General features: G+C 55.3%; 46 protein-coding genes and 4 tRNA genes (2 of these 50 cut by a window edge). 44 read left to right on the plus strand and 6 right to left on the minus strand.

Annotation, left to right across the window (positions count from 1 at the left end; translation table 11 throughout):
• From BLW59_RS02020 to BLW59_RS02035, 4 genes are all read left to right on the plus strand, one after another.
• Positions 1-793, plus strand: partial view of an HD domain-containing protein gene (locus tag BLW59_RS02020; RefSeq protein ID WP_074695924.1) — the 3' portion only. It extends 11 nt beyond the left edge of the window; only the last 793 of its 804 coding nucleotides appear in the window; its start codon lies off the left edge, out of view; it ends in the stop codon at positions 791-793.
• Positions 794-812: 19 nt separating this feature from the next.
• Complete coding sequence (locus tag BLW59_RS02025) at positions 813-2,489, plus strand: glutamine--tRNA ligase/YqeY domain fusion protein (RefSeq protein ID WP_074695748.1); 1,677 nt, start codon at positions 813-815, stop codon at positions 2,487-2,489.
• An 18-nt stretch (positions 2,490-2,507) separates the two neighbouring features.
• Positions 2,508-2,840 carry a hypothetical protein gene (locus tag BLW59_RS02030; RefSeq protein ID WP_074695926.1) on the plus strand — a complete coding sequence of 111 codons (333 nt, stop codon included), beginning with the start codon at positions 2,508-2,510 and terminating at the stop codon, positions 2,838-2,840.
• Between the two features lie 162 nt (positions 2,841-3,002).
• Positions 3,003-4,286: an SLC13 family permease gene (locus tag BLW59_RS02035; protein ID WP_029545354.1), complete on the plus strand. Its 1,284-nt coding sequence runs from the start codon at positions 3,003-3,005 to the stop codon at positions 4,284-4,286.
• 45 nt (positions 4,287-4,331) lie between these two features.
• Here the strand turns inward: BLW59_RS02035 and BLW59_RS02040 are convergent, their stop codons facing one another.
• The gene (locus BLW59_RS02040) at positions 4,332-5,198 is read right to left on the minus strand and encodes an AraC family transcriptional regulator (RefSeq protein ID WP_029545353.1); all 867 of its coding nucleotides are present in this window, start codon (positions 5,196-5,198) and stop codon (positions 4,332-4,334) included.
• Between the two features lie 167 nt (positions 5,199-5,365).
• On the opposite strand from BLW59_RS02040, the gene BLW59_RS02045 reads away from it, so the two are divergent.
• From BLW59_RS02045 to BLW59_RS02060, 4 genes are all read left to right on the plus strand, one after another.
• Positions 5,366-5,695, plus strand: coding sequence for a hypothetical protein (locus BLW59_RS02045; protein ID WP_074695750.1), 330 nt, complete (start codon positions 5,366-5,368; stop codon positions 5,693-5,695).
• Positions 5,696-5,823: 128 nt separating this feature from the next.
• Positions 5,824-6,699 carry a UTP--glucose-1-phosphate uridylyltransferase GalU gene (gene galU, locus BLW59_RS02050; protein ID WP_074695752.1) on the plus strand — a complete coding sequence of 292 codons (876 nt, stop codon included), beginning with the start codon at positions 5,824-5,826 and terminating at the stop codon, positions 6,697-6,699.
• Positions 6,699-7,934 carry a DUF445 domain-containing protein gene (locus BLW59_RS02055; RefSeq protein WP_074695754.1) on the plus strand — a complete coding sequence of 412 codons (1,236 nt, stop codon included), beginning with the start codon at positions 6,699-6,701 and terminating at the stop codon, positions 7,932-7,934. The genes galU and BLW59_RS02055 overlap by 1 nt, the downstream gene beginning before the upstream one ends.
• The gene (locus BLW59_RS02060) at positions 7,931-9,241 is read left to right on the plus strand and encodes a DUF445 domain-containing protein (RefSeq protein WP_074695756.1); all 1,311 of its coding nucleotides are present in this window, start codon (positions 7,931-7,933) and stop codon (positions 9,239-9,241) included. Before BLW59_RS02055 ends, BLW59_RS02060 begins: the two co-directional genes overlap by 4 nt.
• 56 nt (positions 9,242-9,297) lie before the next feature.
• Here the strand turns inward: BLW59_RS02060 and BLW59_RS02065 are convergent, their stop codons facing one another.
• Positions 9,298-11,397 (minus strand): methyl-accepting chemotaxis protein, encoded by a 2,100-nt coding sequence (locus BLW59_RS02065; protein ID WP_074695758.1) that lies wholly within the window; start codon positions 11,395-11,397, stop codon positions 9,298-9,300.
• Between the two features lie 455 nt (positions 11,398-11,852).
• Between BLW59_RS02065 and ilvN the strand changes: the two genes are divergently transcribed.
• The 17 genes from ilvN to BLW59_RS02150 all read left to right on the plus strand — a co-directional run bounded on the left by ilvN (position 11,853) and on the right by BLW59_RS02150 (position 29,915).
• Complete coding sequence (gene ilvN, locus BLW59_RS02070; protein WP_029545333.1) at positions 11,853-12,383, plus strand: acetolactate synthase small subunit; 531 nt, start codon at positions 11,853-11,855, stop codon at positions 12,381-12,383.
• Positions 12,364-13,380 carry a ketol-acid reductoisomerase gene (gene ilvC, locus BLW59_RS02075; RefSeq protein WP_029545331.1) on the plus strand — a complete coding sequence of 339 codons (1,017 nt, stop codon included), beginning with the start codon at positions 12,364-12,366 and terminating at the stop codon, positions 13,378-13,380. The genes ilvN and ilvC overlap by 20 nt, the downstream gene beginning before the upstream one ends.
• Before the next feature lie 95 nt (positions 13,381-13,475).
• Complete coding sequence (leuC, locus tag BLW59_RS02080; RefSeq protein WP_074695760.1) at positions 13,476-14,744, plus strand: 3-isopropylmalate dehydratase large subunit; 1,269 nt, start codon at positions 13,476-13,478, stop codon at positions 14,742-14,744.
• 1 nt (position 14,745) lies between these two features.
• Positions 14,746-15,240 (plus strand): 3-isopropylmalate dehydratase small subunit, encoded by a 495-nt coding sequence (locus BLW59_RS02085; RefSeq protein ID WP_074695763.1) that lies wholly within the window; start codon positions 14,746-14,748, stop codon positions 15,238-15,240.
• A gap of 4 nt (positions 15,241-15,244) precedes the next feature.
• Positions 15,245-16,309 carry a 3-isopropylmalate dehydrogenase gene (gene leuB, locus BLW59_RS02090; RefSeq protein ID WP_074695765.1) on the plus strand — a complete coding sequence of 355 codons (1,065 nt, stop codon included), beginning with the start codon at positions 15,245-15,247 and terminating at the stop codon, positions 16,307-16,309.
• 12 nt (positions 16,310-16,321) lie between these two features.
• Complete coding sequence (gene ilvB, locus BLW59_RS02095) at positions 16,322-17,995, plus strand: biosynthetic-type acetolactate synthase large subunit (RefSeq protein ID WP_074695929.1); 1,674 nt, start codon at positions 16,322-16,324, stop codon at positions 17,993-17,995.
• A gap of 103 nt (positions 17,996-18,098) precedes the next feature.
• Positions 18,099-18,974, plus strand: a complete 876-nt coding sequence (gene rfbA / locus BLW59_RS02100; RefSeq protein WP_074695767.1) for a glucose-1-phosphate thymidylyltransferase RfbA — start codon at positions 18,099-18,101, stop codon at positions 18,972-18,974.
• Between the two features lie 14 nt (positions 18,975-18,988).
• Positions 18,989-19,564: a dTDP-4-dehydrorhamnose 3,5-epimerase gene (gene rfbC, locus BLW59_RS02105; protein ID WP_074695769.1), complete on the plus strand. Its 576-nt coding sequence runs from the start codon at positions 18,989-18,991 to the stop codon at positions 19,562-19,564.
• A gap of 12 nt (positions 19,565-19,576) precedes the next feature.
• On the plus strand, positions 19,577-20,608 hold the full coding sequence (gene rfbB / locus BLW59_RS02110) for a dTDP-glucose 4,6-dehydratase (RefSeq protein ID WP_074695771.1): 1,032 nt from the start codon (positions 19,577-19,579) through the stop codon (positions 20,606-20,608).
• 149 nt (positions 20,609-20,757) lie between these two features.
• Positions 20,758-20,833: transfer RNA gene (locus BLW59_RS02115), tRNA-Ala, on the plus strand.
• A gap of 61 nt (positions 20,834-20,894) precedes the next feature.
• A complete protein-coding gene (gene priA / locus BLW59_RS02120) occupies positions 20,895-23,324 on the plus strand; it encodes a primosomal protein N' (protein ID WP_074695773.1) in 2,430 nt (809 codons plus the stop codon).
• A gap of 262 nt (positions 23,325-23,586) precedes the next feature.
• Entirely contained in the window at positions 23,587-23,877 is a 291-nt protein-coding gene (gatC, locus tag BLW59_RS02125; RefSeq protein WP_074695775.1) for an Asp-tRNA(Asn)/Glu-tRNA(Gln) amidotransferase subunit GatC, read from the plus strand.
• Between the two features lie 20 nt (positions 23,878-23,897).
• Complete coding sequence (gene gatA, locus BLW59_RS02130) at positions 23,898-25,367, plus strand: Asp-tRNA(Asn)/Glu-tRNA(Gln) amidotransferase subunit GatA (RefSeq protein ID WP_074695777.1); 1,470 nt, start codon at positions 23,898-23,900, stop codon at positions 25,365-25,367.
• On the plus strand, positions 25,367-26,809 hold the full coding sequence (gene gatB, locus BLW59_RS02135) for an Asp-tRNA(Asn)/Glu-tRNA(Gln) amidotransferase subunit GatB (protein WP_074695779.1): 1,443 nt from the start codon (positions 25,367-25,369) through the stop codon (positions 26,807-26,809). Before gatA ends, gatB begins: the two co-directional genes overlap by 1 nt.
• A 165-nt stretch (positions 26,810-26,974) precedes the next feature.
• Positions 26,975-27,697 carry an HAD family hydrolase gene (locus BLW59_RS02140; protein WP_074695782.1) on the plus strand — a complete coding sequence of 241 codons (723 nt, stop codon included), beginning with the start codon at positions 26,975-26,977 and terminating at the stop codon, positions 27,695-27,697.
• Positions 27,694-29,064 (plus strand): 23S rRNA (uracil(1939)-C(5))-methyltransferase RlmD, encoded by a 1,371-nt coding sequence (gene rlmD, locus BLW59_RS02145; RefSeq protein ID WP_074695784.1) that lies wholly within the window; start codon positions 27,694-27,696, stop codon positions 29,062-29,064. The genes BLW59_RS02140 and rlmD overlap by 4 nt, the downstream gene beginning before the upstream one ends.
• A gap of 98 nt (positions 29,065-29,162) precedes the next feature.
• Positions 29,163-29,915: a class I SAM-dependent methyltransferase gene (locus BLW59_RS02150; protein ID WP_074695786.1), complete on the plus strand. Its 753-nt coding sequence runs from the start codon at positions 29,163-29,165 to the stop codon at positions 29,913-29,915.
• A 43-nt stretch (positions 29,916-29,958) separates the two neighbouring features.
• Here BLW59_RS02150 and BLW59_RS02155 read toward each other — a convergent pair whose 3' ends face one another.
• Positions 29,959-30,735, minus strand: a complete 777-nt coding sequence (locus BLW59_RS02155; RefSeq protein WP_318258230.1) for a DUF4931 domain-containing protein — start codon at positions 30,733-30,735, stop codon at positions 29,959-29,961.
• A gap of 226 nt (positions 30,736-30,961) precedes the next feature.
• Between BLW59_RS02155 and BLW59_RS02160 the strand changes: the two genes are divergently transcribed.
• Together BLW59_RS02160 and BLW59_RS02165 are read left to right on the plus strand one after the other, a co-directional pair.
• Positions 30,962-32,644: a polysaccharide biosynthesis protein gene (locus BLW59_RS02160; protein ID WP_318253646.1), complete on the plus strand. Its 1,683-nt coding sequence runs from the start codon at positions 30,962-30,964 to the stop codon at positions 32,642-32,644.
• 11 nt (positions 32,645-32,655) lie between these two features.
• Complete coding sequence (locus BLW59_RS02165) at positions 32,656-33,534, plus strand: diacylglycerol/lipid kinase family protein (RefSeq protein WP_074695790.1); 879 nt, start codon at positions 32,656-32,658, stop codon at positions 33,532-33,534.
• 47 nt (positions 33,535-33,581) lie between these two features.
• Here BLW59_RS02165 and BLW59_RS02170 read toward each other — a convergent pair.
• Positions 33,582-33,666, minus strand: a tRNA-Leu gene (locus BLW59_RS02170).
• A 139-nt stretch (positions 33,667-33,805) separates the two neighbouring features.
• Between BLW59_RS02170 and BLW59_RS02175 the strand changes: the two genes are divergently transcribed.
• From BLW59_RS02175 to BLW59_RS02220, 10 genes are all read left to right on the plus strand, one after another.
• Positions 33,806-34,801: a deoxyguanosinetriphosphate triphosphohydrolase gene (locus BLW59_RS02175; protein ID WP_074695792.1), complete on the plus strand. Its 996-nt coding sequence runs from the start codon at positions 33,806-33,808 to the stop codon at positions 34,799-34,801.
• A gap of 189 nt (positions 34,802-34,990) precedes the next feature.
• Entirely contained in the window at positions 34,991-36,781 is a 1,791-nt protein-coding gene (dnaG, locus tag BLW59_RS02180) for a DNA primase (RefSeq protein WP_074695931.1), read from the plus strand.
• 77 nt (positions 36,782-36,858) lie between these two features.
• The gene (gene rpoD, locus BLW59_RS02185) at positions 36,859-37,944 is read left to right on the plus strand and encodes an RNA polymerase sigma factor RpoD (RefSeq protein WP_029545294.1); all 1,086 of its coding nucleotides are present in this window, start codon (positions 36,859-36,861) and stop codon (positions 37,942-37,944) included.
• Between the two features lie 134 nt (positions 37,945-38,078).
• Positions 38,079-39,755, plus strand: a complete 1,677-nt coding sequence (locus BLW59_RS02190) for an AAA family ATPase (RefSeq protein WP_175463337.1) — start codon at positions 38,079-38,081, stop codon at positions 39,753-39,755.
• Between the two features lie 75 nt (positions 39,756-39,830).
• Positions 39,831-39,906: transfer RNA gene (locus BLW59_RS02195), tRNA-Asn, on the plus strand.
• Between the two features lie 75 nt (positions 39,907-39,981).
• Positions 39,982-40,668, plus strand: coding sequence for a tRNA (adenine(22)-N(1))-methyltransferase (locus tag BLW59_RS02200; protein ID WP_074695794.1), 687 nt, complete (start codon positions 39,982-39,984; stop codon positions 40,666-40,668).
• Positions 40,665-41,477 (plus strand): Nif3-like dinuclear metal center hexameric protein, encoded by an 813-nt coding sequence (locus BLW59_RS02205; RefSeq protein ID WP_318258232.1) that lies wholly within the window; start codon positions 40,665-40,667, stop codon positions 41,475-41,477. Before BLW59_RS02200 ends, BLW59_RS02205 begins: the two co-directional genes overlap by 4 nt.
• Positions 41,478-41,521: 44 nt before the next feature.
• Positions 41,522-42,439: a YitT family protein gene (locus BLW59_RS02210; protein ID WP_029545289.1), complete on the plus strand. Its 918-nt coding sequence runs from the start codon at positions 41,522-41,524 to the stop codon at positions 42,437-42,439.
• A 156-nt stretch (positions 42,440-42,595) separates the two neighbouring features.
• Entirely contained in the window at positions 42,596-45,073 is a 2,478-nt protein-coding gene (gene leuS / locus BLW59_RS02215; protein WP_074695938.1) for a leucine--tRNA ligase, read from the plus strand.
• Positions 45,074-45,078: 5 nt separating this feature from the next.
• Positions 45,079-46,158 (plus strand): HD-GYP domain-containing protein, encoded by a 1,080-nt coding sequence (locus BLW59_RS02220; protein WP_074695940.1) that lies wholly within the window; start codon positions 45,079-45,081, stop codon positions 46,156-46,158.
• Between the two features lie 71 nt (positions 46,159-46,229).
• On the opposite strand, the gene BLW59_RS02225 is transcribed toward BLW59_RS02220, so the two are convergent.
• Positions 46,230-47,606, minus strand: coding sequence for an NAD(P)/FAD-dependent oxidoreductase (locus tag BLW59_RS02225; protein WP_074695796.1), 1,377 nt, complete (start codon positions 47,604-47,606; stop codon positions 46,230-46,232).
• A gap of 296 nt (positions 47,607-47,902) precedes the next feature.
• On the opposite strand from BLW59_RS02225, the gene putP reads away from it, so the two are divergent.
• The 7 genes from putP (at position 47,903) to BLW59_RS02260 (ending at position 57,538) form a co-directional block, all read left to right on the plus strand.
• On the plus strand, positions 47,903-49,381 hold the full coding sequence (gene putP / locus BLW59_RS02230) for a sodium/proline symporter PutP (RefSeq protein ID WP_074695798.1): 1,479 nt from the start codon (positions 47,903-47,905) through the stop codon (positions 49,379-49,381).
• Positions 49,382-49,529: 148 nt separating this feature from the next.
• On the plus strand, positions 49,530-50,402 hold the full coding sequence (locus BLW59_RS02235) for an energy-coupling factor transporter ATPase (RefSeq protein WP_074695800.1): 873 nt from the start codon (positions 49,530-49,532) through the stop codon (positions 50,400-50,402).
• Complete coding sequence (locus tag BLW59_RS02240) at positions 50,392-51,273, plus strand: energy-coupling factor transporter ATPase (protein WP_074695802.1); 882 nt, start codon at positions 50,392-50,394, stop codon at positions 51,271-51,273. The genes BLW59_RS02235 and BLW59_RS02240 overlap by 11 nt, the downstream gene beginning before the upstream one ends.
• Positions 51,266-52,066, plus strand: a complete 801-nt coding sequence (locus tag BLW59_RS02245; protein WP_074695804.1) for an energy-coupling factor transporter transmembrane component T family protein — start codon at positions 51,266-51,268, stop codon at positions 52,064-52,066. Before BLW59_RS02240 ends, BLW59_RS02245 begins: the two co-directional genes overlap by 8 nt.
• Positions 52,067-52,243: 177 nt before the next feature.
• Positions 52,244-56,509: a 2-hydroxyacyl-CoA dehydratase gene (locus tag BLW59_RS02250; RefSeq protein ID WP_074695806.1), complete on the plus strand. Its 4,266-nt coding sequence runs from the start codon at positions 52,244-52,246 to the stop codon at positions 56,507-56,509.
• A 61-nt stretch (positions 56,510-56,570) separates the two neighbouring features.
• The gene (locus BLW59_RS02255) at positions 56,571-57,122 is read left to right on the plus strand and encodes a phosphoribosyltransferase family protein (protein ID WP_029545245.1); all 552 of its coding nucleotides are present in this window, start codon (positions 56,571-56,573) and stop codon (positions 57,120-57,122) included.
• Positions 57,123-57,127: 5 nt separating this feature from the next.
• A complete protein-coding gene (locus BLW59_RS02260; protein ID WP_074695808.1) occupies positions 57,128-57,538 on the plus strand; it encodes a UPF0158 family protein in 411 nt (136 codons plus the stop codon).
• A gap of 124 nt (positions 57,539-57,662) precedes the next feature.
• Here BLW59_RS02260 and BLW59_RS02265 read toward each other — a convergent pair.
• A tRNA-Pro gene (locus BLW59_RS02265) sits at positions 57,663-57,671 on the minus strand; it runs 68 nt beyond the window's last position.

Genomic DNA, 57,671 nt, shown 5'->3' on the forward strand with positions numbered 1-57,671 from the left:
GCTGAAAGAGATGCACAGCTGGATGGATGCATATATGAAAACCTTTCATACAGATGATGAGGAGGTCATGCTGGGCATCCGCATCAAGGAAACGCATACGGGCTATGTGACTTCCATCGCCCGGGAACTGGCAAAGCATCTGGAGCTGAATGCCCATGATGTGCAGCTGGCTGAGATTATGGGGCTTTTCCACGATGTGGGCAGGTTCCGCCAGTACAGCCTCTATCAGACCTTCAATGATTCCCAGTCCGAGGATCATGCGGATTTGGGCCTGAAGGTTCTCGATGAGCTTGATTTGATGAAGCGCCTTGCCCCGGAGGATGAGGCTTTGGTGCGCTTTGCCATCAAGAATCACAACAAGAAGGTCATAGAGCCGACGGATAGCAAGAGAAAACTGCTTTTCGCCAGGCTGTTGCGGGATGCGGATAAATTGGATATTTACCGGGTGCTTACGCCGTATCTTGACAATGAAGATGCCATGATGCCCAAGTTCGTGAAGAACACGGGGGAGCATCTGGTAAGTGAAGGTTTCGTGAAGGACTTTGCTGATGGCAATCAGGTGGATTATTACCGCATAACCACACAGGGGGACAGGGTGCTGGTGCGCCTCATGTGGGTGTATGACATCAACTTTGCCTGGACCTTGAAAAAAGTTGTGGAAAAAGGTTATGTTGATGCGGTGGTGGCTCACCTGCCAGTTAAGGAGCAGCCGGAACTGAAGCCGGGCTTTGACCGCATGTACAAGTATATTGAAGAAAAATGCAAGACCAAGGATGCAGCAGACATCTATTGAGGTAAGGAGAGAAAGATTTATGGCAGAAACGACACTGGCCTCGAATTTTATCCAGAATATCATCGAGGACGACCTTTCCCAGGGGAAATACACTGAGGGCATTCACACCCGCTTCCCACCGGAGCCTAACGGGTATCTGCACATAGGCCATGTGAAATCCATCTGCCTGAACTTCGGGCTGGCAGAGCGGAATCAAGGCCTTTGCAACCTGCGCTTTGACGATACCAATCCTACCAAAGAGGATACGGAGTACGTTGACTCCATCCAGGAGGATATCAAATGGCTGGGCTTCTCTTGGGGAGACCGCCGCTTCTATGCTTCCGACTACTTCGAGAAGCTCTACGGCTATGCCGAGGAGCTCATCAAGAAGGGGCTGGCCTATGTGGATGACCTCTCTGCTGAGGAAATCAAGGCCTATCGCGGCACACTGACGGAGCCGGGCAAAGAAAGCCCCTATCGTAATCGCAGCGTGGAGGAGAACCTTGACCTGTTCCGCCGCATGAGAGCAGGGGAGTTCGAGGACGGCAGCCATGTGCTCAGGGCCAAGATTGACATGGCTTCTCCGAATCTGGTCATGCGTGATACGGTTATCTACCGCATTGCCCATGCCCATCATCACCGCACCGGAGATGAGTGGTGCATCTATCCCATGTACGATTTTGCCCACCCGCTGTCCGATGCCATCGAGAACATCACCCACTCCGTCTGCACCCTGGAATTTGAGGAGCACCGCCCCTTCTACGACTGGCTGCTGGAGTCTCTGGGCTTTGAAGAGGGCAAGCGTCCCCGTCAGATTGAGTTTGCCCGCCTGAATCTCACCAACACCGTCACCAGCAAGAGGAAGCTTCGCCAGCTGGTGGAGGAGGGGATTGTCTCCGGCTGGGATGACCCCCGCATGCCTACCATTGCGGGCCTCAGGCGCCGTGGCTACACGCCTGCCGCCCTGCGCCATTTCTGTGAGGAAATCGGCGTGGCCAAGGCCAACAGCCTGGTGGATGCAGCCATGCTGGAACACTGCGTCCGGGATGACCTGAATGAGAATGCTGACCGGGTCATGGCAGTGTTGCGTCCCCTGAAGGTCACCATCACCAATTATCCCGAGGATAAGGAAGAGTGGCTCATAGCTGACAACAATCCCATGCACGGCGGCAGCCGATTCATGCCCTTCTCCCGTGAGATTTACATCGAGCAGGAGGACTTCATGGAGGAAGCGCCCAAAAAGTTCTTCCGTCTGAAGCCCGGCGGGGAAGTTCGCCTGAAGCACGCCTATATCATCAAGTGCGAGGAAGTCATCAAAGATGAGGCTGGCAGCGTGGTAGAGCTTCGCTGCACGGCAGATCTTGACTCCAAGACCGGCGGTCCTACCGCCAATCGCAAGATCAAGGGCACCATTCACTGGGTGGCAGCCAGGACGGCCCTGCCTGCTGAGGTGCGTTTGTACGATTATCTTATCGAAACTGATGAGGATGGAAATATTCCCGACAACTTCCTTGAGTCATTGAACAAGAACTCCCTGGAAGTCATAGAGAATGCCTGGATTGAGCCCAGCGTGAAGCTCACGGCAGCTGGCACTCACTATCAGTTCCTGCGTGATGGCTACTTCGTGGTTGATCCGGATACCACCCCTGACCATCTGGTGTTCAACCGTGTGGTGGGACTTCGCGACAGTTGGGCCAAGGCCAGCCAGAAAGGTTAAGGTGATAATATGTCCAAAATGACCAAGAAACCGCCCAAGGCCAAAATCCCCCGGGATCTTTCCGACAAGGATATGCTGAAGAACTTTGTGGAGGAAGATACCGTCGAGACCAAGTTCGTCAAGGCCGAGGCGGCGCAGGTAAAGAAGCAGAAAGCTGAGGCAGAAGCCGCGCCTCCTGTGAATCTCTCCCGGGCAGGCTTCACCCCTGCCCTCACTGACGAGCTGGGCCGTGCCCTGACTCAGCTGAAGATGGAGCTGGCCCTGCAGGGCATCACCAGCTACGGCTTTAGAGTTAAAAAAGAGGGACAGAAAATCGTATTAGAGCCGAAAATTAACTTGGGGAAAGCTTAATTAAGAAGCCTTCCCCTTGAGGGGAAGGTGCCCCGTAGGGGCAGATGAGGTGGAGTTGCTCTTATTAGGCTTACGTATGATATTTACGTGGCACCTCATTCGTCATCCCTCCGGGATGCCACCTTCCCCTCAAGGGGAAGGCATAGAGAGAAAGGGGTTTTTATGGAAACACAGACTATGATAGCTGTCACGATTTTCCTGATAGCTTATGCACTCATTATTTCAGAGAAAGTGCATCGCACCATCGTGGGCATCTTCGGCGCCATGCTGATGATCCTCTTGGGCATCCTTGACCAGGAGACCGCTATCCATCACATCGACTTCAACACTTTGGGACTGCTCATCGGCATGATGACCATCGTCAATGTCACCAGCGAGACGGGCCTGTTCAACTTCCTGGCCATCTGGGCTGCCAAGAAGGTCAAGGCCGAGCCGGTGGCGCTGCTGGTTGCTCTTTCCACCATTACGGCAGTGTGCTCAGCCCTGCTGGATAACGTGACCACAGTACTCTTGACGGTGCCCATCACCTTCAGCATCACGTCCCAGCTGAAAGTGGACGTGAAGCCTTACCTGTTTGCGCAGATACTGTCTTCCAATATCGGCGGTACAGCCACCCTGATTGGTGACCCGCCAAACATCATGATTGGCAGCGCCGTGGGCCTGTCTTTCATGGATTTCGTCTGGAATATGACAGGTGTATCCATTGTCATCTTCATCGTGGTAGAGGCTTTGCTGGTGCTGCTTTACCGCAAGCAGCTGCACACCGAGCCTGAGCTGCAGGCCAAGGTCATGAGCCTTAACGCCAAGAGCCAGATTGCCAATCCGGCGTTGCTCAAGAAGTGCCTGCTGGCCATCGCCCTGACCCTCACCATGTTCGTGCTTCATAGCACCCTGCATCTGGAGACGGCTACCGCAGCCCTGGCAGGAGCAGGCTTCCTGCTCCTCATCTCCTTCCCCCAGAACGAGCACATGATTGCCAAGGTCCTCTCCAAGGTGGAGTGGCTGGCCATCTTCTTCTTCGCCGGCCTCTTCGTGCTGGTAGGTGCTCTGGTGGAGACTGGCGTCATCAAGATGCTGGCTGCTGAGGCCATCAAGGTTACCCAGGGCAGTGTGGAGGGCACCGCCATCCTGATTCTCTGGATGAGCGCCTTTGCTTCTGCCTTCATAGACAACATTCCCTTCGTGGCTACCCTGATTCCGCTGATTCAGGACATGGGGGCCATGGGCCTTTCCAATCTGGAGCCCATGTGGTGGAGCCTGGCCCTGGGTGCCTGCCTGGGCGGCAACGGTACCCTCATTGGTGCCAGCGCCAACGTGGTGGTGGCCTCTCTGGCTGCCCAGCACGGCAAGCAGATTTCTTTCATCGGTTTCATGAAAGTCGCCCTGCCGGTGATGGTGCTGACCATTGCCATGGCCAACGTCTATATCTGGTTCTGGCATCTCTAAGAGTTTGTGTCAATAAAAATAGCCTTGCCAATCGGCAAGGCTTTTTCAGTTCAATTGATTGTTCCTGTACTCTCTCGGAGTGCAGCCAAACATGGACTTGAAGGCCCGGGAGAAGGTGGAGTAATCCATAAAACCAACGTCTGCGGCAATCTGGGTGATGGGCGTATCGGTCTTGAGAAGGTCTCTGGCCATCAGCAGGCGCTTGCTGCGTATGTACTGGTGCAGGCCGTAACCTGTGTCTGCCTTGAACTTGCGCATAAGGTAGAACTTGCTCATATAGGCTTTGGCGGCCAGGGATTCCACACTGAGGTCCTCAGCCAGATGGCTGCCTATATATGTCAGCACTTCCTGTATCTTCGGGTCATAGGAAGCATTTTCCAGGGCGCTGAGTTCATGTTCGATCAGGGAACGGTTTATCAGGATCATGAACTCAATGAAGAGTATTTCCGTGTAAAGCTCATTACCGAAGCCCTCACCGTGGGCGGTTTTTTCCAGTTTGTCCATGTGATAGAGCAAATCGTGGCTGGTGCCAGGAGGCTGGTGCATGACACTGGCTGTCTCTCTGGCCTTCTGGAAACAGGCGGACAGGTCAGCTCCTCTGCTGCCTTCCTCCTGCCAGCGTTCCAGAAAGTCTGGGGCAATGTAGATGACAATGCGCTCGTAGGGTACTGCCCCTTCGTCCTCGTCATGGATAATGGGGCGGTGGATTTCTCCTGCTGATACGAAGACAAGGTCCCTGGGCTGCAGGGCGTAGGTCTTGCCTTCTATGACGTAATCCACCCTGCCGTCCAGGAACAGGATTATCTTGTGGAAGTCGTGGTAGTGGAAGGGGATTTCCTTCATGGCAGCGTCTTTCAGCCGGAAAACCCGGAAATCGCTGACCAGGTAGCCTTTTTTCTGATAGCCAGGCATAAGTCATATCCTTTCGCTCTTGTTAAAGCTCTCTTGAATATATTTTAGTACATTTTTTGCAACATGAAAAGCAGATTTTGTGATTTTCATAGAAGAAAATGACTGATATAATGTGAGTCAGTTGGAAGGGATTTATTAGTCGATAGCAGAAAGGCCGGTGAACAGACATGATGGTGGTAAAAGGCTTCGTGGCAGAGGGCAAGAATTATCTGGTTCTGGATGGGACGAAGGGCTTCATGCCAGGGCCGGGCGCCATGTGCCTGCTTATGGACAAGCAGAAGGGCGTGGGCGCCGATAAGGCTCTGATCCTTGCAGGCAGCCATGAACACGCCGCCATTTGTGTCTTCCTGCCGGACGGCAGTTCTCTGGCACCTGATGCCAGGGAACTGCAGATGCTTCGTGGCAAGCCTTCTTATGAACTGCATCTGACGGACTCTTTTGTGGGCAGGATGCAGGAAGCAGACGATAGTGCTGAATGCCTGATGGCTGCCAGCTGAGAGATGCAATTTTCGTGACGTGTGTTTTAGGGATTCCCGTTGCAAGAGGTGGCGAGGAATCCCTTTTTGGTGTAAAATAATAGAGGTTATACAATAAATAATAAAAATTCAGATGGGCAGGGATTGTTATGCAGAAAATCAGAAAAGCCGTCATTCCGGCAGCAGGTTATGGTACCCGTTTCCTTCCGGCCACCAAGGCCACCCCGAAGGAAATGCTTCCCATTGTGGACAAACCGACTATCCAGTATATAGTTGAGGAAGCCATTGCCAGTGGCATCGAGGATATTCTCATTGTCAGCGGCCATGGCAAGCGTTCCATCGAGGATCATTTTGATTCTGCGCCAACTTTGGAGCGGGAACTGGAGAAAAAAGGCAAGCTTGACCTTTTGAAGCAGGTGCAGGAGACAGCAGATATCAATATCCACTACATACGTCAGCGCCACATGAATGGATTGGGAGATGCAATTCTCTGTGCCAAGGCGTTTGTCAGTGATGAGCCTTTTGCGGTGCTCCTGGGTGATGATGTGGTCTACAATCCAGAAAAACCTGCGCTGAAGCAGTTGATAGATGTTTATGAGACTACCGGTGGTTCTGTGCTGGGGTGCCAGACTGTGCCTGAGGATAAGGTATCTTCTTATGGCATCATTGATGGTGAGCAGGGTAATAATCCGCGCCTGCTGAAGGTCCTGGACATGGTAGAGAAGCCGGATGTGGGCAGCGCTCCCAGCCGCATGGCGGTACTGGGGCGTTATATCATCAAGCCGTCCATCTTCCGTATCCTGGAAGAAACCAAACCTGGAAAAGGCGGCGAGATCCAGCTTACTGATGCCCTGAAGGTGCAGGCGAAAGAGGATTTTGTCTATGCCTACGATTTCGAGGGCCAGCGCTACGATTTGGGTGACAAGCTGGGGTTCTTGAAAGCTACGGTTGAGTTTGCCCTGAGACGCGACGATTTGGGTGCTGATTTCAAAGCTTATCTGAAGGAGTTGGGACAGAGGCTCTGATGCAGAAGAAAAATAAGGCTAATCTTGCCCTGGGACTCAGTGCGGCAGGCTTCCTGGGGACTTTGGGCATACAGGGAGGCTTTGGGGCAGGGCTGCTGCACCACGGCTTCCTGGCGGCCACCATTGGCGGTCTGGCAGATTGGTTTGCCGTGACGGCCATCTTCCGCCGTCCTTTGGGTATTGCCTATCGCACGGATATCTTGCGGCGCAACCGGCCCCGCATCATGGATGCCATTGTGCAGTTTGCCAGCGAGGACCTCCTGAGCACCGAAAATGTCATGAAAGTGCTCAGGCAGCAGGATACGGCTGGCCTCATGGTGGATTACCTTGAGTACCGGGGAGGGCGGCAACGCTTGCAGGAGGTAGCATGCCAGGTACTGCTGCGCGGCATCAACACCCTTGATACTGCCAGGGTGGCAAGGGAGCTGGCTCCTTCTATCCAGGATGGGCTGAAGTCCCTGGCCTTGGAAAATGTGCTGATGGATCTGGTGCGGATGCTGGCGGAGGAAAAAAATTCCCGCAGCATCATACACAGCCTCCTGACCATAGGGCAGGAGGTGCTTTCCTCACCGGTGTTCCAGCAGGTATTGCTGTCCCATATCAGCCTGCTGCGCAAGGAGTATGAGGGAGATTCGGCAGGCAGGGCCTTTGTGCTGGAGCTCATGGACCTCAGTGACGAGAAGATCCTCGCCATCCTCAATGAGAAACTACAGAAGCAGCTGCAGGAACTCCTGCAGGGGCAAACCCAGAGTTATGCGGCCCTCAAGGCGGGCCTTGAAACCATGCTGATGAATTTCAGCCGGGATGAAAGCCTGCATGACCTGCTGAAGGATTGGAAGGACAGCCTGGTGGGCAGGCTGGATTTGGAGCCGCTGTTGGAACGCTGGCTGGAAGCCAATGTGAAGGGGGAGGATCCCTTCTGGCTGCCTGGCTTCCGCTCTTTCGTGGACAGCAATGTGGACAGTTTCGTGCAATCGGAAAAGCTGCAGCAGAGTTTTGACAGGAAGCTGAAGGATTTCCTGGAGACGGAGCTTGCCAAGCACCACGACCTCATTCCCGGCATCATCAGGGAACGCCTGGCAGAATTCAGTGACGATGAGCTGGTGGAGTTCGTGGAAGCAAGGGTGCAGGATGACCTGCAGATGATACGCATCAACGGAGCAATCGTGGGCTCTTTGGTGGGCATGGGGCTCTATATCCTGGTGACCCTGGCGGAAAGGATGTGGGGCCTGTGATCTGGAGCAATTGGAACAAGGCGGACAAGACCCTGCTCTTTGTGCTGGTGGTGTTCCTCTTCTGCCTGTGCCTGCATCTTTCCTATCCCGCCAGCCTCCTGGCAGATGGCATGCTGTTCTGTGCGGAGGCGGCTCTGGTAGGCGGCCTGGCAGACTGGTTTGCAGTTACGGCGCTTTTTGAGAAGCCCCTGGGGTTTCCCTATCATACGGCCATCCTGCCCCGGCGCAGGGATTCTTTCATCCAGTCGTCTGTGACCCTGGTGCAGAAGGAATTCTTCTCCAAGCGGAAGATTTTCCACCATCTGGAAAGGCTTCACCTCATGCCCATGCTGCTGGAATGGCTGGATCATCCGGAGACCAGGGCTCGCATGACAGACAGGTTGCTGGTCTATGCAAGGAATATCCTTGTCCGGGAGGGCAGTGGTGAGCAGGCGGCGGTGATTGCTGAGAGGTTCAAGGACACGCTGGCCAAGGTGGAGCCGGAGGATTTCTTTGGTGAGTTCGGCCGCTGGCTTTCCCGCAGCGGCAGGGACCATGAAATACTGGCAAAGCTGGCGGCTTACGGCTATCTGCAGGTAGAGAAGCCGGAGACCAGGAAGGCCATCGAGAAATACCTGCAGGATTACGAGAAGGAACGCACCAAGGGGGACTTTTGGAGCCTGCTGGCAGCTGGTTTCCTGGAGGCCACCAATCTGGTGGATCTGGAGGAAGCAGCAGAGCTGATGCAGAAGCAGCTGCTCTCAATCCTTGAGGAACTGGCCAAGCCGGAAAGCCGGCTGCAGGAAGACCTGCTCTCCCTTTTCTATGAGAAGTCCATGGTGCTGAATCTGGACCCTGCTTTCCATCAGTTGCTCCATGATCTGAAGGACAGCTTGCTGGAAGACCTGCCCCTGGGGGAGGCGGTGCAGCGTACCTTCACCCATCTGCGTGCTCATCTGGCTGAGGATCAGGCACGGGAGGTGGACCCCCTGGCCGAGCATCTGCCGGTGCTTCAGTCCCGCTTGGCAGGCCTGATTGGCGAGGAGTATCAGCGCATTTTGGACCTTCTGAAGGAGGATGAAGAACTGCGGCGCAGTGTGGGGCATTTCCTCTATGATCTCATAGCGCGCTCTGCCCTTCATGCCCAGACCCTGGTGGGGGTGGTAGTGACCTCCGTGCTGTCTGGACTGACTGACAAGCAGCTCAACCATCTGGTATATGACAAGGTGGAGCCTGATCTCTTGTGGATTCGCATGAATGGCTCCATTGTGGGTGCAGGCATTGGGCTTATCATGTTTGTCATCATGAAATTTATAGAGTTGAATTGAAGCAATAAAATATGCGGACCCTTTGGCGGGGCCCGCATATTTTATTGCAAGTATCCTTAGATACCCATCTCGATATTCTTTATGATCACCGTGAGATTTTCCATCTCTCTTTGGGTGGCATCGTTGAGCCGTTCCAGTTCTTTGATGGAGCTGGTAGACTTCTGGATGTGTTGGAGTCCGTCGGCCAGATTGGCATGGAGATCCTTCATCTGACCGCTGAAGCTGGTGTCAAACTCCGCTATCTTGGCTTCGAACTGGTCGTTCTCGGCCAGGATTTCGTCTATCTGCTTCACATCGCCCAACAGGGTCTTGATAGCTTCGTCAGAAGTTTGGAGGCTGGTCTGGGTATTTTCAGAGAGCTTCCTGACCTCTTGGGCTACCACGGAGAAGCCGCGGCCTGCTTCTCCTGCTCTGGCAGCCTCGATGGCGGCATTCAGAGCCAGCAGGTTGGTCTGGGCGGCAATTTCGTTGATCATGTTCATGACATCATTGATCTTTTGGGCACGCTGACTGAGAAGGTCAAGCTTCGGAGTGATTTCCCCCATGCGGTTCATGAGCATCTTGAAGAGCTTGTTCTGCTCCTCAAGGCCGCTTGCCAACTGGTGGATGGCGCCCTGCAGGCTCTCAGAATCATTGGACATGCGCATGATGGTGTCCACAATTCCTGGCATCTTGGCCTGATAGTTGCGGAACATATTGATGAGGTTGTCCTTCAGGGCATCCATGTGCATCTGCCTGGCGATTTCGCGGTTGAAGAAATAGGCCCGGCAGTCAGAGTAGAAGCTGGCGAATTTGTCCAGATATTCATCGTGGTAGGACTCTCCTGGTAGGACGTGGTAGAAGAAGATGGCGGTGAGGGTTTCGTTTACGTGCAGCCCCAGTATCTCGCCCAGGCTGGAGAAGCCCGCCACAGGCACGTTTTCGAATTCATCCACATGGCCGATTTCATTGGGATAGCCCAGGCGGCGCAGAATGCAGTCGTTGAGGATGCCTCCGATGGGGGCAGGCTTGCCCTGCATATAGCGCTGCAGGTCGGAATGAACTGTCTGGGGCAGGGAAATGCGCTTCATGAGGTACAGTTCCTCGCCTGTCATGATATCGCAGTAGAAATGAATGCGGTCATTTTCTTCGTCAATCTTGGAGATGGTGCGGATGAAGTATTCGCCGTTCACATTGGAAGCGAAGGTGTAGTCCTGCATGGTGGCTTCCAATTCGGCTGTGCTGCTGACGTGGAAGTGCTCTTTCAGAGTATCTATGAAAGAGTTGTCCTCTCCCGTGGTGGGATCCTGGACTGTTTCAATGTAGCGCAGGGAACTGTTAGCAGCTCCCACCATGAAAGTGGTGCCATAGGCAGGCTCTACGGCCTGGGATTTCAATACCCCGTAACGATATTCCTTGCTGAGCCGCACTACGGCAATGACAGCGTGGTTTTCCAGGCACTCCTTGTCATTGTAGATGTATGTGCGTCCAAGGCTCAAATCTCCGCCTGCGCTGCCGCCGATATAGGGGCAGGCCAGCTGGCCGCTGTCAAAGAGAGCCTGCACGACAAAGGTTTCGCAACTGGAAACGCCGTCAATGTAGACAAAGGCGAAGGTGTGGTTTACGGAAACGCGGAAGGGCACATGCTGCTTGGCAAACTCGGATTTTAGGGCCGCCACGCGCTCTGCCACCGTCATGGTGACTTCACCACGGCGCAAATCATCGTTGGGCAGGGGAATGCTGGCGATGTAGACATCTTCCAGCATGCGTTTGGAAAATGCCTGCAACAGCACCTTACCACGATTATCCGGGGCATCCTGATAGTAGGTATGCTTGCCGGGGACACGGCAGAGCTCGCCGCAGGTGGTCATGAGAATCAGCTTGGTATTGCCGGGGATTTCCTGCTTGATGGCCCGGGATACTTCCGGTACGGAAAGATCGGGGGAGATGAAGCCCATGATGAGAGCAGCGCCGCCAGCCAGGTCACAGAGGTCTTTCAGCTTGTCGCTGGAGAGCTCGTTCCGATTGAGGTAGACAGCTTTGATGTCATGCTGGCTGCTGACAGCGGCCACGGGCATGGCAGGGGTGGCATGCACCCGCTCAGCGGGAGTAGGGGGCGGTGCAGGAGTGGGTTCCGGGGCAGCGTTATTCTTGTCTTTGGAGAAAAAACTAAACATTGCGCGAACACCTCTTTTATTCCAGGTTAAAAGCATCAGGGCCAATTAACATAGTTTTTAATCTTATACCTTGCCTCTACTATTCGTTAAATTTGTCAGAATCCCTTCTTTCTCTGGGAAGTTTGATAGAAGAAATTATTCAGAAAAATGTAATTTGGTGTTCATTGCTGTGTTTGCAGAAAGGATATAAGTGCAGATAAAAGCCTACAGTTCAAATGTGTGTCCGCTGAAGAGGGATTAAAATACCAAAGATGTTCATACAAATGCATAAAATATTACAGATTGCTGTTGACAAAAGAGGTGAGTTGCGCAATAATGTATACATATTTACAAGGATACACATTGAATGGACAGGTGAGCCGTGTTATAATGGTTGATGTCGGTATGATTCTGGTGGACAGTCCCTTTTGTATGAAGACTGTGCACAGTCCATGGAAGCATAAGGGAGGCTTGCTATGAAACATGTCCTGTCTGTCTTTGTGGAAAACCAGACCGGTGTGCTGGTCAGGGTTGTGAGTATGTTTTCCCGGCGGGAGTTCAATATCGACAGCTTGTCTGTAGGTGTGACAGAGACGCCGGATTGTTCCCGCATCACTGTGGTGGTGCAGGGGGACGAACAGCTGGTGGAGCAGATTATCAAGCAACTGGAAAAAATGCCGGTTGTGAGAGCTGTCCAGCGGCTGGATGAAAAAGTGGCAGTATGCCGCGGCATGACCATGGTGAAGGTTCATGCAGATGACAGCAATCGCCTTGATGTCCTCAAGATGGCCGAGTTGTTCCGGGCTCATGTGGTGGATGTGGAATCCACTACCCTGATGTTCGAGATCACCGGCAGCGATGACAAGGTGACGGCTTTCCTGAGGCTGGTGCAGCCCTATGGCATTGCCGAGGTCATCCGCACGGGGCTCATCGCCCTGGAACGCGGAGAACATACTATATATGAACACTGTGAGGAGAGAGAGTACTATGGCAAAAACTTACTATGATCAGGATGTCAACTGGGAAGTCATGAACGGCAAGACTGTGGCCATTATCGGTTACGGCAGCCAGGGCCATGCTCATGCCCTGAATCTTAAGGAGAGCGGCGTGAACGTGGTGGTTGGTCTTTACGAAGGCTCCAAGTCCAAGGCTGAGGCTGAGAAGCATGGTTTGAAGGTGCTGCCTGTGGCTGAGGCCGTCAAGCAGGCTGACATCACCATGATCCTGATCCCGGATGAGAAACAGGCCGATGTCTACAAGGCTGAGATTGCCCCGAACCTCAAGTCCGGCAGTGCTCTCGCTTTCGCTCATGGCTTCAATATTCACTTCAAGCAGATTGTTCCTCCTGAGGACGTGGATGTCTTCATGGTAGCCCCCAAGGGCCCTGGCCATCTGGTTCGCCGTACTTTCACTGAGGGCGGCGGCGTGCCCGTGGTCTTCGCAGCTGAGAAGGATGCTACCGGCAAGTGCTTCGACGTGGCTCTGGCCTATGCCCGCGGCATCGGCGGCACCCGTGCAGGCGCTATTCAGACTACCTTCAAGGATGAGACGGAGACTGACCTCTTCGGCGAGCAGGCTGTCCTCTGCGGCGGTGTCTGCGCCCTCATGAAGGCTGGCTTTGAGACTTTGGTAGAAGCAGGCTACAAGCCTGAGATGGCATACTTCGAGTGCTTCCATGAGATGAAGCTCATCGTTGACCTACTCTATGAAGGCGGCATGGCCAAGATGCGCAAGTCCATCTCCGATACTGCTGAGTACGGCGACTACATGATCGGACCCCGCATCGTCACCGAGGAGACCAAGAAGGAAATGAAGAAGGTCCTCACTGAGATTCAGGATGGCACCTTCGCCCGCAACTGGCTCCTGGAGAACCGCGCTGCCGGCCGTGCCAACTTCCTGGCACAGCGCCGCATCCACGCCGAGCATCAGATTGAGCAGGTGGGCAAGGAGCTCCGCGGCATGATGTCCTGGCTGAAGGACGGCGACGACCTTTCCAAGGACTAAGCTTCATATAGGTTATTGACCAGTATAGAAAAGCCTTCCCCGGCTATTGGGACGGGGAAGGCTTTTCGTGGATATAGGTTTAGGAGGGCAAGCCTATGGGCATGAATATGAGTGAAAAGATTTTGGCCCGCCATGCAGGCCGTGACCAGGTTTCCGCTGGGGAACTGGTTATCTGCGACCTGGACATGGTGCTGGCCAATGATGTGACGGCGCCGCCGTCCATCAAGGAGTTTGAGAAAATTGGGCGTCCTGTTTTCCATAAGGAAAAGATTGCCTTGGTGCCGGACCATTTCCAGCCTGCCAAGGATATCAAGTCGGCACAATTGGCGAAAGCCGTGCGTGACTTTGCTCGCAAGCATGAAATCAAGCATTATTTTGAGCAGGGCAGAGTGGGCATCGAGCATGTCATCCTGCCGGAAATGGGCATCGTAGGCCCGGGCATGCTCACCATCGGCGCTGACTCCCACACCTGCACCTACGGTGCCGTGAACGGTTTCTCCACTGGCGTGGGCACTACTGACCTGGCAGTGGCTATGGCTACGGGGAAGGCCTGGTTCAAGGTGCCTGAGGCCATCAAGGTGGAACTGACGGGCCAGAAGCCGGAAAACATAACGGGCAAGGATGTGATCCTCACCCTCATCGGCATGATTGGGGTGGATGGTGCCCTTTACAAGTCATTGGAGTTTGCCGGGGAGGGCGTGAAGTCCCTTTCTATGACAGACCGCCTCACCATCGCCAATATGGCTATCGAAGCCGGTGGCAAGAACGGCATCTTCCCCTTCGACGAAGTGACCAGGGAATATGTGGAAGGACGGGTGCAGCAGCCATATGAGCCGGTGGCCCCGGACGAGGATGCCGGCTATGTGCAGACCGTCACCATTGACCTTTCCTCCCTCAACCCTGTGGTAGCTTTCCCCCATCTGCCGGGGAATACCAAGGCAGTGAAGGATATCAAGGAGCCTGTGGAAATCGACCAGGTGGTCATCGGCTCCTGCACCAACGGGCGTCTGGAGGATTTGCAGATTGCCGCCAAAGTCATGAAGGGTCACAAGGTCCATGACAGGGTGCGCTGCATTGTCATTCCCGGCAGCCAGGCCATTTACCAGCAGGCCATGCACGAAGGGCTCTTCGATATCTTCATCGAGGCTGGCGCCGTGGTGAGCTGCCCCACCTGCGGCCCCTGCCTGGGAGGCTATATGGGCATCCTGGCTCCTGGCGAGCGCTGCGTGTCCACGACTAACCGCAATTTCTTGGGCCGCATGGGTGACAAGACCAGCGAGGTGTACCTGGCCGGTCCCCAGACGGCAGCAGCCAGCGCTGTGCTGGGCCGCATTGCCGTGCCGGCAGAAGTGGAGGTGAAGTGAGATGGCAGAGCAGATTTATCAGGGAAAAGTATGGCGCTATGGCGACAACATTGATACAGACATCATCATCGCAGCAAGATATCTGAACACCTTCGACCCCCAGGAACTGGCCAAGCACTGCATGGCAGACCTGGACGAGAGTTTTGCCCAGAATGTGAAGGCAGGGGATATCATGGTGGGCGGCAAGAACTTTGGCTGCGGCTCCTCCCGTGAACATGCTCCTGTGGCTATCAGGGCGGCAGGTGTTCCCGTGGTCATCGCCGCCAGCTTTGCCCGCATCTTCTACCGCAACGGCATCAATATTGGCCTGCCCCTGTTGGAAATCGGGGACGATGTGGAGAAAATCAAGGCCGACGATGAGCTGATGGTGAATGTGGCCACCGGGGAGATCAAGGACCTTACCACCGGTGACGTGTTCCAGGCCCATCCCCTGCCGGGCTTCGTGCAGGAAATCGCCCAGGCCGGCGGCCTGATCAACTATATCAAGAGCAGGTGATCATATGGCAAAAATCGTAGTCATACCCGGAGACGGCATAGGTGAGGAAATCACCCGTTCTGCCGTGGCCGTACTTAAGGCAGCTGACAAGAAATACAACCTTGGTTTGGAATATGAGTTCCATGATGCAGGGGGCACCGCCTATGATAAATATGGCACCCCTCTGCCTGAGGAGACTCTGGAGGCTTGCAAGAAGGCCGACGGCGTCCTCTTCGGCGCTGTGGGCGGCGACAAATGGGATAATGTAGACCCTGCCCTGCGTCCCGAAAAGGCCATCCTGGGCCTGCGCAAGGGACTGGGCCTCTACGCCAACCTTCGTCCCGTGAAGGTGGCAGAGGCTCTGGTGGAGTATTCTCCCCTGAAGCCTGAACTGGCCAAGGGGGTAGACCTGGTCATTGTCCGTGAGCTGGTAGGCGGCATTTACTTCGGTGAGCGCTGCGAATCCGAGATACACGAAGGGGCAGAGCGGGCCTGGGATCTGGAGAACTACTCAGTGCCTGAGGTGGAGCGCATCGTGAAGCTGGCCTGCGAGACGGCGAAGCTCCGCCGGGGCAAGCTCACCTCTGTGGACAAGGCCAATGTGCTGGCTACCTCACGCCTCTGGCGCCGCACGGCAGCCAAGGTGGCAGAGGGCTATCCGGAAGTGGAGCTGAAGAACCTCTATGTGGACAACTGCGCCATGCAGCTGGCCATCAACCCTGCCCAGTTCGATGTCATTGTCACGGGCAACCTCTTCGGAGATATCCTCTCCGACGAGGCGGCTGTGGTGGGGGGCTCCATCGGCATGCTGCCCTCCGCTTCCATTGGCACCTCTACCAGCCTTTATGAGCCTATCCACGGCAGCGCCCCGGACATTGCCGGCAAGGGGATTGCCAACCCCATGGGCACTATTCTGTCTGCGGCCATGCTGCTCAGGTATTCCCTCCATGAGGAAGAGGCAGCCAAGGCTATCGAGGCGGCTGTTGAAAAGGTTTTAGAAGAAGGCTGGCGCACTGCAGATCTTTGGAAAGAAGGATTTAAGAAGGCTAACACCGAAGAGATAACGAGAGAAATCTCACAAAGGGTGTGACGTACAATGAAAATGACAGGTGCAAAGGCAGTGGCGGCCTGCCTCAAGGAGCAGGGCGTGGAGGTGGTCTTCGGCTACCCCGGGGGCATGATCCTGCCTCTCTATGATGCTTTTTATGATGAAAAAGACGAACAGGGACTGCAGGAGATTCTGGTGACCCATGAGCAGAATGCGGCCCATGCCGCAGACGGCTACGCCCGGGCTTCCGGCAAGGTCGGGGTGTGCATGGCCACCTCCGGCCCCGGCGCCACCAATCTGGTGACAGGCCTGGCCACTGCCTTTATGGATTCCATTCCCGTGGTGGCCATTACTGGTCAGGTGGATACTACCCTGCTGGGCCGCGATGCCTTCCAGGAAACGGACATTTTGGACATTACCATGCCCATCACCAAGAACAACTACAAGGTGAAGGACGTGAAGAAACTCATCCCCACCCTGCGGGAAGCTTTCCAGCTGGCCCGCAAGGGCCGTCCCGGCCCGGTGCTGGTGGACATTCCCCGGGATCTCTTCTTTGCCGAGGTGGATTATGAGCCTCAGGCGGTCGAGGAGAAAAAGCCTGGCAAGCCGGACGCGGATTTCCGCATCTGCGCTGCCGAGGCCTCTGAGGAAATAGTCAATGCCAAGCGTCCTCTGGCCATTGTGGGGGGCGGGGTCATTGCGGCAGGGGCCACCCCTGAGGTATTGGCTTTTATTGAGAAATACCATCTGCCCGTGGTGCATACCCTCATGGGACTGGGGGCTGTGCCCGGTTCTCATCCCCAGTCTCTGGGCTTTGCAGGCATGCACGGGGAGAAGGCTGCCAATCATGCCATTGCGGCGGCTGATCTGGTCATTGCCATCGGCAGCCGCTTCGGTGATCGCCAGACGGGCAACCTCAAGAAGTACACCCAGGACAAGAAGTTCATCCACATCGATATCGATCCGGCAGAGATTGACAAGAATGTGGCGGGCTCCCTGGGACTGGCAGGGGATATGAAGACCATCCTGGGCCTTTTGATGCGGTATGAGCCCCATAGCGAGCTTAAGGAATGGTGGCAGCAGATTGAAGGCTGGCGGGAGACTTATGAGTATGACTACCAGCACAGCCGGCTGACTGTGCCTTGGGCCATGCACCTGGTGGCGAAAGCCACGGCTGGCAAGCCCTATGCCTTTGCCACCGATGTGGGCCAGCACCAGATGTGGGCAGCCCTGCACCTGAAGCCGGAGCAGCCCCGCACCTGGCTCACCTCCGGCGGTCTTGGCACCATGGGCTTCGGCCTGCCTGCCGCCATGGGGGCACAGGTCTATTATGGCAAGAACAGGCGGGTCATCCATGTGGCAGGTGATGGGGGCATCAAGATGACGGGCAATGAGTTCTACACCATTGCCAGACTGAATCTCCCCATTATCTCCATCATCGCCAACAACACCAGCCTGGGCATGATACGCCAGCTGCAGAAGGTCATGTATAACGAGCGTTATATTGCCTGCGAGCTGGATTATCAGATGGATTACGAGAAATACGCCGAAAGCTTCGGCATCAAGGCGGAGACCGTAGATACCCAGGAAGGCTTTGCCGTGGCTTTGCAGGAGGCCCTGAACGATACGGAGCATCCCAGGGTCATCGTCATGAATATCTGGCGCAGTTTTGTGGAGCCTATGATCAAGGGCGGGGCACGGATCAACGAATTCGTGGAATTCAAGTAAATGCGATGACATCTAAGTCAAACATATTTGTATATTGTTGGCAAAATTCCCTCTGGTGTCGTATAATAATTGATAGTTATTATTCAACATTGGAGGGATTTTTTTGATAAAGAAAGGCATTATCTTGGCGGGCGGGTCTGGTACCAGGCTCTACCCTTTGACAGAGGTTGTATCCAAGCAGCTTATGCCGATTTATGACAAGCCAATGATCTACTACCCTTTGAGCACCTTGCTGCTGGCTGGCATAAATGATATCCTGATTATCACTACTCCTCAGGACCAGGAACTTTTCAGAAGGCTTCTGGGTGATGGCAGCCAGTTGGGCATCAGCATCAGCTATGCAGTGCAGCCCAGTCCTGATGGCCTGGCTCAGGCTTTTCTGATTGGTGAGGAATTTATCAATGGCGAATCCTGTGCGCTGGTGCTGGGGGACAATATCTTCTATGGCTCTGATCTGGCCAAAGCTATGCAGAGGGCGGCTGCCTGTGATGATGGGGCCACGGTCTTTGCTTACTATGTGTCCGACCCTGAGCGCTATGGCGTGGTGGCTTTTGACAAGGAAGGACGCGCCACCAGCCTGGAGGAGAAGCCGGCAGAGCCAAAGTCCAACTATGCGGTGACAGGGCTGTATTTCTACGACAAGGACATTGTGAGCATTGCCAAGGAAGTGAAGCCTTCGCCCCGTGGGGAGCTGGAGATCACCGATGTGAACAAGGCCTATCTTGAGGCAGGCAAACTCCGGGTGGAGAAGATGCGCCGCGGCTATGCCTGGCTGGATACGGGAACCCATGAGTCCCTGTTGCAGGCAGCCCAGTTCGTCCAGACCATTCAGGCTCGTCAGGGGCTGAAGGTGGCCTGCATCGAGGAGATTGCCTATCGCATGGGGTATATTGACAGTGAGCAGCTGCTGAGGCTGGCGGAGCCCATGAGGAAGAATGCTTACGGCAAGTATTTGCAGCAGCTGGCTAAAGAAAAGTAAGGGGCGCAGAGAGAATGAAAGTTACAGAAACAAAACTCAAGGGTGTTTATGTAGTGGAGCCGCAGGTTTTTGGTGATGCCCGTGGCTGGTTCATGGAGAGCTGGTCAAAAAGAAAACTGGCAGAGGCAGGGCTTGAGGTGGAATTCCTGCAGGACAACCAGTCCTTCTCCTCTCAGAAGGGAATACTGCGTGGCCTGCACTATCAGCAGAACCCCATGTGCCAGGCCAAGATGGTCCGCTGCACCAGAGGACGGATCTTTGATGTGGCAGTAGATATCCGCAAGGGGTCTCCCCAGTATGCCCAGTGGGTGGGGGTGGAGCTCTCTGCTGAGAACAAGAAGCAGCTTTTTATTCCCCGTGGCTTTGCCCATGGTTTCATCACCCTCACGGATGATGTGGAAGTGCAGTATAAGGCAGATAACTACTACGCGCCTGAGTGCGATGGCAATGTGCGCTGGGATGACCAGGAGATAGGGGTGGAGTGGCCCATCCAGCCGTTGATTCTCTCTGACAAGGACGAGAAGGCACCTACCCTGGCTGAGCGTATGGAGAAGAATGAAATCAACTTTGTCTATGAGGAAATGAAGTAAGGGAGCGGAATCATGAATATTGTTGTAACCGGCGGCGCCGGTTTCATTGGTGCCAACTTTGTCTACTATATGCTGGAGAACCGTCCCGAGGACAGGATCATCTGCTATGACAAGCTGACCTATGCAGGCAACCTGGCTACCCTGGAAGAAGCACAGAAGAACAAGCAGTTCAAATTCATCAAGGGCGATATCGCAGACCGCGAGGCTGTTTACAAGATGTTCGAGGAAGAAAAGCCGGACATCATCGTGAATTTTGCCGCTGAGTCCCATGTGGACCGCTCCATTGAGAACCCGGAAGTTTTCCTCCAGACCAATGTCATCGGTACCAGTGTGCTCATGGACGCCTGCCGCAAGTATGGCATCAAGCGCTACCATCAGGTGTCCACAGATGAGGTTTATGGCGACCTGCCTCTTGACCGTCCCGACCTCTTCTTCACCGAGGAGACGCCGCTTCATACCAGCAGCCCTTACTCTGCTTCTAAGGCTTCTGCAGACCTGTTGGTCATGGCTTATCACCGCACCTTTGGCCTGCCGGTGACCATCTCCCGCTGCTCCAACAACTACGGGCCCTTCCACTTCCCGGAGAAGCTCATTCCCCTCATGATCATCAACGCCATGCATGACAAGAAGCTGCCCGTTTACGGCGATGGCCTCAATGTCCGTGACTGGCTCTTTGTGAAGGATCACTGCGCCGCTATCGAAATCATCCTGCGCAAGGGCAAGGTAGGAGAGGTCTACAATATCGGCGGACATAACGAGAGGCAGAACATCCAGGTGGTGAAGGCCATCCTGAAAGAGCTGGGCAAGGGTGAGGAGCTTATCGAGCATGTCACCGATAGAAAGGGGCATGACCGCCGCTATGCCATTGACCCCACCAAGATCCGTGAGGAATTGGGCTGGGAGCCCACCACCAGCCCCGAGGTTGGCATCAAGGCTACAGTTGAGTGGTACAAAGAGCACGAAGACTGGTGGCAGAATATCATTTCCGGTGATTACCAGAAGTATTATGCTGAGATGTATGGCAAGAAGGAAATAATCGACTGATGCTGCAGCTGTTTTGAAGGCTATTACAAAGTTTTTTTGAAAAAACATCAATTTTTTTCAATTTACCTGTTGACAGCCTTATCTATATGCCCTATAATAACACATGTTGACAGCGAAAAACGTTAACAACCGGCAAGACCGGGTGTTATGGGGGCATAGCTCAGCTGGGAGAGCGCTTGCATGGCATGCAAGAGGTCAGGAGTTCGATCCTCCTTGTCTCCACCATAATATGAATTCCAAACCACAGCTTGATAGCTGTGGTTTTTCTTTTTCACAGGGGTAGAAGATGCAGGTCGCAGAAGTTTTTGTCAACATACCTGTCAAAAGCATAGCCAAAGCGTTCAGATACATCGTGCCGGACAGTCTCCAGGTGGGGATTGGCTGGCGTGTTTTCGTGCCCTTTGGGGGGCGGAAGGTGGAGGGATTTATCCTCTCTGTGCGTGAAGAGGCTGAAGGTGAAAAGCGGGAGTATGCCCTGAAGGAAATTATCTCTGCAGTGGATGAGGAAGCCTGGTTCACCCCGGAGATGATCAAGGCTGCCAGATGGCTTGCGGACTTCTATCTCTGCTCTTTGGCGGAAATTATGCGGCTCTTCATGCCTGGGAAGTCCGGGCTGAAGATTACCGTGAGTTATGCTGCTGAGGAGAGCATGAGCGGGCACCTGATGCTGGCCATGCCGATGGCCAGCAGTGTTTACCAGTATCTCTTGGCTGAGGGCCCCAAGAGCCTGCGGGAGATCAGGAAGGCCTTGCCCGGGATGGGGGAGGAACTGCCTGGCCTGATAGAGCGCATGGTCAGCTATGGGGTGCTCGTCAAGGATTATCTGGCAGAGAAGCGGGATAAAGCACGTTATGAGAAATATGTCTGCCTGACGGCAGAAGTCACGGAAGAATTGCAGGTTGATTTCAAACGCAAGAAAGCACAGCTTCGTTTATTGGAACTTCTGGCAAAGAACGAGGGAAAAGAGCTTTCATATACTGCGCTTAGGGAAGAGAAGGTTTCTCCTGCCACTATCAAGCTGATGGAAGAGCAGGGGTTGGTGGAAGTCCGTCAGAAGCGTGTCCTGCGGGACAGCTATGGAGGAAAGACTGAACTGAACAATGCGCCGGAAATCCAGCTGACTGAGGCCCAGGGAAATGCTCTGGCAGAGCTGGAGCAGGCAGCAGAGGCCAAGGCGTTCCAGGGCTTTTTGCTGAAGGGGGTCACGGGCAGCGGCAAGACCCAGGTCTACATGGAGCTGGCGAAGAAGGTCCGTGCCCTGGGGCGTCAGGTGATTGTGCTGGTGCCAGAGATTGCCCTGACGGGGCAGGTGGTGGCTTCCTTCAAGGAGTATTTCCCTGAGGATATCATGGTGATGCACAGCCGCCTTTCCCTATCCGAGCGCAATGATGCCATCTTGCGGGTCAGAAGAGGTGAGGCGGGCATCATCATCGGTGCCCGCTCTGCCTTGTTCACTCCGGCAGCTGATATCGGCCTTATCGTCATGGATGAGGAACAGGACATGAGCTACAAGCAGGACGAATCACCCCGCTACCATGCCAGAGTGGTGGCGGAACAGCTGGCTCGTATCCATGGGGCTGTACTGCTGCTCGGAAGCGCAACGCCTTCACTTGAAACTTATTACCGTGCGAATAGTGGGGAACTGAAGCTTTTGGAGCTGCCGGAGCGCATCGGCAGCCTGCCCATGCCCTTGGTTCATGCCGTGGATATGCGGCGGGAACTGAAGCTGGGCAACAGGCATATCATTTCCCATGACTTGCAGCGGCTGCTGGAGGAAACCCTGGCTCGCGGGGAGCAGTCCATCATCATGCTGAACCGGCGCGGTTTTTCGACTTTTGTCATGTGCCGTTCCTGTGGGGAGGTCATAAAGTGCAAGCTCTGCGGTTTGCCTCTGGTGTACCATAAGAACGGGCGCCTTTCCTGCCATCACTGCGATGTGGCCGAGCAGGTGCCGGATGTTTGCCCCAAGTGCGGCAGCCGCTATATCAAGTACTTTGGCTCCGGCACGGAGAAGCTGGAGCAGGAACTGAGGGAAATCATGCCCCGTGCCCGGGTGATCCGCATGGACAGGGATACCACGGGCACGAAGTTTGCCCATCAGGAGATCTTGAGCCGCTTCCGCCGCCATGAGTACGATATCCTGTTGGGCACCCAGATGGTGGCCAAGGGCCACGATATCCCCAATGTCACCTCCGTAGGAATCATCAGTGCCGATTCCAGCCTGAATATGCCCGATTTCCGGGCAGCAGAGCGCTGCTTTATGCTAATTACACAAACAGCGGGAAGGGCAGGACGTCATGGCGGCAGGGGACAGGTCATAGTGCAGACTTATAACCCGGAGCACTACGCGGTGACAGCAGGGCTGAAGCAGGATTATGAGGAGTTTTTCCGGCAGGAACTCGCCATGAGAAAGGAGCTTTTCTACCCCCCCTATAGCAGGATTGTGAAGCTGTTGTTTCAGGATGAAGACGAGGAGATGGCCAAGGGTAAGGGGAGAAGGCTGGTGAAGGCCTTTGAGGAGCGTTTCCGGGGCGACAGGCGTCAGGTGATCGTGGGGCCGTCCCCAGCAGTGATTGCCAAATTCCGCAATATCTACCGCTTCGTGGTACTGATCAAGACCGCTGACCTGCCCGCCGTGCAGGAATTCCTGCGGGAACAAAAGCTGCACCTGCGCACAGAAGTTGCCATTGATATAGATCCGATAACCATGCTTTAAGGCCCTGCCTTCCCCTTGAGGGGAAGGTGCCCCGTTAGGGGCGGATGAGGTGGGGCGTTTACAAGTTTAGGAACTGTATCGAGGTTAGTTGCACCTCATCCGTCAGCCTTCGGCTGCCACCTTCCCCTCAAGGGGAAGGCAAGTATTTGACGACAACTATTTGTGAAACGAGTTAAGTGGTTTTGCCTGTGGCGAAATATGCTATTTTGCGTTATAATATTGCCTTGTAATGTTGAATTTTATAGCTGGATGGTGAATAGAAATGAAAGTAACGAAAGAGGACCTGGATAACGTGGCTGTGCTGTCCCGGCTTTCTATTGCCGAGGAGGACACGGAGCGCTACCTGGGCAACCTGGACAAGATCCTGACCTATATGGATAATCTCTCCGAGCTGGACACGGAGAATGTGAAGCCTACCACCTACCCCTTGCCCATGGCAAACGTGTTCCGCAAGGACGAGGTTAAGGAGTCCCTTGACCGGGAGGCAGCCCTTGCCAACGCTCCCCTCAAGGAAGACGGCTATTTCAAGGTGCCGAAGGTGCTGGAAGACTGAATAAGGCAGGAGGATTGAACGTGAAATTATACGAGAAACCGGCTCATGTCCTGCATGATATGCTGGTGAATAAAGAGATTACAAGCGTAGAGCTGACCGAGGATGTGCTCTCCCGCATTGACGAGGTGGAGGGGGAGGTCAAGGCTTACCTCACCGTCACCCGTGACGAGGCACTGGAGCAGGCCCGCGCCGTGGACGAGAAGATTGCCCGCGGTGAGGAGATTTCCTTCCTGGAGGGCATTCCCGGCGCCATCAAGGACAATATATGCACCGAGGGCGTGAAGACCACCTGCGCTTCCAAGATCCTGGAGAACTTCGTGCCCCCTTATGATGCTACGGTCATGAAGAAGCTCAAGGCAGAGAATCCCGTTATCCTGGGCAAGCTGAACATGGACGAGTTCGCCATGGGCGGCTCCACTGAGAACTCCGCTTACCATCCCACCTGCAACCCCTGGAACACCGAGTGCGTGCCCGGCGGTTCCTCCGGCGGCAGCGCTGCTTCCGTGGCTGCAGGCACCGCTATATGGTCCTTGGGCTCCGATACCGGCGGCTCCATCCGCCAGCCCGCATCCTTCTGCGGCGTGGTAGGCCTGAAGCCCACCTATGGCCGTGTTTCCCGCTATGGCCTGGTGGCTTATGGCTCCTCTCTTGACCAGATTGGCCCTGTGACCCGGGATGTGACGGACTGCGCGCATCTGCTCAACATCATTGCCGGCCACGATGAGATGGACTCCACCTCAAGCGAAGCGGCAGTGCCTGACTTCACCAAGGCCTTGGTGGAGGATGTGAAGGGCCTGAAGATCGGCCTGCCCAAGGAATACTTCGTGAAGGGCATGGACCCTGAGGTAGAGAAGACCATCCGCGCTGCCATCGAGAAGTACAAGGAAATGGGCGCAGAGATCGTGGATATCTCTCTGCCTCACACGGATTATGCCATTTCCGCCTATTACCTCATCGCTCCCGCTGAGGCTGCCACCAACCTCCAGCGCTATGACGGCGTAAGCTACGGCGAGCGTGTGGAGGGCGAGGACCTGGTGTCCATGATGACCAATACCCGCACAGAGAAGTTCGGCGAGGAAGTCAAGCGCCGCATTGTCATTGGCAACTACGCCCTTTCCGCTGGCTACTACGATGCGTATTATCTGAAAGCCATGAAGGTGCGTACTCTGGTGGCCGAGGATTATGCCAAGGCTTTCGAGCAGGTGGATGTGATCCTTGCTCCTGTGGCTCCCACCACGGCTTTCAAGATCGGCGAGATGGCGGGTGACCCCCTGCAGATGTACCTGCAGGATGCCTGCACCGTGCCTCTGAACCTGGCCGGCCTGCCTGGCATCAGCCTGCCTTGCGGTTTCTCCAGCAAGGGAATGCCTATCGGCATGCAGATCATCGGCAAGGCCCTGGACGAGGAAACCATTATCCGTGCGGCTTACACCTATGAGCAGAGTCAGGACTATCACACGAAGATGGCGAAGCTGGGAGGTAACAACTGATGAAGTATGAAGCCGTAATCGGCCTGGAAATACATTGCGAACTGAAGACCAAGACCAAGATTTTCTGCGGTTGCGCCACCAGTTTCGGCGCTGACCAGAACACCCATGTGTGCCCTGTCTGCCTGGGCATGCCCGGGGTGCTGCCCACTGTGAACCAGCGGGTGGTGGAGTTTGGCATCAAGGCCGGTCTTGCCACCAACTGTGAAATCAACAAGTACAGCAAGTTCGACCGCAAGAACTACTACTATCCTGACCTGCCCAAGAACTGGCAGACCTCCCAGTATGACCTGCCCATCGCCGAGCACGGCTGGGTGGACATCGACGTGGAGGGGGAGAAGAAGCGCATCCGCCTCACCCGCATCCACATGGAGGAGGATGCAGGCAAGCTGGTGCATTCCGGCACCAATATCAAGGACTCCGCTTCTTCCAACGTGGACTACAACCGTACCGGCGTGCCCCTGCTGGAAATCGTCTCCGAGCCTGACATGAGCTCCGCTGAGGAAGCCCGTGCCTATATGGAAAAAATCAAGGCTATCATGGAGTACATCGATGTTTCCAACTGCCGCATGGAGGAGGGCAATCTCCGTGCCGACATCAACGTGTCCCTGCGTCCCGTTGGCTCCAAGGAGCTGGGCACCCGCACGGAGATGAAGAACATCAACTCTTTCAAGAACCTTGAGGACGCCATCAACTACGAGATTGAGCGCCAGACTGAGGTTCTGGAGGACGGCGGCCACATCGTCCAGGAGACCCGTACTTTCGACCCGGCACAGGGCATCACCCTTTCCATGCGCAGCAAGGAAAATGCCCACGACTACCGCTATATGCCGGAGCCGGACCTGCCTCCCATCATCACCAGCGAGGAGACCATCGAGAAGTACCGCAGCGAGCTGCCGGAGCTGCCGGATGCCCGCCGCGCCCGCCTGGAAAGCGAGTTCGGCCTGTCCGACTACGATGCAGGCATCATCACCAGCTCCCGCGCTATGGCCGAGTATTTCGATGCCGTGGTGGCTACCGGCGCAGATGCCAAGCTGGCTGCCAACTGGATGATGGGCGACCTGCTGAAGAACCTCAACGATGAGGGCCTGGATATCAGCAAGTCTCCCGTGGAGGCCCAGCGCCTGGGCGAGATGATCCAGCTCATCATGAAGGACACCATTTCCGGCAAGATTGCCAAGAAGGTCTTCAAGGAAATGTGGACCAATACCGACAGCCCTGAGAAGATCGTCAAGGACAAGGGCCTGGTGCAGATCACCGACACCAAGGCCATCGAGGGCATTGTAGACGAGGTCATTGCCAAGAACCAGAAGGCAGTGGACGACTACAAGGGCGGCAACAAGAAAGCCATAGGCGCCTTGGTGGGACAGGTCATGAAAGCCTCCAAGGGCAAGGCCAACCCCCAGATGGTGAACCAGCTGCTGGCCCAGAAGCTGGACGGCTGAGACAAATAAAGCCTTCCCCTCTGGGGAAGGTGCCCCGAAGGGGCAGATGAGGTGCGACTTTTTGAGTCAGGCTGAAGTATTTAGTTCATTTCCACCTCATCCGTCAGCCTTCGGCTGCCACCTTCCCCTCAAGGGGAAGGCTTTTTTCGAACAGAAAGGATTATCATGCAATATTTCAACAGGGCTGCCGTCACTGCCAAGGCTGCGGTCTTTGACCTTGACGGCACCCTTATCGACTCGTTGGAAGATTTGGCGGACAGCGTGAACGAAGTCCTCACTGCCCACGGCTTCCCCACCTTCGAGGTAGACCTGTACCGCTACAAGGTGGGCAACGGCTCCCGCAAGCTGATTGAGCGCGTACTGCCAGAGGACAAGGCAGGGGATGAGGCACTGGTGGACGCACTTCTGGCCGAATACAAGGAGTGCTATGCCAGAAATATCCTCAACAAGACCCGTCCCTATGCAGGCATCTTCAATATGCTGAAGCGCCTTCAGGAGATGGGGGTGCCCATGGCTGTCTGCACCAACAAGCATCAGAGCGCCGCCGAGGAAATCTGCCGGGAGCTTTTTGCCGAGGGCACTTTCGTGGAGGTCATCGGCGACCAGCCGGACCTGCCCCGGAAGCCTGACCCGCTGAAGGTGCTGAAGCTGGCGGAGAAGATGGGGGTTAGCCCCAAGGAAGTTGCCTACTTCGGTGACAGCAGCGTGGACATGGAAACCGCCAGGAATGCGGGAGCCATTGCCCTTGGTGTTACCTGGGGCTTCCGTACCCGGGAGGAGCTGGAGGAAAGCGGCGCCAGGTTTATCCTGGAGATGCCTGCTGACCTCTTTACCAAGGTGGAATTTGTGACTGGTGACGATGCAAGCGAGGCAAGTGAGGAAAAATGAAGGGAAAGATACCTGTCCAGCAGGGACAAGTCTACGAGATTGAAATAAATACCCTGGGCACCAGCGGCGAGGGTGTGGGGCGCTATGAGGATTTCACTGTCTTCGTGCCTTACGCCTTGCCGGGAGAAAAGGCCAAGGTGCGCATCACGGAGGTCAAGAAGACCTATGCCATGGGCAAGCTGCTGGAGCTTGTCCGCAAGAGCAGCGACCGGGTGGAGCCCGTCTGCCCCATTTACAAGGAATGCGGCGGCTGCCAGCTCCAGCACCTGAGCTACGAAGCGCAGCTGAAGGCCAAGCGCCAGCAGGTGATAGATGCCGTGACCCGCATTGGCAAGCAGCCTGACCTCTTTGTGGAGCCCACCCTCGGCGCAGCCACTCCCTGGAACTACCGCAACAAGATGCAGTTCCCCATTGGCAGGGAGAAGGGCAAGACCGTTATCGGCTGCTTTGCTCAGGGCAGCCACAATATCATCGACACCACTGACTGTCATATCCAGAAGGAAGGCAACAACGAAGTGGTGAACGCCGTGCGGGAAATTGTCACCAGGCTGAACATTCCCGTCTACAATGAGGACAAGCACACCGGCGTCCTGCGTCATGTGGTGGGCCGCGTGGGCAGCAATGGGGATATCATGGTGGTCATAGTCACTGCCAGCAAGACCCTGCCCCGGGAAAAGGAATTCGTGAAGATGCTGCGGGCCAGACTCCCCAAGGTAGTCAGCGTCCATCAGAATATCCAGACCTACCGCAACAATGTTATCATGGGCAGGGATACCAGGCTTATCTGGGGCCGTCCCACCATCCAGGACAGCCTGGGCCGTCTGAATTTCCACATCTCTCCCCGTTCCTTCTTCCAGGTAAACACCGCCCAGGCGGAAGTCCTCTACAACAAGGCCATGGAATTTGCCAACCTCAAGGGAGAGGAAACTGTCATTGACGCCTACTGCGGCACAGGCACCATCACCCTGTTCCTGGCCCAGAAGGCAAGGGAAGTCATCGGTATCGAGATTGTGAAGCCCGCCATCCAGGATGCCAATAAAAACGCCAGGGACAACAACGTAAGGAATGCAGAATTCATCGTAGGCGATGCCACCCAGGTCATGCCCCGCCTCTACAAGCAGGGTGTGCGCCCCGATGTGGTAGTGGTAGACCCGCCCCGGGCAGGCTGCACGGAAACAGTGCTGAAGACCTTCGCAGACATGCAGCCGGACAGGATAGTTTACGTCTCCTGCAACCCCGCCACCCTGGCCAGGGACATTGCCGTGCTGGATGAGCTGGGCTACAAGGCCGTGAAGGTGCAGCCGGTGGATATGTTCCCAAATACTTCGCACGTGGAGAATGTTGCTTTGCTTGTTAAGAAAGACTGAGAGGCTTTTGATAAAAGTAACCCCCTGGGAGGCTTATTTTTCTGGCTTTGCTAAGATAAAATGGTAGGCAGAGAGAAACTACCATGGAGGTGCTGATAATGAAAGCCAATGTTCGGCAGCAGGAAAATGCCTATGAGCAGGAAATTAAGCTTCAGGAGCTGATAGAAGCCTACTGGGACGAGCGCAGCGGGGATTTCAGCAGGCTGCGGCTGAAGGAGTTGGCGGGGCCCTGCGGGGCGGCCTGGCGGCAGGTGCTGGCTGAGAAGCTGCCTGAGGGGAAGCTGCAGGTGCTGGATGTGGGCACCGGGGCGGGCTTCCTGGCTATCCTGCTGGCTCAGCTGGGGCACGAGGTGACAGGTGTCGATATGTCTGGTGAGATGCTTCATCAGGCCAAGCAGAATGCTCTGGCGGCAGGTTGCCGTGTGGATTTTTGCAAGGGCAATGCCCAGGTCCTTGACTTTGCAGACAATTCCTTTGATGTGCTGGTCACCCGCAACCTGACCTGGACCCTGCCGGATGTGATGGAGGCTTATCGGGAGTGGCAGCGGGTATTGAAGCCCGGCGGCCTGCTTTTGAATTTTGATTCTGACTATGGACTGGCTCCCTTTGTGAAGAAGGATGAGCCCACGGATGTCCATGCAGGCATACGCAGGGAACTGGTGACGGAGTGCAATGAAATCAAGGACGAGCTGAGGATCAGCACTCACCGCCGTCCCGGCTGGGATGTCGCATTCCTGCGCAGTTTGGGCATGGAAGTGGCTCTGGAGGAGGATATCGGCTCCAGAGTGCATGTAGATGAAAGCATGCAGTTTGATAAGGTGCCGCTGTTCTGCATAGCGGCCCGCAAATAAGAAACAGCCTCCTGGTGAGATCTGGCTCGCCAGGAGGCTGTTTCTATTCTTTGCTGTCTTGAAAGTAAAGCTGCTTAATCTCTTTTTCGGCCTCCTCCAGGCTGGTGGGGCGGAAGCGGATGCCGTAGCCTATGTAGAGGGGGGAGGTGGCGTAGCGGGGGAGGATCTTGACCATGATTTTTTTGTCTCCTTCGTGGTAGAAGAAGATGTTGTAGCTTTGGCCCCGGCGGGAGAAATGGTTCATGAAGTAGTCAACGCTGAGCTGGATGAAGTCGGCCAGGGTGTTTACGCTTTCGGTCTGGTGGAGGCGCTCTGTCTGAAGGTTGATTTCCCAGAAGCCTACCCGGGGTTTTTGGGAAAGGCGCAGGGAAACGCCGTTTTTCTCGGCGATCAGGGGACCCTCGAAGTATTCGAGCAGGGAGAGGCAGCTTCTGTCCAGTTTGGGAAAGCCTACCAGCTGCATGTGGGGGTGGCGGATGGTGCCGCCAGAGAGAGGTCCGAAGTTCTTGAAGAACAGCACGTCTTCATAGCGGCCTGAGTGCAGCAACTTTTGCCAGTGATGGAGGCCGAAGCTGATGAGGTGGCGCATTTTCTCCCGGGAGTAGTCTGGCATATCCGTTTGGCACTCCCGGCCTTCTATCAGGACGAACTGGTCAGCGCCCACGATGACGTTGTATTTGTTCTTCAAAAGAATCATGCCATCTTCTTCGGCGATGATGTCCGTCAGGTGCTCCCGGTCGCAGAAGGGGCAGGCTTCCTCACGCAGGAGGCTGTTGGGTTTCTGTCTGCCGATGCGGGTGTCGAAGTCGATGATGTTCATGGCAAGCCTCCTTTCTGCATTTTGCCTATGGCAAAATCTACTTTGCATCGTAATTGCGTTATGACTCGGCTGTTGCCTCGTCGAAACGCAAATAGGTATATTTTGCCTATGGCAAAATCTACCTATTTGCGTTATAATTCTTCTGTTACACTTTATACAATTATAACGCCAACAAGGAAGTTTTGCCACAAGCAAAACTGAGGCAGATTACTAGGCGGTGTTTTCCATTAACAAGCAAGAAACGAATCAAGAGATAGAAAGCCAGGAGCAGGAGGAAAAGAAGAGCAGCAAGGGCGAGTCCTTCCTGAAGGGCACCTTTATCCTGACCATTGCCGGGTTTGTGGTGAAGGTCATCGGCTCCCTGAACTGGATTTTCGTGTCCCGTATCCTGGGGGGCGAAGGTATCGGCCTTTATCAGATGGCTTTCCCCATCTATTTTCTGGCCATGACCGTGTCCCAGGCAGGCGTGCCGGTTGCTATTTCCATCATCACGGCGGAAAGGGTGGCCCTGAAGGACATCTACGGGGCCAAGCGGGTCTTCCGCATTTCCATGGGCCTGATGCTGGCCACGGGCCTGTTCTTCTCCTTCCTGACCTACTTCCTGGCAGACTGGCTCATCGAGTGGCAGTTTATCCGTGACCCCCGGGCTTATATGTCCGTGGTGGTGCTGGCACCTACGGTGTTCTTCGTGACTTTCCTGGCCAGCTCCAGAGGTTATCTGCAGGGCTGGCAGCGCATGACGCCTACGGCAGTGTCCCAGATTGTGGAGCAGATTTTCCGGGTCATCACCATGATCCTGTTGGCCAGCCTGCTCATGCCCTGGGGACTTGACTATGCAGCTGCTGGTGCCTCCTTGGGCGCTTTGGCAGGTGCGGTGACGGGCCTGATGGTTCTGGTGTATTTCCACATCAAGCTGGACCGGGACATTGAGAGGGACTATGGCAAGGTGCTCACGCCGCCTCCGGGCACAGAGCACGAGTCGGCAGGACACATCATCAAGCGCATTTTCCAGCTGTCCCTGCCGGTATCGGCAGCCAGCATCATGCTGCCTATTGTATCTAACCTGGATCTGATGATTGTACCCCAGCGTCTGGAAGTGGCAGGCTATTCCGTGGGGGAGGCTACGGAGCTCTTCGGTTATCTCACAGGTATGGCCGTGCCGCTGGTGAACCTTTCCTGCCTGATTACGGCTTCCATGGCCATGAGCATTGTGCCGGCCATTTCTGAGGCCAGGGCCCTGAAGCAGAAGGACAGGGTCTACAGCCAGACGGCGGCTTCTGTGCGCATTTCCAACTTCGTCTGCTTCCCGGCTTTTGTCTGCGTGTTCGTGCTGGCTACGCCTATTTCAGCGTTGATTTACAATGCGCCGGGGGCGGGGCCGGCGGTGATGATTTCTGCTGTGAGCATCGTGCTCCTTGGTCTTCATCAGGTTTCTACGGCTATCTTGCAGGGCCTGGGGCATCCCACCATTCCCATGGTGAACATGGTGGTGGCAGCAGGGGCCAAGGTGTTGCTGAACTGGCACCTGACTTCTATTCCCTGGCTGGGCATCATGGGTGCAGCCTGGGCTACGGCGGCAGATATGGGCGTGGCTGCTCTCATCAACCTGGTGTTCATCTACAAGTTCATTGGCTATAAGATGGAAATGGGGCAGCTCTTCAAGACCATTATAGCGGCTTTGGTGATGGCGGCGGCTACCCATGTTTTCTACGTGCAGTCCATGGCCTTGCTGGGGTCAGCCATTGTAGCTACTTTTGGGGCCGTGTTCTTCGGCTGCGGTGTCTACATCGCCGTCATGCTGCTGATTGGCGGCCTGCGTGAAGATGATTTGGTGCGCATTCCCATGATTGGCCGCTTCGGCATCAAGTTCCTGCGGCGCATAGGTGTTTTCAAGACCAAGGCAGAGTAAGGAGGCTATTCTTGCGTAAGTTCGTGCTTTTCTACAACCCCGTCAGCGGCAGCGCCGCCTTCAAGGGCAAGCTTGACATGATGGTAGAAGCCTTCCAGCGCCGGGGAGCCCTGCTGATTCCCTATCGCACCAAGGCAGGGGGCAATGATGGCCTGATAGCTTTCGTGCGTGAGCTGCAGCCGGACGGCCTTATTGCTGCTGGTGGCGACGGCACAGTGCATGAAGCTGCCAACCTCATCATGAAGGGGAAGCTGGATCTGCCCCTGGGGATAATCGGCAGCGGCACTTCCAATGACTTCGCCACCTATCTGGGCATCAACGAGGATTTGGAAAAATACTTCGACACGATAGTTGAGGGTAGGACGCGTCGCTGCGACCTGGGCCTTGTAGGTGAGGAATACTTCATCAATGTGGCCAGCGCCGGCATGATGACCTCCATTGCCCATGAGGTGGCACCAAGTCTCAAGAATGCCCTGGGCAAGAATGCCTATTATCTGAAAGGACTTGGCGAACTGGCCAGATTCCACAGCTGGAACCTCAAGGTACTGGCAGATGGGCAGGCCCATGAAGTTGAGGCTTACCTTTTTGTCATCATCAACAGCTCTACGGTGGGCAGCATGAAGCACGTGGCTGAAGGCGTGGAGGTTGATGATGGGCTGCTGGACTTCCTGGCAATCAGGAAGGTCGGCGTGCCTCAGCTGATGGCAATAGGCAAAGATCTCATCGCAGGACGGCCTGTATCGGAAATGGATGCGGTGCTGCACTTGCAGGCTGAGAGCTTCACAGTCAGCACAGAGGAAGCCTTGGAGAGCGACCTGGACGGTGAAGTGGGGCCTATGCTGCCGCTTACAGTTCGGGCCATCAAGAGGGCTATAGAAGTTTATTGTTGACAAAAAAGGCTCCGCAAGCCAAGCTTGCGAAGCCTTTTGTTTCCCTCTGGTGCGGATGAAGGGACTTGAACCCTTACGCCGAAAGGCACTGGATCCTAAGTCCAGCGCGTCTGCCAATTCCGCCACATCCGCAAAACATGATATATCTTAGCATTTTACCCCTCCTTTGTCAAACAGCTCCCTGTCAAATTTCTTTATCTTTAGGCAGGAAAGGGCTTGACAAACACCGTATAATAATGTTATTGAGGAAAAATGGCGAGGAGGGACAGGAATGAACGTTCGCGAGCAGACTGAGGCGTTTGAGTACGAGTACCTTTCTCCTCAGGCAGCCAAGAGCCGTGAAGCTGAGAGGAAGGAGCCCATGGAGGAGTGCGCTTTCCGCACCAAGTTCCAGCGGGACCGGGACAGGATACTTCATTCCAAGTCTTTCCGGCGCTTGAAGAGGAAAACCCAGGTCTATATCGTGGCGGGGGACCATTATCGCACCCGCATGACTCACAGCCTGGAAGTTTCCCAGATTTCCCGCACTATCGCCCGGGCTCTGCGGCTCAATGAAGATCTGACGGACGCCATTGCCCTGGGGCATGATGTGGGGCACACCCCCTTCGGCCATGCGGGGGAGGCGGCCATGGCCAAGCTCATAGGCCATTTCTCCCACAACGAGCAGAGCCTGCGGGTGGTGGAGTTTTTGGAGCGGGGGGGCAAGGGACTGAATCTCACTGCCGAAACCCGGGATGGCATACTGAACCACACGGGACCGAATCTGCCCAGGACTTATGAGGGCAGGATCGTGCGCACAGCTGACCGCATTGCCTACCTCTGTCACGATTATGACGACAGCATCAGGGCAGGGCTGCTGAAGCCGGGGGAACTTCCCCCGGAGGTCACAGCGCATTTTGGCTCAGATACCTCACAGATGATAACCAGCATGGTGGCGGATATGATTGAAACCTCCCTGGCCAGGGGCGAGATTGCCCAGTCTGAGGAAGTTGCCCATGTAATGGATGTGTTCCGCCGCTTCATGTTCAAGCATATCTACCATTCTGAGGCTTTGGCCCGGGAGCGGAAGCAGGCGGTGTTCGTGCTGCAGGAGCTTTTTGGCTATTATATGGAGAATTTCTCCGAGCTGCCTGATGAGTTCATCGAGCGGGAAGCCCGCTGGGGACGCCAGCAGACGGTGGTTGACTATGTGGCTGGTCTCACGGACAGCTATGCTGTGCAGCTCTTCAAGAGCATCTTTGTCCCTCCGGCGGAACAAATGGTTTAGTAAATTGCTGAGCTGTAGAGGATTTTTATATTTTGCGGTGAATATAGTTAAATTAGGGAATGGTCTGCACAATTTGGGAAATATTTCTCTTAGATACTTTTACGGGCAGGAAAATTCTCTTTTGTATAGAATTTATAGCAGGTGTCGTACTGATGGAATTTGGTTGTAAATCTGGAGGGGTGTGTGTCCGTGGGTGACGGCAGGCTGGACGAATTTGTGGAGCAGGTGCGTTCCCGTTCGGACATCCTGCAGGTGGTACAGAGCTATGTGCCCTTGAAGCGCAAGGGCGGACGCTACTGGGGCTGCTGCCCCTTCCACCATGAGAAGACCCCCTCCTTTTCCGTGGTGCCGGACAAGGGATTCTTCTATTGCTTTGGCTGTCATGCAGGTGGCAATGTTTTCAAGTTCATATCCTTGATTGAGAACGTCACATATTTCGAGGCTATTAAGCTTCAGGCAGAAAAGCTGAATATCCCCATGCCGGAGCGCCCCAGGACTCCCGCTGAGGAGGCCAGGGAAAGGGAGCTAAGTGCTCTTCGGAAAGTCAATGAGATGGCCCGGGATTTCTTCCACAACTGTCTCACCAAGACCGGATATGGCAGGCCGGGGCTGGCTTATTTTGCGGGCCGTGGCATAAGTGAGACGGTGATTGAGGAGTTTTCCCTGGGCTTTGCCCCGGATTCCTGGGACAAGCTTTCCTCCGCTTTCATGAAGCGGGGGGTAAAACCGGAACTGCTCCTCAAGGCAGGACTTGTGTCAGAAAGCCAGAGGGGGGGCGGAGGCGTCTACGACCGCTTCCGGGGCCGGGTCATTATCCCCATTGCCGATGAGCGTGGGCGGGTGGTTGGTTTCGGCGGCCGTGTGCTGGACGACAGCCAGCCCAAGTACCTCAATACCCAGGAGACGGTGCTCTTCAACAAGAGAAAGCTGCTCTTTGGTCTCAACCGTTCCCACAGGGCTATCAAGGAGGCAGGGTATGCCATAGTCGTGGAAGGCTATATGGATGCCATTTCCGTCTTTGGAGCCGGAGTGGAGAACGTGGTGGCCTCCCTAGGCACTGCCTTTACGGTGGATCATGCCAAAAAGCTCATGCGCTATGCGAAGGAAATTTATTTCTGCTACGATAGCGATGAAGCAGGACAGCAGGCCACCATACGGGCTCTTTCCATAGCAGCCAGGGACACGGGGGCGGTGGTGAAAGTCATCACCGTGCCCGATGGCAAGGACCCCGATGAGTTCATCAGGAAACATGGGGCTGAGGCTTTCCGCGCCCTGGTGAAAGAGGCCAAACCCTTGGTGGACTACCGCATTTCCTATGTGCTCTCCCATGTGCCTTATGACACGCTGGAGGGCAAGGGAAGAGCTCTGCAGGAAATCATGCCTGTGCTGACAGGCGTCAGCCAGGCTCTGTTGGGGGAGTACGTCAAGAAGCTGGCCCAGACCCTCATGATAGACGAAGGGCTGGTGCTGGAGGAGCTGCGCCGCTACAGGAAAACTCCGGTGGAGATGGTGGAGCCGGAACGGGCTCCCATCAGGCAGGCTGTCCGGGAAAAGGACACCGCTGCCAAGAGGGCAGGCAGGCTGGTCATCAGGTCGGCCTGGCAGGACCCGGGGATAATTCTCCACACCCTGACGGTGGTGCCCCTGGAGGGCATAGCAGACCCTGTGCAGCGCGAAGTGCTGTCCTTCCTGCAGGACTGTGCCACTAGTGGAGAGCGTCCTGAGGATGCTTCCCTGCAGGGTCGCCTGTCAGAGGAGGCGGCAGCAGAACTCTCCCGCGCCCTGGTGGAAGACCTTGGGGGACGGGAGGAGGCCGAGGCCTATACGGATTCCCTGCGGAGTCTGAGGAAAGCCTATCTTGAATCCCGGTACCTGGCCCATACGGAGAAAGCCGAGGCAAAGATGCAGGCCGGGGACATGACATATCTTGAGGAACTGAATGAGGTTAAGAGAATCAAAGATGAAATGGATGGTATGTGAATTGTATTTTATGATGGAATTTGCTGGTCAGGAAAGGAGGGAGCTCAATGGCTGATGTACGCAGTGCCGCTGCGGCTATGGGCAAGAACCGCAGCTCCGAAATCATCGCCAATCTGCTCTCTAAAGGCAAGAGTAATGGCGGGACCCTCACTTATGGGGAACTGGTGGAAGCCCTGCAGACACAGGATCTTTCTCCTGACGAAATTGATGATATGTATGATACCTTCAGCAAGAAGGGCATTGAGATTGTAGATGATTCCGGCTCCGACAATCAGGAAGAGGAGCCTATAGATGAGGAAGAGGTAGAGATTGACCTCTCGGTCCCCGAGGGCATCAGCATTGATGACCCCGTGCGCATGTACCTGAAGGAAATCGGCCGCGTGCCCCTGCTCACGGCTGAGGAAGAGGTGGCTCTGGCCAAGCGCATGGAAGAGGGGGACGAAGAGGCTCAGAAGCGCCTGGCGGAGGCCAACCTGCGCCTGGTGGTCAGCATAGCCAAGCGCTATGTGGGTCGCGGCATGCTGTTCCTGGATCTCATTCAGGAGGGCAACCTGGGTCTTATCAAAGCTGTGGAGAAGTTTGACTACAACAAGGGGTATAAGTTCAGTACCTATGCTACCTGGTGGATTCGTCAGGCCATTACTCGCGCCATTGCAGACCAGGCCCGCACTATCCGCATTCCCGTGCACATGGTGGAGACCATCAACAAGCTCATCCGCGTGTCCCGCCAGCTCCTGCAGCAACTGGGCCGCGAGCCGCAGCCAGAGGAAATTGCCAAGGAAATGGACATCAACGTGGAGCGCGTCCGGGAAATCATGAAGATTGCCCAGGAGCCTGTTTCCCTGGAAACTCCTATCGGTGAGGAGGAGGATTCCCATCTGGGAGACTTCATCGAGGATCAGGACGCACCGGCTCCTGCCGATGCCGCCTCCTTCATGCTCCTGAAGGAGCAGCTGGAAGAGGTGCTTGAAACCCTTACTCCCCGCGAGGAAAAGGTATTGCGCCTGCGCTTCGGTCTTGATGACGGCAGGGCCCGTACCCTTGAGGAAGTGGGCCAGAGCTTCGGGGTCACCCGCGAGCGCATCCGCCAGATTGAGGCCAAGGCCCTGAGGAAGCTCAGGCATCCCAGCCGCAGCCGCAAGCTGAAGGATTTCTTAGACTAAATAGCAAAGACTCCCTATGTGCTGATTAAGCCATAGGGAGATTTTTTGTGTATGCTATGTTTCGCCTTGAAGGAGGCAACGGCCTTTGCTACAATGGAGGAAAGATAAGTAAATGGTATGAGGAGGCGGTGGAAATGAAGCAGCATTACGTCATGCCCGTGGGTGTTGATGACTTCCGGCAGGTGCGGGAAAAGTATTACTATGTGGACAAGACGGATTTCATCAGGACACTCATAGACGGCCATGCTGCGGCCACTCTCATCACCAGGCCACGGCGGTTTGGCAAGACACTGGCCATGAGCATGCTCTATTACTTCTTTACTATGAAAGAAGCGGAGCGGAACAGGGCGCTTTTTGAGGGCACCGAGGTAGAGGCCGCTGGTGAGCGGTACATGGCGGAGCAGGGCACGAAGCCGGTGGTGTTTATCAGTCTCAAGGATATCAAGCAGCCGCACTACAAGGGCATGGTAGAAATGTTCGGTTCTGCCATGCAGGACATTTATTATGAATTTGTCTATCTGATGGAAGGGGATGTTCTTCCGCCCCATGAGAAGAAATATTTCCAAAGTGTGTTGGACAAAACGGCTTCAGAAGTTGACCTGCAGCTTTCTCTGAAGAAACTCACGGTTTTTCTGGCAAGATATCATCAAAAGTCTGTACTGGTGCTCATTGACGAGTATGATTCGCCTATACAGGCCGCCTGGGATAATGATTACTATCCTGCGGCTATCAATTTTATGCGCAATTACCTGAGTTCTGTGCTGAAGTCAAATCCTCATCTGGATTTCGCTGTCTTGACGGGGGTGTTGCGCATTGCCAAGGAAAGCATCTTCAGTTCCCTGAACAATCTCAAGGTAGCCAGCGTAGCCGCAGGTGGCTTGGAAGAGGTGATGGGGTTTACTCATGCAGAAATAGAGCAGATGGCAAAGGACTTCGGCGTGCCGGAAAAGTATGAGGAGATAAAGACTTGGTATGACGGATATAACTTCTCCGGCAAGGAAATTTATAATCCATGGTCAGTGGTAAGCTATTTTGAAAACAACTGTCAGGCTGCCGCATATTGGGTCAATACCTCCGGCAACAGCATTTTGAGGCAACTGCTGGAAAACGCCACTACTGCTCAGACAGAAGAACTAACAGGGTTGCTGCATGGTAATACTGTCTCGGCGGAACTGATGGAGGGTATTATCTATAGTGATATAAGCGAAAACAGCGACGCCCTTTATTCGATGCTTTTGAATACAGGTTATCTCACCATGGTGGATTATCCAGATCCCTACACGGGTGATGACGGCACCATGAGGATACCGAACTGGGAAATCCGCACCCTCTTCAAGAAGGAAGTCATGCGCCATTTGTCGGGTATAGGTTCGGATTCGAAAATGCTCAAAAAGCTTTTGAGCAGCCTGCTGGCTGGCAATGCGGCAGATTTCGAGGAGAAACTGTCCGGCTTCCTGCAGGCCATGGCCAGCTTCTATGACACAGGCGCCAAGGAAAGCTTTTACCACGGCCTGGTGCTGGGCTTGCTGGCAACCCTCATGCCGCGTTTCGAGGTGTTGAGCAACCGGGAGAGCGGCTACGGCAGGTTCGACATCGCCATCTTTCCGGGCAAGAACCAGACGGCAGGGGCGCTTCTGGAGTTTAAGGTGGCGGAGAGTGAAGCAGATATGCCCCAGCGGGCCAAAGAAGCCTTGGCGCAGATTAAGGAAAATGACTACGCCGCAGAATTCCAGCGGCGGGGGATAAGCGAGCCGTGGAAATACGGCATTGCCTTCTGCGGGAAGAAGTGCCATATTGAGAGGAAGGTTTGATTTCCAGTTAATTTTCATAAGCATCTTGACACAGATAGTTGAGGTGCCTATAATGTTATCTGTTGTGAGTTTTATTCCTCGATAGCTCAGCCGGTAGAGCACCTGACTGTTAATCAGGCTGTCGCAGGTTCGAATCCTGCTCGAGGAGCCATTATGAATACACAAGGGTGTGACGGAGGCGTTGCGCCCTTTTTCTTTTTCTTGTATTTGCGGAGGAGGTATCCTCATGGGATTAGATGATAGATTGCAGGCCCTGGCTGATTTTGTGGAGCCGGGGAGCCGGGTGGCTGATGTGGGTACGGACCACGGTTATCTGGCCATAGAACTGATCAAGTCCGGCAAGGCGGATTTCGTCATTGCCAGTGACAAGAACTCAGGTCCCCTGGAGGCAGCGGGCAGGAGCCTGAAGATGGAGGGGCTGACAGAGAAAATCACCCTGCGGCTGGGGGACGGCGTGCAGGTCTTGAAGCCAGGAGAAGTAGACACCGTGTGCCTGGCAGGCATGGGGGGCGTCCTCATGACGGAGATACTGGCAGTGAGGCCAGAAGTGGTTGAGGGGTTGAAGTATCTCATCCTGCAGCCCATGAACGGGGCGGAGGAATTGCGCCGCTGGCTTTACCGCAACGGCTGGCATATCGTGGATGAGGCCCTGGCCGTGGATGACGGGCGCATTTACGAGATCATCAAGGCAGAGCAGGGCAGGAAGCGCTATCCAGCCCCTGTGGAGCTTTTGATAGGCCCTAAGCTCTGGGAAAAGAAGCCGCCCCTCCTGCGTCACCATATCGAGCAGCTGCTGTTCCAGCAGAAGCGGGTGGCTTCGGGCATGGAGAAAAGTCCCCGGGCCCAGAAGACCAAGAAGTATGCCAAGGTATTGGACCTTATCAAGGAGCTTGAAGGGAGGCTTTACTGGTGAGCAAAGCTGTGAAGTGCCAGCAGGTCATGGAAGCCTTGGAGCGCATTGCACCCAAGAGGCTGGCAGAAGAATGGGATAATCCAGGTCTGTTGTTGGGCAGTCCCGCTCAGGAAGTGCATAAAATACTCACCTGCCTGGATGTGACCGATGAGGTAGTGGCTGAGGCTGCCTCTTTGGGGGCAGATATGATATTGGCCCACCACCCTATGATTTTCAAGGGCATCAAGAAGCTGCGCACGGATCTGCCCTTAGGTGCAAGATTGCAGAAGCTGATGGTGCATGGCATTGCCGTGGCTGCTGCCCATACCAATCTCGATACTGCCGAGGGCGGCGTGAACGATGTGTTGGCAAAGGCCATTGGCCTTACGGATATCCAGCCCTTTGCCGCCAAGGCCGAGGAAGGGGCAGAGCCTACCCTGGGACGCATTGGCTATCTGCCTGAGTCCATGGCGATAGAAGATTTTGCCCGTCAGGTGAAGGAAAACCTGCCTGTGGAGTATGTGCGACTGGTCAGGGCAGGGGACAAGGCGGTCAAGAAGGTGGCCCTTTGCAGCGGGGCTGGTGCTGAGTTTATTGCCAAAGCTTCCTTCCTGGGGGCGGATGCTTATGTCACTGGGGATGTGAAATATCATGAAGCCCAGCAGGCAGTGGAAATGGGCATCCATGTCATAGACGGCGGCCACTTCGGCACGGAGTTTCCTGTGGCGGCAGTATTGGCGGAGCGGCTGAGGGAAGAACTCTCCGGGCTTAAGGGAGAGGTTGAAGTGGTGACTGATACCCTTTCCCGTGATGTGTTTGCTGTAATTTAAGTTTTATCAGGCAAGGAAGCCGCAAGAAAGAGTGAAAGAGATTTATGGCTAAAGCGGAAGTTAAGAAGCAGTGCATGCGTTATTTCCAGATTTTCCTGGGCTGCTTCATTGTCTGCATGGGCTTCAATCTGTTTTTGATACAGGCCCATCTGCTGACAGGGGGCTTGTCGGGTGTGGCCCTGATTATTTACTATCTGACGGGTATTCCTGTTGGTATGCAGAACATTGTCTACAACCTGCCTATCATCTACCTGGCTTACCGGGTCTTTGGCAGGCTCTATGCCGTGGACACCATTCTGGGCACGGTGCTTCTGTCGGTGATCTGGGATGCCACGGCCTTTCTGCAGTCTGCGGTGCATATCACCGGGGACACCATGCTGAACGCCATCTTCGGCGGCGTGCTGGCGGGCATTGGCTTCGGCCTGATTTTCCGCTCCAACGCCAATACCGGCGGCCTGGATGTGGTGGGGGCTGTGGTGAAGAAGTTCTGGTCCATTGACGTGGGCACGGTGATATTCGTGCTGAACTTCGTCATCGTGCTGGGGTCCTCCTTCATCTTCAGCCTGGAGGAAGCCCTCTACACTTTGGTGTCCATATATGTGACGGCGGAGCTCACCAACCGGGTGGCGGCAGGCTTGAACCGGGAGAAGAGCATCATGATTGTTTCTCCCCGGGCTCAGGAAATCTGCAATGACATCCTGGCCAATGTCCACAGGGGTGTCACCATCATCGAGGGCAAGGGAGGCTTTGCCCGGGAGCAGAAGGAAATCCTCTTCGTGGTGGTGCGCCTCACCCAGGTGAGCCGGGTGAAGACCATTGTGGACCACTATGACAGCGAGGCTTTCATGATCGTGTCCAACACCTCTGAGGTGTCCGGCAAGGGCTTCACTTTGGAGTGCGAGAGCTACGAGGAGGCCTTGAAGAAGTGGCACGAACAGCGCTGTCTGGAAGAAAAATTGTGACTTCTGACAGTTGTTTTTGCGCCGTGGACAGGCTTAGTTGATGGTTGACGCTATGGCCGATAGTGTTCTATAATTATTGTCAGCTGTAAACTGCAAATTTCAATCATCCCCGCTGCTTGTGCTGTGGGGGTGTCGTGTATGTTGGAGGAGATTGCATTGGAGAAATATTCACCCTCGGAGATTGAGAAAAAGTGGCAGAAGAAGTGGGAAGAGGAGCAGGCCTACAAGACGGAGATGGATGCAGAGCGTCCCAAGTACTACGCTCTGGAGATGTTCCCCTATCCTTCCGGCAATCTGCACATGGGACACGTGCGCAACTATTCCATCGGTGATGTCATGGCCCGCTACAAGACCATGGAGGGCTTCAATGTGCTCCATCCCATGGGCTTCGACTCCTTCGGCATGCCCGCAGAGAATGCGGCTATCAAGCACGGTGTAAGGCCAGGGGATTGGACTTACAGCAATATCGACAACATGATCCGCCAGCAGAAGGAAATGGGCCTGTCCTACGACTGGGACCGCAAGGCCATCACCTGTAGCCCGGATTACTACAAGTGGACCCAGTGGTTCTTTGAGCTCCTTTACAAGCGGGGGCTGGCCTACAAGAAAGAGGCTTCCGTCAACTGGTGCGACACCTGCGGCACGGTGCTGGCCAATGAGCAGGTCATTGACGGCAAGTGCTGGCGCTGTGACAACGAGGTGCATAAGAAAGACCTGTCCCAGTGGTTCCTGAAGATCACGGACTATGCCGACAGGCTGCTGAAGGACCTGGACAAGCTGCCCGGCTGGCCGGAGCGGGTCAAGACCATGCAGAACAACTGGATTGGCCGCAGCGAGGGTCTGGAGTTCGATATTGATGTGCCCCAGCTGAATGAGAAGCTGTCCGTCTACACCACCCGTCCCGATACGGCCTACGGCATCACCTTCGTGGCTCTGGCTGCAGAGCATCCCATTATCGATAAAATCCTCGAGAACAACCCCAAGGCTGAGGAAATCAAGGCTTTCTGCGAGAAGGCCCGCAACCAGTCCGAGCTGGAGCGCACTTCCAGCGAGTCCGAGAAGGAAGGCGTCTTCACCGGCGTCTATGCAGTGAACCCCTTCAACGGCAACAAGGTGGAGCTCTGGGTCACCAACTATGTGCTGGCTGACTACGGCACCGGCGCCGTAATGGGCGTGCCTGCAGGTGACCAGCGCGACTGGATGTTTGCCAAGAAGTACAACCTGCCCATCATCATCACCTGCCAGCCCAAGGGCGTGACCCTGAAACTGGAGGAGATGGACCATGCTTACGACGAGAAGAACGGCGAGCTGGTGAACTCCGGCGAGTTTGACGGCATGGAAATGCACGCTGCCATGAGCGCCATCATGGACAAGGCAGAGAAAGAGGGCTTCGGCAAGCGCAAGGTTAACTACCGCCTGCGTGACTGGCTGATTTCTCGCCAGCGCTATTGGGGCGCTCCCATCCCTGTCATTCACTGCCCTCACTGCGGCGAGGTGCTGGTGCCGGAGGAAGACCTGCCGGTGAAGCTGCCTGAGAATGTCTCCTTCGAGCAGGGCGCCGTTTCTCCTCTGGCCCAGTGCGAGGAGTTCGTGAACTGCAAGTGCCCCAAGTGCGGCGCTGATGCCAAGCGCGAGACGGATACCATGGATACCTTCATCTGCTCTTCCTGGTACTTCCTGCGCTATGCGGACCCCCACAATGACAAGGCACCCTTTGCCAAGGACAAGGTGAACTACTGGGCACCTGTTGACCAGTATATCGGCGGCATTGAGCATGCTATCCTGCATCTGCTCTATTCCCGCTTCTTCACCAAGGTCCTCCACGATGCAGGGCTGGTGGACTTTGACGAGCCCTTCAACAACCTGCTGACCCAGGGCATGGTCATCAAGGACGGCTCCAAGATGAGCAAGTCCAAGGGCAATGTGGTTTCCCCGGAGGAAATCATTGAGAAGTACGGCGCTGACACTGCCCGTCTCTTTATCCTCTTCGCAGCTCCCGTAGACCGCGACCTTGAGTGGAGCGACCAGGGCGTGGAGGGTTCCTTCCGCTTCCTGGCCCGCGTGTGGCGTATCCTCTCCCATTTCGAGGAGACCATCAAGGGTGCTGCCGAGGGCTATGATGCCGCCTCCCTCACCAAGGAAGAAAAGGAGCTGCGCCGAATTCTCCACACCACCATCAAGAAGGTCACCGAGGATGTGCGTGACCGCTTCATGTTCAACACCGCCATTTCTTCCATTATGGAACTGGTGAATGCGTTCTATGCCTTTGATGGCAAGGCAGTTAATAGTGGGTTAGTCAAAGAACTGGCCAGTGCCCTGGTGCGCATGCTGGCACCCTTTGCCCCCCATATCACCGAGGAACTCTGGCACAATCTGGGGGGCGAAGGCTCCGTCCATGCTCAGAAGTGGCCCTCCTATGAGGAGAGTGCTTTGGTGCAGGACGAGGTGGAAATCGTGCTCCAGATCAACGGCAAGGTCCGCGACAAGGTCATGATTCCCGCCGGCATTGACCGCGCCGAAATGGAGAAGGTGGCCATGGAACTGCCTCGTGCCAAGGAGCTCACTGAGGGCAAGACCATCGTGAAGGTTATCTGCGTACCTAAGAAGCTGGTGAACATTGTCGTAAAGGGTTGATTGAAATGGTGCAAGCCTATGCCATAGAGAATCTTCGGGCAGGCATGAGGGTCGGTCGTGACGTATTGTCAGAGAACGGTGAAGTCCTGCTGAGCAGAGGGCAGATACTTACCCGGGAGAGTATCTGCAGCCTGTTGGAGCGTCCCATCTATTCCATATATGTAGATGAAGATGCCGAGGTGGTGGATATTCCCGGCAAGGAACATCTGCTGGATGCTGGTTATGTGGCTTGCTACGAGCGTGCCCATGAGAGGGTGAAGCGCCTGCTGCTGAACCTGGCTGCCGCGGGGAGGCTGGACAGAGGCCTTCTGGATGTCATTGTGGCAGATATCAACCATGACCTGGCCCCAGATGGTGCCAAGGCTATCTCCCAGATACACAATATGGAGAGGGCAGGGGCATATCTTTTTCACCACAGTCTTCATGTGGGGATTCTGGCAGCCCTGATGGGCAGCTGGCTGGAATGGGACCAGGACAGGCGGGAGAAACTTACTCTGGCAGGCCTGCTCCATGACGTGGGCAAGCTCAGCATTGACAGAGCTCTTTTGGACAAGACGGATCCCCTGACAGCAGAGGAATTTGCTTATATCAAGCGGCACACGGAGTTTGGCATAGCCATGCTGAAAAATGCCGGAGAAAACCGGCAGGAAGTGCTGAATGGTGCTGCCCAGCATCACGAGCGCTGTGATGGCTCCGGCTATCCGCAGGGGCTTGAAGGAGAGCAGATTTCTGTCAACGGACGCATCATTGCCTTCTTGGACATTTATGATGCCATGGCCAGTGACAGGGCTTTCGTGCCCCGGTATTCTCCCTTTGATGCTTTTGCGGCTATGGCGGACGACACTATGTCAGGGAAACTGGACCCGATGTATACGGTGCAGTTCATGCGGCAGACCTGCCGGGCCTTGATTGGCACCTGGGTGGAGCTTTCTAATGGGGTGCGGGGAAGGATTGTCTATATCCCCGAAAGCCGCATTGTGGCGAAACCCATGATACATACAGTCCATGATGAGTTCATAGATCTTGAAGTCCATACGGATCTGAAGGTCAAGGCTATCCTTACGGCTGCGGAATTAGATGCATAAAAAAATCGGTTTGTACTATGCGTACAAACCGATTTTTTGTTTAAGGCAAGGCGTGGCTTAAATAAGCAAAGTTACATTCTGCCTAAGATAGCCCTTGCTACATGCACGCCGCTGGCGCTGGCCTGGGAGAGGCCGCGGGTTACGCCGGCTCCGTCGCCGATGGCGAAGATGTTCTTGTGCTCGGTTTCCAGGTCATTGGTGAGGACTACCCGGGAGCTGTAGAATTTCACCTCGACGCCGTAGAGCAGGGTATCATCATTGGTCATGCCGGGAGCTACTGTGTTCAGAGCCTGGATCATCTCTATGATGTTGTCCAGGTGGCGCTTGGGCAGCACCAGAGACAGGTCGCCGGGGGTGGCGGCCAGGGTGGGCACCGTGAAGCTCTTGCTCATGCGGTGGGCGTTGGTGCGGCGGCCTTTCATGAGGTCGCCGAAGCGCTGGACGATGATGCCGCCTCCCAGCATATTGGAGAAGGAGGCAATGCGCTTGCCGTACTGATGGGGTTCCTTGAAGGGCTCGGTGAAGCGGTTGCTCACCAGCAGGGCGAAGTTGGTGTTCTTGCTCTGGAGCTTGGGGTCACTGTAGGAATGGCCATTGACAGTCATGATGCCGTCGGTGTTCTCCATGACCACATGGCCGTGGGGGTTCATGCAGAAGGTGCGCACGGAGTCGCCGTAGCGCTTGGTGCGGTACACCAGTTTGGCCTCATATACCTGGCTGGTGATGTGGTTCCACACCTCATCGGGAGTCTCCACCCGCACGCCCACGTCTACGCGGTTGTTTTCCTGCTGGAGGCCAAGGCGCTCGCACTCGTTGGAGAACCACTCGGCCCCGGCGCGGCCAGGAGCTACGATAAGATACTCGGCTTCAATCTTCTCGCCACTCTCCAGAGTAATGCCATTGGTGCCCTTGCCATCGGAATCGATGTGCTCCACAGGGCACTCAAAGCGGAACTCCACCTTATCCTTCAGGTGCTCGTAGGTGGCCTGAAGCATTTTCAGGTTGTTTTCCGTGCCCAGATGGCGGACGCTGGCAGACAGCAGGTGCAGGTCATGCTGCAGGGCCTGGCGGCCGAGATCGGAGTTCGTTGTGGAGAAGACCTGGCTGGGAGCGCCGTGTTCCTGGTTGATTTTGTCCACATAGTTGATGAGGTCCATGACCTCGTTGTCATCCAGATATTCGTTGAGCCAGCCGCCGAACTGGGTGGTGAAGTTGTACTTGCCGTCGGAGAAGGCGCCTGCGCCGCCGAAGCCGCGCATGATGCTGCAGGGCTTGCAGCCGATGCAGCTCTTCACCTTGCCTGCTGAAATGGGGCAGACACGGTTATAGATATCCTTGCCTGACTCCAGCAGGATGATCTTCAGCTCTGGCTTTTTCAGGCAAAGCTCATAGGCCGCAAAGATACCAGCAGGGCCGCCGCCCACGATTGCCACATCATACTTATTCATACTTGCCCTCCTATAGGTAGGTGCGTTTTTTTACGCACGAAAAGCACGCAGAGAAAATTTTCGAGGAGACTTTTACAAGGTGCCTGCTGAAAATCCATCTGCGAATCATACATAATTGGATTGAATCGGAAACAAACCTTGCCTATTATAAATGAAGTGTTTACATAATGCAAGATTTATTTTTAAAAATTTTTATCTCCTGTATACTATGTTTATAGATATATAGCTTCTATATAAAAAATATGGTATAATGTGTGTCATGCTGTAAACTTTATCAATGTAAAGGGGGAAATTCTTTGACACATGATATAGCTATTATTATTACCTTCGTTGTCTATATGCTCCTGATGATGGGCATTGGGGTCTATTATTACCACCGCACCCGCAATATGAGCGATTACTTCCTGGGGAACCGCAAGCTGGGAGCCTGGGTCACCTCTCTGTCTGCCGAGGCTTCGGATATGTCCGGCTGGATGCTCATGGGAGTGCCGGGCTTTGCCTATGTGGCAGGGCTAAATGCCGGGTGGATCACCCTGGGGATAGTGCTGGGCACCTGGGCCAACTGGCGCTTTGTGGCGGCCCGCCTGCGGGTTTACACGGAGCTGGCCCATAATTCCCTGACCCTGCCGGATTTTCTGGAGAATCGCTTTGAAGATACTTCGCGTCTCCTGCGGGTAATCCCTGCCATCTTTATCCTGATTTTCTTCGTCATCTACAGCGCTTCCGGCTTCGTGTCCGGGGGCAGGCTCTTTGAGACTATCTTTGGCATGGACTACACTTATGCCCTGCTGCTGTCTGCCGGGGCGGTGGTGTTTTACACCCTCACCGGGGGCTTTTTGGCAGTGTCCCGTACGGACTTCATTCAGGGTGTGATGATGTTCTTCGCCATTTTGATTGTGCCACTCTTTGCCATGATGCTCCTGGGGGGGCCGGGAGCTACGATTGAGGCTATCAATACCTACCATGCTTCCTTTTTCGAGCCTTTCCAGAAGGTGGACGGCAGCACCATCACGGCGTTGGAGATCATCTCCCTGATGGGTTGGGGCATCGGCTATTTCGGCCAGCCCCACATCCTCGTGCGCTTCATGGCCATCAAGAGCACCAAGGACATTCCCCAGGCTACCAATATTGCCATGGTATGGGTGGTGCTTTCCCTGGCTGCGGCCCTGGCCGTGGGCATGGTGGGCTCCGTGTTCCTCACCGAGCCACTGACGGAAGCAAACCGTGAGACGGTGTTCCTGGTGATGACCAATACCATGTTCCCCTCCGCCATAGCTGGCATGATACTGGCAGCAGTGCTGGCAGCCATCATGAGCACCGCATCTTCCCAGCTGCTGGTGGCGGCTTCTGCCGTGTCGCAGGACTTTTATCGTTCCATCATAAATAGCAAGGCAGAGCAAAAGGAACTGGTCTGGGTCAGCCGCATTTCTGTGCTGGCCATTGCGGCCATGGCCATCGGCTTTGCCCTGAATCCCAACAGCTTCATCCTGGATATGGTGTCCTACGCCTGGGCCGGCTTCGGCGCCGCCTTCGGCCCCGCTGTGCTCATGTCCCTGTTCTGGCGCAGGACAACCAGGAACGGCGTGCTGGCAGGCATCGTGGTGGGCGGCCTCACCGTCCTCATCTGGAAGCAGTTCGCCTGGCTGGGCCTCTACGAGATCGTGCCCGGCTTCCTGTTCTCCCTGATTGCCATCTATGTGGTGAGCTTCATGGACAAGGCTCCCTCCGAGAGCATTACCCGTACCTTTGATGAGGTGGGCAGGAGCAGGATTTGAGCAGTGAATTTGTCAAGTTTATCTTTGCTATATGGTTGACAACCTGCCTTTGGCGGTGACATAATACAAGGGTAATTGCACTATTGCCGCTGTCGCTTTCCCCAGTGGGGGCAGGCGGCAGCGGTTTTCTTTTTGAGGGGGGACCTGGTTGGGAGCCTTTATAGAGATTGAGAATCTTGAACATGTTTATCAGGGTGCTGCCGGAGCAGCTCACAAAGCTCTGGATAAGGTGAATCTTTCCATAGAGCAGGGAGAGTTCGTGGCAGTACTGGGGGCCAATGGCTCCGGCAAGTCCACCCTGGCCCGTCATCTCAATGGGCTGCTGCTGCCAAGCTCCGGTCAGGTGCGGATAGAAGGCCTTTCTACGGCAGACGCTGCGGAGAGAAATGAGCTGTGGAAAATCCGCAGCAAGGTGGGCATGGTCTTCCAGAACCCGGACAACCAGCTCATTGCTGCTGTGGTGGAGGACGATGTGGCCTTCGGCCCGGAGAATCTGGGGGTGGAGCCTATGGAAATCCGCCAGCGGGTTATGAATGCCTTGCAGGCAGTAGGCATGGCCCGTTTCAGGAAGCGGGCGCCTCATCTCCTGTCCGGCGGGCAGAAGCAGCGGGTGGCCATTGCGGGGGCCCTGGCCATGGAGACTGACTGCCTGGTGCTGGACGAACCTACTGCCATGCTTGACCCCCAGGGCCGCAAGGAAGTGCTGGAAGTGGTGAAGAGGCTGCACCGGGAAAAGGGGCTAACGGTCATTCTCATCACTCATTTCATGGAAGAAGCCATGGCAGCCCAGCGGGTGCTGGTCATGGACCAGGGCAGGGCTGTGATGGAAGGCACTCCCCGGGAAATCTTCGTGCGCACGAAGGAACTGAAGGCTTTGGGGCTGGAGGCGCCTATGGCAGGGGAGCTGGCAGAGCGGCTGCGGAAAGCTGGCATTCCCCTGCCCCAGGAGCCGGGCATACTCACGGCAGAAGAATTGTTGGCAAGCCTGCAGGCGTTGAGGGGGAAGGGCCATGTCCATTGAACTGAAAAATGTCAGCTACACTTATATGCCCGGCACCCCCATGGAACGGCAGGCACTGATGGGGATAAATCTCACCATTGAGCAGGGCAGGCTTTACGCCATAGCGGGACATACGGGCTCCGGCAAGTCCACCCTGATACAGCTGATGGCAGGACTGCTCCCGCCTACCTCAGGCGAGGTGATGGTGGAGGGTGTGAAGCTGAACGCCAGGGATAAGGAAGGGAAGAAACAGGCTGTGCTGGCCCGCCGCCGGATTGGCATCGTCTTCCAGTACCCCGAGCAGCAGCTTTTCGAGGAAACCGTGGAAGCTGATGTGGCCTTCGGTCCCAAGAATCAGGGGCTTTCTGAGGAGGAAATCTCGGCCCGGGTGAAGGAGTCCCTGGAACTGGTGGGACTGGACTATGAAAAGTTTGGGCAGAAATCCCCCTTCATGTTGTCTGGCGGCGAGAAGCGGCGGGTGGCCATTGCGGGTGTCCTGGCGCTGAATCCCGCATATCTGATTCTGGACGAGCCTACGGCGGGCCTTGACCCCAGGGGCAGGGAGTCCCTGCTGCAGATGATAACTGATTTGCAGAAGGGCACGGGAGACAGGGAGCCCATGACCATCATCCTGGTATCCCATGCCATGGACGATATACTGCGGCTGGCAGATGAGATGTTTGTGCTGCAGGAGGGGCGGCTTACTGCCTCCGGCAGTCCTTTGGAAGTTTTCAAGTGCTGGGATATCCTGGCGGAGGCCGGCCTGGAGCCGCCGGAGCTTTTGCTGCTCATGGAGCAGCTGCAGGAGGCGGGGCTGGCAGCGGAAATGCCTGTGCGCAATTTCAAGGATGCGGTCAAGGCAGTGGAAAGGGGGCTGAAAAAACGTGCTTAGCGATATCACCATAGGCCAGTATTATCCTGGCAGGTCTCTTTTGCACCGGCTGGACCCCAGAGTGAAAATCATGCTTTTGCTGTTATTGATGGCGGAAATCTTCATCTTCAGCAACTGGTTTGCCTATGGTGCCCTCATTTTGCTGACGGGGCTTTTGATGCTGGCTTCGGGGGTGCCTGTGCTGGTGCTCCTGAAGTCCATCAGGCCTCTGCTATGGATCATCGTGCTGACCTTCATCATCCACCTGCTGGGCACGCCGGGAGAGGAAGTAGCGAAGCTGGGGCCTGTGGCCATCACCCAGGAGGGCATCTCCCGGGGCAGCTTCATCTGCCTGCGGCTGGTGCTCCTGATACTCCTCAGCTCCCTGCTGACTTTCACCACCAGCCCTGTGAAGCTGACAGATGCCATGGAGGCATTGTTGTCGCCTTTTCGCCGCTTTGGCGTGCCCGCCCATGAGCTGGCCATGATGATGACCATAGCCCTGCGGTTCGTGCCTACCCTGATAGAGGAAACAGACCGTATCATGAAAGCCCAGCAGGCCAGAGGAGTGGATTTTTCCTCCGGCGGCCTTGCCACCCGCATCAAGGCAGCGGTGCCCATCATGGTGCCCCTGTTCCTCTCTGCCTTCCGCAGGGCTGATGAACTGGCTCTGGCTATGGAAGCCCGCTGCTACCGCGGCGGCGTGGGCAGGACGCAGATGAAGGCTCTGGCGGTGACCAGGCTGGACTATGCGGCGGTGATCCTGATGGTGCTGCTGGCAGCAGGCTTGTCAGCGTTGGCGTGGCTTAACTGAACAAATACAAGAATCTTTAAGGGAGAGCGCAGGATGGTGTCGCTCTCCCTTAAAATTACTAGACAGGCAGCCTTGACATGGTATAAAATATGAAAAGAGCCTGTAAAAGGGCTTCTTAGTCATGCTTTATAGAACTAAGTTCTACAAGAAATTCCCGTAATACTAGGTGGTGTAAACATGGACTCAATACTGAAGGTGGGCATTGATGTGGGCTCTACCACCATCAAATTGGTGGTGATGGACCACGAAAAGAAGATACTCTACAAGAACTATGCCCGTCACTTTTCAGAAATTGGCAATGCTTTGCAGGAAAACCTCACGCACCTCAAGGAAGTGGTGGGGGAGAAGAAGTTTTCCTTTGCTCTCACGGGCTCTGCAGGCATGGGCATTGCCCAGCGTATTGGCCTGCCCTTTGTGCAGGAGGTCATTGCCTGCGCTGCGGCAGTGAAGGAGCTGATTCCCCAGACCGATACGGTGGTTGAGCTGGGCGGCGAGGATGCCAAGATCACTTATTTCGGCGATGCGCCGGAGCAGCGCATGAACGGCGTCTGCGCAGGGGGCACCGGGTCTTTTATCGACCACATGGCTTCTCTTTTGTCCACGGATGCTCCGGGGCTGAACGCTCTGGCAGAAAAGGGCAGGCAGATCTATACCATTGCCTCCCGCTGTGGTGTCTTTGCCAAGACGGACATCCAGGCCCTTATGAATGACGGAGCGGAAAAGGCGGATATTGCTCTTTCCATCTTCCAGGCGGTGGTGAACCAGACCATCGGCAATCTGGCCCAGGGGCGTCCCATTGCGGGCAAGGTGGCTTTCCTGGGAGGGCCGCTGCACTTCCTGCCGGAGTTGAAGAAACGCTTTATTGAGACTTTGAAGCTGGACGATGACCATGTGGTAAAGGTGGACTATGGCAACTACTTCGTGGCCATGGGCTCTGCTCTTTCCGAAGAGGCGCAGGTCATTGACACCCAAAAACTGGACGCCTGCATCAAAGGCGCGGCCCAGGCAGCTGCTGCCGAGACCCGCAAGGCAGACTTCACCCTCTTTGATACTCCTGCCGAGTACAAGGAGTTCAAGGCCCGCCACGACAGGGACAAGGTGAAGCGGGGAGAGCTTTCTTCCTACGCCGGTCCCGTTTACGTGGGCATTGACGCAGGTTCCACCACCACCAAGATCACGGCCATTGGCCTGGAAAAGGAAATTCTCTACACTTCCTACGGCAGCAATCAGGGTTCTCCCCTCCAGACAGTGGTAGGAGAGCTGAAGGAACTTTACAAGGCCCTGCCGGAAAGTGCTTATATTGCAGGGGTGCTGACTACCGGTTACGGCGAGGCCATCGTGAAGGCCGCTGTCCACGCTGACGGGGGCGAGGTGGAGACCTTCGCCCATTTGCGGGCGGCCCAGGAATTCTGCCCCGAAGTCACCTTCGTGCTGGATATCGGCGGGCAGGATATGAAGTGCTTCTTCGTCAAGGACGGCAATATCGGAAATATCACCCTGAATGAAGCCTGTTCGGCAGGCTGCGGCTCCTTTATCCAGAACTTTGCCGAGGGCCTGCACATGACGGCGGCAGAGTTTGCCGAGAGGGCTATTGAATCCAAGGCTCCTGTAGACCTGGGTACTCGCTGCACTGTCTTCATGAATTCCAAGGTGAAGCAGGCCCAGAAGGAAGGGGCAGAGGTGGCGGATATTTCCGCCGGCATTGCCTTCTCAGTCATCAAGAATGCCCTCTTCAAGGTCATGCAGCTGAAGGATACCTCCACCTTGGGTGACCACATTGTGGTGCAGGGGGGCACTTTCTACAATGATGCTGTGCTGCGCTGCATGGAGAAATTGCTTGACCGTGAGGTTATCCGTCCGGATATTGCGGGACTCATGGGGGCCTATGGTGCGGCTATCCTGGCTCTGGAGGCTGATGAACGCCCCGAGGAGAAGTCACAGCTGCTTTCCTCGGAAGAACTGGCAGAGTTTACCGTAGCTACCAGCTCTTACCGCTGCCAGGGCTGCGGCAACAAGTGCCTGGTGACCATGCAGAAGTTCCCGGACGGGGGCAAGTATTTCACTGGCAACCGCTGTGAGCGGGGGGCCGGGGGCAGCAAGGCCACACATGAAGTGCCAAATATCTATGCTTACAAGTACGACCGCCTCTTCAAGGCTTATGCGCCCAATGAAGGCGCGAAGCGGGGGCGCATCGGCCTGCCCCGGGTGCTGAATATGTATGAGGACTATCCCTTCTGGTTCACTTTCTTCACGGAGCTGGGCTATGAGGTGGTGCTCTCGGGCAAATCCAGCGCCAGGATGTACTACAAGGGCATGGCCACTATTCCTTCGGATTCCCTTTGTTACCCGGCCAAATTGGTGCATGGCCATATCATGGATCTGGTGGAAAAGGGAGTCAAGAAGATTTTCTATCCCTGCGAGCCTTACAATATGGCAGATGACCAGTGCCAGTCGGACAATCACTTCAACTGTCCCATCGTGGCTTCCTATGCGGAGAATATCCGTGGCAACATGGATATTCTGAAGGAGGAAGGGATAGATTTCCTTCAGCCCTTCCTGCCATTGGACGATGAGAAGCGCATGGTGCAGCGCCTTTATGAGGAGCTGGGCAGCCATGAGGGCCTCAGCAAGCAGGAAATCAAGACGGCAGTGGCGGCAGGCTACAGGGAACTTGCTAAGTATCGCGAGGATGTGCGGGCCTTTGGTGCCAGCATTTTGGAGCATATTGAGAAAACGGGCCAGCAGGCTATTGTGCTGGTGGGGCGTCCCTATCATGTTGACCCGGAAATCAATCACGGCATTGCCGAAATGATCCAGTCCTACAAACTGCCTATCCTCTCCGAGGATGCGGTCTGCCATCTGCCCATCAAGGCCCAGAAGCTCAGCATTGTGAACCAGTGGAGCTACCATGCCCGTCTCTATCGGGCGGCCCAGTTCGTGGCAGAGCATCCGAACCTCACGCTGATCCAGCTGAGTTCTTTCGGCTGTGGCCTTGATGCCCTGACTACCGGGCAGACCAAGGATATCCTGGAAGCCCATGACCGCATCTACACCATGATCAAATTGGACGAAGTGTCCAATCTGGGGGCGGCCCGCATCCGCCTGCGCTCCCTGATGGCGGCTCTGGCCCGCAGGAAGCCCCTGCCCTATCGTGAGGTGAAGCCCATCGAGAGGCCGCATTTCACGGCAGACTGCAAGGCTACCCATACTATCCTGGCACCCCAGATGGCGCCTATCCATTTCGAGCTCATCAAGACAGCCCTGCGGAAGTATGGCTACAATGTGATGATTCCGCCCATGCCCAACAGGCAGACCACGGATGTGGGCCTCAGGTATGTGAACAACGACATGTGCTACCCGGCCATCGTGGTCATCGGGCAGCTGATTTCGGCCCTGAAGGACGGGCTCTGCGACTCTGACCACACCAGCATCGTGCTGTTCCAGACCTGCGGTGCCTGCCGCGCCACCAACTACATCGGCGTGCTGCGCGAGGCGCTGAAATACGCCGGGTTCCCCCAGGTACCTGTCTTTGCCTGCATGGGACTGCCGGATGAGACTGACGACTTCAAGCTGACCCGGGAGATGCTGGTGGATGTCATAAAGGCCGCCGTTTACGGCGATGCCCTGATGAATGTGAAGAACCGCATGATGCCCTACGAACTCACCGCTGGCAGCACCAAGGCCCTGTATAACAAGTGGCTGGAGCGGGCCAAGGAAGAGATCCGGCACGGCAGCTGGTGGAAGTATCGGAAGAACATGAAGGCGCTGGTCAGGGATTTTGACCATCTGCCCATTGATGAGGAGCTTTGGAAGCCCAAGGTGGGCGTGGTAGGGGAGATCCTGGTGAAATACCATCCCGTGGCCAACAATCATCTTGAGCAAGTCCTCATGGACGAAGGAGCCGAGGTGGTCATGCCGGACTTCGTGGACTTCTTCCTCTATACCGCCTACGATGCCATTGCCAAGCGTAAGCTGCTGTCAGGCTCTTACAAGGAGCAGGTCTTCAGCAAGATGTTCATCCGTCTCCTGGAGTTCTTCCGCCATCCCATGAAGAAGGCGTTGGAGCAGAGCCGGCATTTCCTGGCACCACGCTCCATCTACGAGACAGCCAGGCTGGCTTCCCGCCATGTGTCCCTGGGCAATATGGCAGGGGAGGGCTGGTTCCTCACCGGCGAGATGGTGAAGCTCATTGATGAAGGGGTTCCCAACGTCATCTGCCTGCAGCCCTTCGGCTGCCTGCCCAACCATATCACGGGCAAGGGCGTGCTCCATGAGCTCAGGGCCAGCTACCCGGGGGCCAACCTCACTGCCATCGACTGCGATGCAGGTTCCTCCGAGGTCAACCAGCTGAACCGCATCAAGCTCATGCTGTCTGTGGCCAAAGAAAGAGGGCCCAAGAAGGAAAAAAGCACAGAAAGCCATTTTGCCACTGGCAAAAATTAAGTGGAAGTGCTACAATACAATCTTGTTGCAAAATAAGTTGCGATAAAGTGAGAGGTGCAATATGGCAAATAGATTCTATGATTTAGAAGTGGCAGGGGTAAAGAGAAGGCTTTCCATCCTCAACGTCACTGACAAGCTGGCCATTGCCGGCTTCATCATGCTGGGAGATGTGGAACTGGTGGATGCCTGTGCCAGGGAGCTGGCCAAGAAGGTGCCTGCTGATACGGAGATCATCCTGACTGCTGAGACCAAGGGCATTCCCCTGGCAGCCCAGCTGGCCAAGGAAATGGGCATGCCTTATTTCGTGGTGGCCCGCAAGTCTATCAAGGCCTATATGGAAAATCCTGTCTGGGTGGACGATGTTTCCATCACCACCAAGGGCAAGCAGATGCTCTGCCTGATGGATGCTGATATCGAGCGCATCAAGGGCAGGAAGGTGCTGCTGCTGGATGATGTCATCAGCACCGGCGGTTCCATGAAGGCTCTGACGAATCTGGTGGACAAGGTGGGCGGCACCGTTATCGGCGAAGCCTGCGTGCTGGCTGAGGGTGATGCCTCCAAGCGTGACGACATTATCTTCCTTGAGGCTCTGCCCCTCTTCGATGCAGAGTAAGATCTATGGAAATAAATCTGCACGAACTGGCCAGAGCATTAGAGCAGTCTGATGTGAGGCAGGGCTATGTCGACCTTGAAAAAGGAGAGGTAATCCTTTTGCGGGACGATATGGATGAAGCCGAGGCGGAAGCTCACGTCTTCGAGATAGAGGAAGACTGGGAGCATTATCTGCCCTTGCCGAACCTCCTTGACGAGCGGGAGCGGGAATTCATGCTCTCCTTTGCAGAAAATGCCCGTGAGGGGGTCCGCGAACGCCTGCAGGAAGCTCTGCAGGGTGCTGGCGCCTCCACCAGGTTCCGCCATCAGGTCAAGCGACTGCTGTTGCAGAAGGCCTGGGAAGAGCATTTCCGGCAGTCCATGCTGGAAGCCGCCAGGGAGTTCTGCCAGGAAAACGATTTGGCCTATAAAGAATGATGCTATACCACAAGAAGCTGTGAGAAAGTATGTCCTCTGCATACCTTTTCACAGCTTCTTTTTGTGTGGAAATAAGTTGAAATACAAAAAGAGGACGCTTTCGCGTCCTCCGAACTCTCAAGAATGGTCGGGA

Origin of the sequence: Selenomonas sp. KH1T6 (assembly GCF_900108415.1) — a bacterium.
In the GTDB taxonomy this organism is placed as follows: domain Bacteria; phylum Bacillota; class Negativicutes; order Selenomonadales; family Selenomonadaceae; genus Selenomonas_B; species Selenomonas_B ruminantium_A.

Bases quoted from the DNA above. Each gene is read 5' to 3' on its own strand.
- BLW59_RS02085 (WP_074695763.1), top strand. From the start codon at position 14,746: ATGGCAGAGCAGATTTATCAGGGAAAAGTATGGCGCTATGGCGACAAC.
- BLW59_RS02025 (WP_074695748.1), top strand. From the start codon at position 813: ATGGCAGAAACGACACTGGCCTCGAATTTTATCCAGAATATCATCGAG.
- BLW59_RS02240 (WP_074695802.1), top strand. From the start codon at position 50,392: ATGTCCATTGAACTGAAAAATGTCAGCTACACTTATATGCCCGGCACC.
- BLW59_RS02045 (WP_074695750.1), top strand. From the start codon at position 5,366: ATGATGGTGGTAAAAGGCTTCGTGGCAGAGGGCAAGAATTATCTGGTT.
- BLW59_RS02035 (WP_029545354.1), top strand. From the start codon at position 3,003: ATGGAAACACAGACTATGATAGCTGTCACGATTTTCCTGATAGCTTAT.
- BLW59_RS02150 (WP_074695786.1), top strand. From the start codon at position 29,163: ATGAAAGCCAATGTTCGGCAGCAGGAAAATGCCTATGAGCAGGAAATT.
- BLW59_RS02225 (WP_074695796.1), bottom strand. From the start codon at position 47,606: ATGAATAAGTATGATGTGGCAATCGTGGGCGGCGGCCCTGCTGGTATC.
- gatC (WP_074695775.1), top strand. From the start codon at position 23,587: ATGAAAGTAACGAAAGAGGACCTGGATAACGTGGCTGTGCTGTCCCGG.
- BLW59_RS02155 (WP_318258230.1), bottom strand. From the start codon at position 30,735: ATGAACATCATCGACTTCGACACCCGCATCGGCAGACAGAAACCCAAC.
- BLW59_RS02250 (WP_074695806.1), top strand. From the start codon at position 52,244: ATGGACTCAATACTGAAGGTGGGCATTGATGTGGGCTCTACCACCATC.
- BLW59_RS02220 (WP_074695940.1), top strand. From the start codon at position 45,079: ATGGTGCAAGCCTATGCCATAGAGAATCTTCGGGCAGGCATGAGGGTC.
- priA (WP_074695773.1), top strand. From the start codon at position 20,895: ATGCAGGTCGCAGAAGTTTTTGTCAACATACCTGTCAAAAGCATAGCC.
- BLW59_RS02255 (WP_029545245.1), top strand. From the start codon at position 56,571: ATGGCAAATAGATTCTATGATTTAGAAGTGGCAGGGGTAAAGAGAAGG.
- BLW59_RS02140 (WP_074695782.1), top strand. From the start codon at position 26,975: ATGCAATATTTCAACAGGGCTGCCGTCACTGCCAAGGCTGCGGTCTTT.
- BLW59_RS02175 (WP_074695792.1), top strand. From the start codon at position 33,806: ATGAACGTTCGCGAGCAGACTGAGGCGTTTGAGTACGAGTACCTTTCT.
- rpoD (WP_029545294.1), top strand. From the start codon at position 36,859: ATGGGCAAGAACCGCAGCTCCGAAATCATCGCCAATCTGCTCTCTAAA.
- BLW59_RS02040 (WP_029545353.1), bottom strand. From the start codon at position 5,198: ATGCCTGGCTATCAGAAAAAAGGCTACCTGGTCAGCGATTTCCGGGTT.
- BLW59_RS02200 (WP_074695794.1), top strand. From the start codon at position 39,982: ATGGGATTAGATGATAGATTGCAGGCCCTGGCTGATTTTGTGGAGCCG.
- ilvB (WP_074695929.1), top strand. From the start codon at position 16,322: ATGACAGGTGCAAAGGCAGTGGCGGCCTGCCTCAAGGAGCAGGGCGTG.
- leuB (WP_074695765.1), top strand. From the start codon at position 15,245: ATGGCAAAAATCGTAGTCATACCCGGAGACGGCATAGGTGAGGAAATC.
- rfbC (WP_074695769.1), top strand. From the start codon at position 18,989: ATGAAAGTTACAGAAACAAAACTCAAGGGTGTTTATGTAGTGGAGCCG.
- gatB (WP_074695779.1), top strand. From the start codon at position 25,367: ATGAAGTATGAAGCCGTAATCGGCCTGGAAATACATTGCGAACTGAAG.
- galU (WP_074695752.1), top strand. From the start codon at position 5,824: ATGCAGAAAATCAGAAAAGCCGTCATTCCGGCAGCAGGTTATGGTACC.
- rlmD (WP_074695784.1), top strand. From the start codon at position 27,694: ATGAAGGGAAAGATACCTGTCCAGCAGGGACAAGTCTACGAGATTGAA.
- BLW59_RS02030 (WP_074695926.1), top strand. From the start codon at position 2,508: ATGACCAAGAAACCGCCCAAGGCCAAAATCCCCCGGGATCTTTCCGAC.
- BLW59_RS02260 (WP_074695808.1), top strand. From the start codon at position 57,128: ATGGAAATAAATCTGCACGAACTGGCCAGAGCATTAGAGCAGTCTGAT.
- ilvN (WP_029545333.1), top strand. From the start codon at position 11,853: ATGAAACATGTCCTGTCTGTCTTTGTGGAAAACCAGACCGGTGTGCTG.
- BLW59_RS02190 (WP_175463337.1), top strand. From the start codon at position 38,079: ATGAAGCAGCATTACGTCATGCCCGTGGGTGTTGATGACTTCCGGCAG.
- ilvC (WP_029545331.1), top strand. From the start codon at position 12,364: ATGGCAAAAACTTACTATGATCAGGATGTCAACTGGGAAGTCATGAAC.
- leuC (WP_074695760.1), top strand. From the start codon at position 13,476: ATGGGCATGAATATGAGTGAAAAGATTTTGGCCCGCCATGCAGGCCGT.
- BLW59_RS02065 (WP_074695758.1), bottom strand. From the start codon at position 11,397: ATGTTTAGTTTTTTCTCCAAAGACAAGAATAACGCTGCCCCGGAACCC.
- rfbB (WP_074695771.1), top strand. From the start codon at position 19,577: ATGAATATTGTTGTAACCGGCGGCGCCGGTTTCATTGGTGCCAACTTT.
- BLW59_RS02210 (WP_029545289.1), top strand. From the start codon at position 41,522: ATGGCTAAAGCGGAAGTTAAGAAGCAGTGCATGCGTTATTTCCAGATT.
- BLW59_RS02055 (WP_074695754.1), top strand. From the start codon at position 6,699: ATGCAGAAGAAAAATAAGGCTAATCTTGCCCTGGGACTCAGTGCGGCA.